At 67.3% G+C, this 57,671-nt stretch carries 47 protein-coding genes, 1 tRNA gene and 2 pseudogenes (1 of these 50 only partly in view); 24 read left to right on the top strand and 26 right to left on the bottom strand.

Annotation, left to right across the window (positions count from 1 at the left end; translation table 11 throughout):
• Window positions 1–284: the 5' portion of a hypothetical protein gene (locus AB7V09_RS02955; RefSeq protein WP_009747536.1), read on the bottom strand. It extends 106 nt beyond the left edge of the window; 284 of the gene's 390 nt are visible here — the first part of the coding sequence; it begins with the start codon at window positions 282–284; its stop codon lies beyond the left edge, outside the window.
• Window positions 285–412: 128 nt separating this feature from the next.
• Here AB7V09_RS02955 and pgi point away from each other — a divergent pair, with 128 nt between their 5' ends.
• Window positions 413–2,068, top strand: a complete 1,656-nt coding sequence (gene pgi, locus AB7V09_RS02950) for a glucose-6-phosphate isomerase (protein ID WP_419142879.1) — start codon at window positions 413–415, stop codon at window positions 2,066–2,068.
• A 63-nt stretch (window positions 2,069–2,131) separates the two neighbouring features.
• Window positions 2,132–2,428, top strand: coding sequence for a rhodanese-like domain-containing protein (locus AB7V09_RS02945; protein WP_256699446.1), 297 nt, complete (start codon window positions 2,132–2,134; stop codon window positions 2,426–2,428).
• Window positions 2,429–2,493: 65 nt separating this feature from the next.
• Here AB7V09_RS02945 and AB7V09_RS02940 read toward each other — a convergent pair whose 3' ends face one another.
• The 8 genes from AB7V09_RS02940 to zwf all read right to left on the bottom strand — a co-directional run bounded on the left by AB7V09_RS02940 (window position 2,494) and on the right by zwf (window position 10,060).
• Window positions 2,494–3,363 (bottom strand): HAD family hydrolase, encoded by an 870-nt coding sequence (locus AB7V09_RS02940; RefSeq protein WP_419142878.1) that lies wholly within the window; start codon window positions 3,361–3,363, stop codon window positions 2,494–2,496.
• A 144-nt stretch (window positions 3,364–3,507) separates the two neighbouring features.
• Window positions 3,508–4,467 (bottom strand): CAP domain-containing protein, encoded by a 960-nt coding sequence (locus AB7V09_RS02935; protein ID WP_419142877.1) that lies wholly within the window; start codon window positions 4,465–4,467, stop codon window positions 3,508–3,510.
• Between the two features lie 473 nt (window positions 4,468–4,940).
• Window positions 4,941–5,017, bottom strand: a tRNA-Pro gene (locus AB7V09_RS02930).
• A 100-nt stretch (window positions 5,018–5,117) separates the two neighbouring features.
• Window positions 5,118–5,555 (bottom strand): RNA-binding S4 domain-containing protein, encoded by a 438-nt coding sequence (locus AB7V09_RS02925; protein WP_009747644.1) that lies wholly within the window; start codon window positions 5,553–5,555, stop codon window positions 5,118–5,120.
• Between the two features lie 22 nt (window positions 5,556–5,577).
• The gene (locus AB7V09_RS02920) at window positions 5,578–6,639 is read right to left on the bottom strand and encodes an HNH endonuclease family protein (RefSeq protein ID WP_009405931.1); all 1,062 of its coding nucleotides are present in this window, start codon (window positions 6,637–6,639) and stop codon (window positions 5,578–5,580) included.
• Window positions 6,640–6,721: 82 nt separating this feature from the next.
• Window positions 6,722–7,516, bottom strand: coding sequence for a 6-phosphogluconolactonase (gene pgl, locus AB7V09_RS02915; RefSeq protein ID WP_419142876.1), 795 nt, complete (start codon window positions 7,514–7,516; stop codon window positions 6,722–6,724).
• A complete protein-coding gene (locus AB7V09_RS02910) occupies window positions 7,509–8,480 on the bottom strand; it encodes a glucose-6-phosphate dehydrogenase assembly protein OpcA (RefSeq protein ID WP_419142875.1) in 972 nt (323 codons plus the stop codon). The genes pgl and AB7V09_RS02910 overlap by 8 nt, the downstream gene beginning before the upstream one ends.
• Window positions 8,477–10,060 carry a glucose-6-phosphate dehydrogenase gene (gene zwf / locus AB7V09_RS02905; RefSeq protein WP_419142874.1) on the bottom strand — a complete coding sequence of 528 codons (1,584 nt, stop codon included), beginning with the start codon at window positions 10,058–10,060 and terminating at the stop codon, window positions 8,477–8,479. Before zwf ends, AB7V09_RS02910 begins: the two co-directional genes overlap by 4 nt.
• 417 nt (window positions 10,061–10,477) lie before the next feature.
• Between zwf and gndA the strand changes: the two genes are divergently transcribed.
• The 7 genes from gndA (at window position 10,478) to AB7V09_RS02870 (ending at window position 18,782) form a co-directional block, all read left to right on the top strand.
• On the top strand, window positions 10,478–11,953 hold the full coding sequence (gene gndA / locus AB7V09_RS02900) for an NADP-dependent phosphogluconate dehydrogenase (protein ID WP_419142873.1): 1,476 nt from the start codon (window positions 10,478–10,480) through the stop codon (window positions 11,951–11,953).
• An 82-nt stretch (window positions 11,954–12,035) separates the two neighbouring features.
• Complete coding sequence (pepN, locus tag AB7V09_RS02895; RefSeq protein WP_419142872.1) at window positions 12,036–14,735, top strand: aminopeptidase N; 2,700 nt, start codon at window positions 12,036–12,038, stop codon at window positions 14,733–14,735.
• 257 nt (window positions 14,736–14,992) lie between these two features.
• Window positions 14,993–15,445, top strand: coding sequence for an FHA domain-containing protein (locus tag AB7V09_RS02890; RefSeq protein WP_004564921.1), 453 nt, complete (start codon window positions 14,993–14,995; stop codon window positions 15,443–15,445).
• Complete coding sequence (locus AB7V09_RS02885; RefSeq protein WP_004564920.1) at window positions 15,442–16,206, top strand: MerR family transcriptional regulator; 765 nt, start codon at window positions 15,442–15,444, stop codon at window positions 16,204–16,206. Before AB7V09_RS02890 ends, AB7V09_RS02885 begins: the two co-directional genes overlap by 4 nt.
• Window positions 16,207–16,336: 130 nt before the next feature.
• Window positions 16,337–16,813: a DUF151 domain-containing protein gene (locus AB7V09_RS02880; protein WP_020991520.1), complete on the top strand. Its 477-nt coding sequence runs from the start codon at window positions 16,337–16,339 to the stop codon at window positions 16,811–16,813.
• 272 nt (window positions 16,814–17,085) lie between these two features.
• Window positions 17,086–17,658, top strand: coding sequence for a MerR family transcriptional regulator (locus AB7V09_RS02875; RefSeq protein WP_370538944.1), 573 nt, complete (start codon window positions 17,086–17,088; stop codon window positions 17,656–17,658).
• Between the two features lie 164 nt (window positions 17,659–17,822).
• A complete protein-coding gene (locus AB7V09_RS02870) occupies window positions 17,823–18,782 on the top strand; it encodes an aldo/keto reductase (RefSeq protein ID WP_419142871.1) in 960 nt (319 codons plus the stop codon).
• 23 nt (window positions 18,783–18,805) lie between these two features.
• Here the strand turns inward: AB7V09_RS02870 and AB7V09_RS02865 are convergent, their stop codons facing one another.
• The gene (locus AB7V09_RS02865; RefSeq protein WP_419142870.1) at window positions 18,806–20,407 is read right to left on the bottom strand and encodes an Hsp70 family protein; all 1,602 of its coding nucleotides are present in this window, start codon (window positions 20,405–20,407) and stop codon (window positions 18,806–18,808) included.
• Between the two features lie 308 nt (window positions 20,408–20,715).
• On the opposite strand from AB7V09_RS02865, the gene AB7V09_RS02860 reads away from it, so the two are divergent.
• The 4 genes from AB7V09_RS02860 to AB7V09_RS02845 all read left to right on the top strand — a co-directional run bounded on the left by AB7V09_RS02860 (window position 20,716) and on the right by AB7V09_RS02845 (window position 26,055).
• Window positions 20,716–21,954, top strand: coding sequence for an inorganic phosphate transporter (locus tag AB7V09_RS02860; RefSeq protein WP_279013308.1), 1,239 nt, complete (start codon window positions 20,716–20,718; stop codon window positions 21,952–21,954).
• Window positions 21,951–22,196, top strand: a complete 246-nt coding sequence (locus AB7V09_RS02855; RefSeq protein WP_419142869.1) for a hypothetical protein — start codon at window positions 21,951–21,953, stop codon at window positions 22,194–22,196. The genes AB7V09_RS02860 and AB7V09_RS02855 overlap by 4 nt, the downstream gene beginning before the upstream one ends.
• Window positions 22,197–22,239: 43 nt before the next feature.
• Window positions 22,240–23,772 carry a glycoside hydrolase family 32 protein gene (locus tag AB7V09_RS02850; protein WP_419142868.1) on the top strand — a complete coding sequence of 511 codons (1,533 nt, stop codon included), beginning with the start codon at window positions 22,240–22,242 and terminating at the stop codon, window positions 23,770–23,772.
• Window positions 23,773–24,003: 231 nt separating this feature from the next.
• Complete coding sequence (locus AB7V09_RS02845) at window positions 24,004–26,055, top strand: sucrose-specific PTS transporter subunit IIBC (RefSeq protein WP_178388630.1); 2,052 nt, start codon at window positions 24,004–24,006, stop codon at window positions 26,053–26,055.
• A gap of 83 nt (window positions 26,056–26,138) precedes the next feature.
• On the opposite strand, the gene AB7V09_RS02840 is transcribed toward AB7V09_RS02845, so the two are convergent.
• The 4 genes from AB7V09_RS02840 to AB7V09_RS02825 form a co-directional block, all read right to left on the bottom strand.
• Window positions 26,139–27,170, bottom strand: a complete 1,032-nt coding sequence (locus AB7V09_RS02840; RefSeq protein WP_419142867.1) for a LacI family DNA-binding transcriptional regulator — start codon at window positions 27,168–27,170, stop codon at window positions 26,139–26,141.
• Window positions 27,171–27,281: 111 nt separating this feature from the next.
• Window positions 27,282–27,905: an SGNH/GDSL hydrolase family protein gene (locus AB7V09_RS02835; RefSeq protein WP_419142866.1), complete on the bottom strand. Its 624-nt coding sequence runs from the start codon at window positions 27,903–27,905 to the stop codon at window positions 27,282–27,284.
• Window positions 27,906–27,949: 44 nt separating this feature from the next.
• Complete coding sequence (locus tag AB7V09_RS02830; protein WP_419142865.1) at window positions 27,950–28,699, bottom strand: ABC transporter ATP-binding protein; 750 nt, start codon at window positions 28,697–28,699, stop codon at window positions 27,950–27,952.
• Window positions 28,696–29,808: an ABC transporter permease gene (locus AB7V09_RS02825; protein ID WP_419142864.1), complete on the bottom strand. Its 1,113-nt coding sequence runs from the start codon at window positions 29,806–29,808 to the stop codon at window positions 28,696–28,698. The genes AB7V09_RS02830 and AB7V09_RS02825 overlap by 4 nt, the downstream gene beginning before the upstream one ends.
• 298 nt (window positions 29,809–30,106) lie before the next feature.
• Here AB7V09_RS02825 and AB7V09_RS02820 point away from each other — a divergent pair, with 298 nt between their 5' ends.
• Both AB7V09_RS02820 and AB7V09_RS02815 read left to right on the top strand, forming a co-directional pair.
• Window positions 30,107–32,515 (top strand): ATP-binding cassette domain-containing protein, encoded by a 2,409-nt coding sequence (locus tag AB7V09_RS02820; RefSeq protein ID WP_419142863.1) that lies wholly within the window; start codon window positions 30,107–30,109, stop codon window positions 32,513–32,515.
• Entirely contained in the window at window positions 32,499–33,791 is a 1,293-nt protein-coding gene (locus AB7V09_RS02815) for a GNAT family N-acetyltransferase (protein WP_419142862.1), read from the top strand. The genes AB7V09_RS02820 and AB7V09_RS02815 overlap by 17 nt, the downstream gene beginning before the upstream one ends.
• Before the next feature lie 32 nt (window positions 33,792–33,823).
• Here AB7V09_RS02815 and AB7V09_RS02810 read toward each other — a convergent pair whose 3' ends face one another.
• Complete coding sequence (locus AB7V09_RS02810) at window positions 33,824–34,945, bottom strand: 6-phosphofructokinase (RefSeq protein WP_419142861.1); 1,122 nt, start codon at window positions 34,943–34,945, stop codon at window positions 33,824–33,826.
• 224 nt (window positions 34,946–35,169) lie between these two features.
• On the opposite strand from AB7V09_RS02810, the gene AB7V09_RS02805 reads away from it, so the two are divergent.
• Window positions 35,170–35,529, top strand: a complete 360-nt coding sequence (locus AB7V09_RS02805; protein ID WP_004564902.1) for an RNA polymerase-binding protein RbpA — start codon at window positions 35,170–35,172, stop codon at window positions 35,527–35,529.
• Between the two features lie 6 nt (window positions 35,530–35,535).
• On the opposite strand, the gene AB7V09_RS02800 is transcribed toward AB7V09_RS02805, so the two are convergent.
• The 9 genes from AB7V09_RS02800 to AB7V09_RS02760 all read right to left on the bottom strand — a co-directional run bounded on the left by AB7V09_RS02800 (window position 35,536) and on the right by AB7V09_RS02760 (window position 46,358).
• Entirely contained in the window at window positions 35,536–36,375 is an 840-nt protein-coding gene (locus AB7V09_RS02800) for a polyprenol monophosphomannose synthase (RefSeq protein WP_009406341.1), read from the bottom strand.
• A gap of 36 nt (window positions 36,376–36,411) precedes the next feature.
• Window positions 36,412–38,016 (bottom strand): apolipoprotein N-acyltransferase, encoded by a 1,605-nt coding sequence (gene lnt / locus AB7V09_RS02795; RefSeq protein WP_419142929.1) that lies wholly within the window; start codon window positions 38,014–38,016, stop codon window positions 36,412–36,414.
• 58 nt (window positions 38,017–38,074) lie between these two features.
• On the bottom strand, window positions 38,075–38,992 hold the full coding sequence (locus tag AB7V09_RS02790; protein WP_419142860.1) for a DUF808 domain-containing protein: 918 nt from the start codon (window positions 38,990–38,992) through the stop codon (window positions 38,075–38,077).
• A 58-nt stretch (window positions 38,993–39,050) separates the two neighbouring features.
• Entirely contained in the window at window positions 39,051–42,011 is a 2,961-nt protein-coding gene (locus tag AB7V09_RS02785) for a DEAD/DEAH box helicase (protein WP_419142859.1), read from the bottom strand.
• A gap of 21 nt (window positions 42,012–42,032) precedes the next feature.
• Entirely contained in the window at window positions 42,033–43,004 is a 972-nt protein-coding gene (locus AB7V09_RS02780) for a diacylglycerol/lipid kinase family protein (protein ID WP_419142858.1), read from the bottom strand.
• A 49-nt stretch (window positions 43,005–43,053) separates the two neighbouring features.
• Entirely contained in the window at window positions 43,054–43,875 is an 822-nt protein-coding gene (gene tatC / locus AB7V09_RS02775; protein WP_075404428.1) for a twin-arginine translocase subunit TatC, read from the bottom strand.
• Between the two features lie 45 nt (window positions 43,876–43,920).
• The gene (gene tatA / locus AB7V09_RS02770; RefSeq protein WP_419142857.1) at window positions 43,921–44,181 is read right to left on the bottom strand and encodes a Sec-independent protein translocase subunit TatA; all 261 of its coding nucleotides are present in this window, start codon (window positions 44,179–44,181) and stop codon (window positions 43,921–43,923) included.
• 111 nt (window positions 44,182–44,292) lie between these two features.
• On the bottom strand, window positions 44,293–45,309 hold the full coding sequence (locus AB7V09_RS02765) for a helix-turn-helix transcriptional regulator (RefSeq protein WP_419142856.1): 1,017 nt from the start codon (window positions 45,307–45,309) through the stop codon (window positions 44,293–44,295).
• 2 nt (window positions 45,310–45,311) lie between these two features.
• Window positions 45,312–46,358, bottom strand: a complete 1,047-nt coding sequence (locus AB7V09_RS02760) for a helix-turn-helix transcriptional regulator (protein ID WP_419142855.1) — start codon at window positions 46,356–46,358, stop codon at window positions 45,312–45,314.
• A 68-nt stretch (window positions 46,359–46,426) separates the two neighbouring features.
• Here AB7V09_RS02760 and AB7V09_RS02755 point away from each other — a divergent pair, with 68 nt between their 5' ends.
• From AB7V09_RS02755 to AB7V09_RS02735, 5 genes are all read left to right on the top strand, one after another.
• Window positions 46,427–47,599: a DUF3866 family protein gene (locus AB7V09_RS02755; RefSeq protein WP_419142854.1), complete on the top strand. Its 1,173-nt coding sequence runs from the start codon at window positions 46,427–46,429 to the stop codon at window positions 47,597–47,599.
• Window positions 47,592–48,980, top strand: coding sequence for a sensor histidine kinase (locus AB7V09_RS02750; RefSeq protein ID WP_419142853.1), 1,389 nt, complete (start codon window positions 47,592–47,594; stop codon window positions 48,978–48,980). Before AB7V09_RS02755 ends, AB7V09_RS02750 begins: the two co-directional genes overlap by 8 nt.
• Window positions 48,977–49,732, top strand: coding sequence for a response regulator (locus AB7V09_RS02745; protein WP_419142852.1), 756 nt, complete (start codon window positions 48,977–48,979; stop codon window positions 49,730–49,732). The genes AB7V09_RS02750 and AB7V09_RS02745 overlap by 4 nt, the downstream gene beginning before the upstream one ends.
• A 98-nt stretch (window positions 49,733–49,830) precedes the next feature.
• Entirely contained in the window at window positions 49,831–50,622 is a 792-nt protein-coding gene (locus AB7V09_RS02740) for an ABC transporter ATP-binding protein (RefSeq protein WP_314920834.1), read from the top strand.
• Entirely contained in the window at window positions 50,619–52,304 is a 1,686-nt protein-coding gene (locus tag AB7V09_RS02735; protein ID WP_419142851.1) for a hypothetical protein, read from the top strand. Before AB7V09_RS02740 ends, AB7V09_RS02735 begins: the two co-directional genes overlap by 4 nt.
• Before the next feature lie 368 nt (window positions 52,305–52,672).
• On the opposite strand, the pseudogene AB7V09_RS02730 reads toward AB7V09_RS02735, so the two are convergent.
• A pseudogene (locus AB7V09_RS02730) lies at window positions 52,673–52,962 on the bottom strand (IS3 family transposase); the annotation flags it as partial.
• A pseudogene (locus AB7V09_RS02725) lies at window positions 52,959–53,126 on the bottom strand (IS481 family transposase); the annotation flags it as partial. The pseudogenes AB7V09_RS02730 and AB7V09_RS02725, both read right to left, overlap by 4 nt.
• A 611-nt stretch (window positions 53,127–53,737) precedes the next feature.
• Here AB7V09_RS02725 and AB7V09_RS02720 point away from each other — a divergent pair.
• From AB7V09_RS02720 to AB7V09_RS02710, 3 genes are all read left to right on the top strand, one after another.
• Window positions 53,738–55,567: a DNA cytosine methyltransferase gene (locus AB7V09_RS02720; protein ID WP_419142850.1), complete on the top strand. Its 1,830-nt coding sequence runs from the start codon at window positions 53,738–53,740 to the stop codon at window positions 55,565–55,567.
• Window positions 55,564–56,115: an ATP-binding protein gene (locus tag AB7V09_RS02715; RefSeq protein ID WP_419142849.1), complete on the top strand. Its 552-nt coding sequence runs from the start codon at window positions 55,564–55,566 to the stop codon at window positions 56,113–56,115. Before AB7V09_RS02720 ends, AB7V09_RS02715 begins: the two co-directional genes overlap by 4 nt.
• 174 nt (window positions 56,116–56,289) lie before the next feature.
• A partial coding sequence (locus AB7V09_RS02710) for a hypothetical protein (RefSeq protein ID WP_419142848.1) occupies window positions 56,290–57,671 on the top strand: 1,382 nt, incomplete at its 3' end.

Raw genomic sequence — 57,671 nt, 5'->3', positions numbered from 1 at the left:
CGGTGCCGCCGCATCTGGACGAGTGCCCATACGTCGGCCGCAGCCAGTAGGAGGGTCATGACTCCCAGCAACAGGATGGCCGGGTTCTCGGCCACAGCCTCGCGGGTCTGACCGAGGCAGTCCGAGGCTGGGACACACGCGGGGAGCTTGTAGGTGTTCTGCCAGCCGGTTGTTGCGATGATGCCCACTGCCAGTGACGCAACCACGACAACCGTCCCGACGCAGGTGAGTGCCAGGTGCAGCCACCCGCCTGTTCTCTGGAGGCCGGCTGAAGAAGGCTCCATCGCCTCATCGTATGGGGCAGCCTTGAGGATCCCGCGCCGGCGCGTCAAGAACCAGCAGGACGCCGCGAGCGTGAGAACGTTTGGCACCGGACAGTGGCGCGTGGCCGCAACACCCATAGACTGTAGCCATGCTGAATCCGGTTGACCCCACCACCACGCCCGCCTGGAAGCGCCTCACCGAGCTCCACGACTCCATGACCCCGGACCTGCGCGCCTGGTTCGCCGACGACCCGCAGCGCGCCGAGCGCTTCTCCTACGAGCTGGGAGACCTCTACGTCGACCTGTCCAAGAACCTGCTGACCGACGACGTCCGCGACGCCCTGGTCGAGCTCGCCGAGCAGGTGGACGTCCCGGGCCGCCGCGACGCCATGTACGCCGGCGAGCACATCAACATCACCGAGGACCGGGCCGTTCTCCACACCGCCCTGCGCCGCCCGGCCGCCGACTCCCTGACCGTGGACGGCCAGGACGTCGTCGCCGACGTCCACGAGGTCCTGGAGAAGATCTACGCCTTCGCCCGACGCGTCCGCTCGGGGGAGTGGACCGGCATCACCGGCAAGCCCATCAAGACGGTCGTCAACATCGGTATCGGTGGCTCCGACCTCGGCCCCGTCATGGTCTATGAGGCCCTCAAGCCCTACGTGCAGAAGGGCCTTGAGTGCCGCTTCATCTCCAACATCGACCCCACCGACTGTGCCGAGAAGGTCGCGGACCTCGACCCGGAGACGACCCTGTTCATCATCGCCTCCAAGACCTTCACCACCCTGGAGACCCTCACCAACGCCCGCATGGCCCGCGACTGGTTCCTGGCCGCCCTCCAGGCCAAGGGCATTGAGACCGACGGCGCCATCGCCAAGCACTTCGTGGCCGTCTCCACCGCCCTGGACAAGGTCGCCGAGTTCGGCATCGACCCGGCCAACGCCTTCGGCTTCTGGAACTGGGTGGGTGGACGCTACTCGGTGGACTCCGCTGTCGGCACGGTCCTGGCCGTGGCCATCGGCCCGGAGAACTTCGCCGACTTCCTCTCCGGTTTCCACACCGTTGACGAGCACTTCGCCACCAAGGCTCCGACTGAGAACGTCCCCATGCTCATGGGCCTGCTCAACGTCTGGTACGTCAACTTCTTCAAGGCCGGCTCCCACGCCATCCTGCCCTACGCCCAGTACCTGCACCGCTTCCCCGCCTACCTCCAGCAGCTCACCATGGAGTCCAACGGCAAGTCCGTGCGCTGGGACGGCAGCCCCGTGACCACCGAGACCGGTGAGGTCTTCTGGGGAGAACCGGGCACCAACGGCCAGCACGCCTTCTACCAGCTCATCCACCAGGGCACCCAGCTCATCCCCGCGGACTTCATCGCCGTGGCCAACCCCGCGCACCCCACCAAGGACGGGGGAGTGGACGTCCACGAGCTGTTCCTGTCCAACTACCTGGCCCAGACCGCGGCGCTCGCCTTCGGCAAGACCGCCGATGAGGTGCGTGCCGAGGGCACCGCCGAGGAGATCGTCCCGGCCCGCGTCTTCGCCGGCAACAAGCCGACCACCTCGATCCTCGCCCCGGCGCTGACGCCCACGGTCGTCGGAGAGCTCATCGCCCTCTACGAGCACATCACCTTCACCCAGGGCATCGTGTGGGGCATCGACTCCTTCGACCAGTGGGGAGTGGAGCTGGGCAAGAAGCTGGCCCTCGAGATCGCCCCCGCCGTCCAGGGCGACGAGGAGGCCCTCGCAGGGCAGGACGCCTCCACCCGCGGCCTCATCACCCGCTACCGCAGCCTGCGCCGCTAACCCGGCCAGACCAGCCGAATACTCTGTCGTGTCAGCGACTCATATCCCGTTGAGGAGAAAATCGTGAAGGAAATCAATGTCGATGAGCTGCGGCGTCGGCTCGAGGCGGAGGAGGACCTGGTGGTCCTTGACGTGCGTGAGCCCGACGAGGTGGCGCGCACGGCGATCCCCGGTTCAGTCAACATCCCACTGGGCGAGGTGGCCGACCGGATGGGAGAGCTCGATGCGTCCCGCCCCACTGCGGTCATCTGTGCCGGCGGAGTGCGCTCCGCCAAGGCGGTCAAGGCCCTGACCGCTGCCGGCTACACCGGCGAGCTGCTCAACGTCAGCGGCGGCATGAAGGCCTGGTTGGGTCAGTAACCCGACGGGCAACCAACCCATCGGGACGGCCTCGGACTGACCGGTTCGAGGCCGTCCCGCGTATCTCAGCCTTGTCTCCGAGAGCGCCTGAGCAGCTCCTCGACTGTACGCAGGACACCGTCCTCGGTGTTGGCGGGCGCCGTGTACGCCGCTGCGGCATGGATGCCGGGGTGAGCATTGCGCATGGCGAAGCCCAGGTCCGCGTGGTCGTAGAGATCCAGGTCGTTGAGGTAGTCCCCGAAGACAGCAGTCTGCTCCGGGAGGACTCCGAGCCTGGCCTGAAGCGCCGCCAGGGCCCGCCCCTTCGAGACCTGCGCCGACATCATGTCCGTCCAGTGCAACCCGGAGACGACGGTCTGCACGTGGGTAACCGCAGCGGTCAGTGCCTGAGAACTGCCGTTCTCGACGTCGTCGAAGTCGAAGACCGCGACCTTGAGCACCTCATCCAGGGCGATGGCGGTCAGGTCCTCGACGATCTCCAGCGCCTCGTAGTACAACCCGGCCTGTTCCAGGAAGGCCGCATCGGAGCGCTCGATGTAGGCGCAGTGCTTGCCGGCTACAACCGCGCCGACGTCGTACCCGGAGTCGACCAGGTGGCGGGTGGTGGTGATGGCGGCCTCGGCGTCCTGGGCGCTGATGGTGTCGGAGTGGACCTCCTCACTGCCGTGGACGACGAAGGAACCGTTCTCAGCGATCAGTGGTGAGTCCTCGACGGCGGAGCCCAGGACCGCACGCAGGTTCGCCAGCTGCCTACCCGAGGCGGGGGTGAAGACGATGCCGGCGGCTCGCATGTCTTCGACTGCCTCCTGCAGCCCGGCGGGAACGCGCCCACGACCATCCAGGAGAGTTCCGTCCATGTCGGTGACAACAAGACGGAGATCGATCTGCGCGGGCAACGCTGCGAGGAGCTCGGGCTCCAGGGGAAGGTGCTTCACGGCGTCATCCTCTCAAGGATGACGCGTCCATGTCAGCACGGTGTGAGGCGCGCACAAGACGGGCGCCTGCTGGCCCACACCGATCAGTGGACCAACAGGCGCCCGTCAGAGGAACGGCTCGCGCTCTGAGAGCCTTCAGCTCAGTCAGCTGGCCTGGCGGCGACGCATGACGAGGACGGCGCCGGTGCCCAGCAGGCCGGCGGCGGCGACGGCGACGGCGATGCTCGGACCAGTGGTGGCCAGGGCGGGCTTCGTCGGGGTGGTGCGAGGAGCCGCAACGACAGGAGTCGCTGACGGCTTGGCCGGGGTACCGGTGGTCGTGACGGTCTCAGTGGTCACCGTGGTGGCCGGAGCGGAAGGCGTGGACGCAGGGGTGGTGGTCTCCGAGGTCGGGGGAGCAGTCGGAGCCGGAGCAGTCGTCTCGGTGGACGGCGTCGACGGAGTGGTCTCCGGGGTCGGCGTCGGACCGGGAACGGTGGTGTCCGTCGGCGGGGTGTCGGTCGTCGACGGCGGGGTGTTGCTCTTCGTCGTCGTCGTGGTGGTGTTGGTGGTCGTCGTGGTCGACGGGGTCAGCGTCGAGTTGCTGACGTTGTAGGCGGCGAAGTTCTGGGTGGCGTACCACCTGCCGTCCGAGGTCTGGGCGAAACCGATGCCGATGGAGTTGACGTTCGGGTCGGTCATGTTCTTGTAGTGGCCGGGGGAGTTGAGCCACTGGTCGAAGATCAGCGCGCCGGTGTCGCCACCCGCGGTACGCCAGGCCACGTTCTCAGAGCCGGTGGTCCAGCCCTTGGGGTAGACCGACGTGAAGTCGGGGCGGTGGCTCATGTTGTTGGCGGCGGCCTGCTGCTCGGACCAGTCCTGTGCGACGGCGTCGAGCTCCTGGTACCGGGTCACGGGCTGAAGGTTCAGGCTGCTGCGCAGCTCGTTGACCTTGTTCAGGACGGTGTCGGCGTACTGGGCCCCCTCCGAGGTCACCTGGGCGGGAACCGCGGCGGCGGCTGCAGGTGCGCCCTGAGGGGCGGCCGGAGCGGCCAGTGCGGCCGAGGAGGCGGTCAGCGGCACGACGGTGAGCGCAGCTGCGGCGATGACGCGCTTGATGTTCATGTGTCGTTCTCTCTGATCGGGAATATGAGAACACAGTCTGATTTGCACAATCGACGATGAGCCGACGCGCAGGATGCTGTGAGACACCCTTGATGTCGGTGTTCACTCAACCACAGTCGCGTCGGCCATGCATGTTATTCGGTTGTGACTTTTCTGACCGAATTCGTCGCGCGGCTGAATCATGTGGCCGACTGCAAGGGGTAGTTCTTTCGTCTTGAGGTACCAATGAAAACTGGCCGCAGGCGGCGGGCAGGCTGGGTGATCGCCGTCATTGCAACGTTGACTGGATCGTGATTAAAGGTCGGTAAATTACTATCGGGCTCATCGGCTTAAATTAGCCTAATGGTTGTTATGTGGGATGCAAATGTGTCTGGTGTTGATAAGGGTGGCCTCGGAAGAATGTGAACGTCTGCTGCCGAAGTGCTGTCAACAAAAAAGTCCGCACTCCTTTGAAAGAGTGCGGACCTTTGTTCTGGTCGGGCTGGCGGGATTTGAACCCACGACCCCTTGACCCCCAGTCAAGTGCGCTACCAAACTGCGCCACAGCCCGTTGACTCGCGGCTTCGGGCCGCTTGCAACGAGCAGAACCTTAACCCATGGGGCGGCTCCTTCCGAAATCTGCTGGCGGTGAGGCCGCTCACCCCGGCGCGTCAGACGCGGTCATCCTGATGGCGTCCGCCTCCCATGAGGGCGTCGAGCTGACGACGCTCCTTCTTCGTGGGCCGTCCTGCCCCGCGATCTCGGATGACAGCTGCCGGCGCATCCAGGGGCGACGGGCGAGGGGGAGAGGAGTCGATGTACGCGGTGCGGGCGATGGGGGCACCCACCCGCTTGGTGAGGATTCGAGTGACGGTCAGTAGCCGGTCGAAGCCATCGACCCGGTAGCGGACCTCGTCCCCCACCGAGACGTGCTGGGCGGGCTTGGCGGTCTCTCCGTTGATGCGTACATGCCCAGCCTTGCAGGCGCTCGTCGCCGCCGAACGGGACTTGATCTGCCGCACGCTCCACAGCCAGACGTCGATACGAGCCGACGTCGGTGCACTTGGAGCGTTGTTGCCGCTGGAGGCGGAACGGGGGTGAGCTGCCATGGCGGCATCCTAAGCAGACGGCTCAGTGGCGGGACATGGAACGGCGCCGACGCCGTGAGACTGCGCGCCCTCGGCGTCTGCCTCGAAGGATGAGTCCCCAGCCCAGAACCAGGGCGCCGAGTGCTGCCAGTGCGGCGTATCGGGGACTGTGCCACACCACGGAGCCGACCTCTTTCGCGCTACGCGCGGCGCGTTCCGGGAGGGATGCGGTCCCGTCCCCACCGGCGAGACAGCTGTTCAAGGTGGTGCTCAGCGCCGCCTTGTCGGCCTGAGGCAGGCCAAGCCGGTAGGCGGCGGCCACTGAGACGAAGCGACGTGCGTAGGTGCAGCGGTAGGAGGAGTTGGCCGGCCACCAGCCGCCCGGTCCGGTGGGCCGCCAGCTGCCGGTCTCGGTGGAACCAACGGGACAGCTCGCCGGCCCGCAGGCGCCCTTGGCCTGATTGGCCTCGCCTTCAACGGCGACGAGATTCAGCGGGTCGTTGGCCACCAGCAGTCGGGTGCGCTCATCCCACTGCCAGGCTCCGTGGGCGTAGAGGTAGTTCAGCGGTACCACATGGTCGATCTGGACAGCCGCCGAGGTCTCCTGACCGCGTGTGAAGGTGACCCTTCTGCCGGTGTAGGGATCCTGAAGGACGCCCGCCCAGACAGTGGCGTCCGGGCACACGCCCGCACCCCGGCCACGTCCCTCCTCCCGGGACTGAAGGCCGTCGGCGCGCGAGAAGTCGGCATCCTCCAGGTCCCGGGCCAGGATCTCGTTACGAGTGTCACAACCGTCACCGTCAACGTCGGTCCACGCCTCACCGAACCAGCCGGTTCGGGAACCTCCCTCGGCCCAGGAGCGGGCGGCCGGAGCGTCCTCGGGCAGCTCCGAAAGCACCTCAAGAGATGCCTTCAGGGACAGGATGAAGTCTCCTCTCCGGTCCCAGGGCGCCTCATGGAGGGCGGCGAGCTCGGTGGCCGCTGACCTCTGCGAGGGCTCCGGCGAGGCATCATCGGCATGGACGGGAAGAGCTGCTGTCATCCCCGACGCACTGAGCGCACCGAGTACCGTCAGGCGCGCCAGGAGCCGGCCGGAAGCGTTCATGAGGCTACGGTAGCCCTACCCACCGACATGAAGTCTCGGGCTCGTCGGCCCGCACTGCGCAGGCAGGGCGACCGGATCAGACTCAATCAGTCGTCAGGGCGTTGGCCTGCTCATCCAGGTACCAGGTGGTCTGCTTTCCCCGGCAGCACGAGGCCGGTGCCTTAAGCACATCGGGAGCGCCCAGCCCCAGGCGGACCGCCTCGGCCTTGCCCTCACCGCCGGCCACCACCATGATCCGGCCGGCATGCTGCAAGGCATCGAAGGTCAGGGAGTAGCGCTCGGGAGGCGGCTTGGGCGAGTTGCGCACGGCCACGGCGGGAGCCTCCACCGCGAGCGCGGCCGGGTGCCCGGGGAAGAGGGAGCAGACGTGCGCATCAGGTCCCAGCCCCACGTGGATGACATCGAAGCCGCCGTGGGCCACACCCGCCGACATAAGCTCGTGGGCCATGCGGGCGGTCGCCTCATCCAGGCCACCGACCTCGTTCGGAGCGGCCAGCCGGTGGGTCTGAGACTCCCTGATGCCTGCGGCGATGAGGGGAGTGGCCAGCAGATCGTTGCGTTCCGGGTCCCCGGCGGGCACGAAGCGCTCGTCACCGAACCACAGGTGGATGGCGCGACGCACCTCTTCGGGCTGGGCGGCGATGAGCGGCGCGAGGGCCTCAGACAGCGCCATCCCCCCGGAACCGCCTGTCAGCGCCAGGTGGGCGACTCCCCGGTCCGTCACCGCCGCGGCCAGGATTCGCACGGTGTCCTGGCAGGCCCTGCGCGCGGCGTCGCTCAGTGTGGGAAGCACGATGACCTCTGGCGTGGCGGCGGCCGAAGCCGCCTCCTGGATCTCAGCGATGGCCCGGGTGCGGGGGGTGCCGGTGTCAGTCATTGACGGGCTCCTCGAGCAGCGTGGCCAGGACCTCCTGGTAGACGAGGTCGGGGGTGAGCCGGCGCAGCTCCTCGTTGAGGGTGCTGACCGGCTCGCGCCGCGCCATCGTGACCACCTGGGGCTCGGGGGAGCCGGGGCGCGTGATCGTGACCCGCTCCAGGTCATGGCGGGCGATGATGATCTCGCCGTCGTCGGTTCTGGCGGTAATGGAGGAGATGCCCTTGAAGTCCTCCTTATCGACTCTCGTGACCGGTATGTCCAGCCGCAGCCGCAACCACGCGATCATGAGGGAGAGCGAGGAGTTCCTCGGCTCGCCGGCCACCACGAGCTCTCGCAGGCTGCCCGCGCGCAGCAGCGGGTCCAGGGTGGAGGCCACCATGGCGCGCCACAGGGTGATGCGGGTCCAGGCCAGATCGATGTCTCCACGCACGCTCACCGGTGCCAGCTCTCGCAGCGCCCTGGCCGGGAAGTCCTGCGCGGGAGTGTTGGTGATGCGTGTGGAGCCAAGGCGTCCCAAGGGATCCTGTGAGGGGATCTCGGGGACGGTCGTCGGCCACCACACGACCACCGGGGCGTCGGGCAGGAGGAAGGGCACCACCAGCGTGTCGGTGTGCAGAGCCGCCTCGTCCCAAGGCCTCAGAACCAGCGTCTCACCGGCACCGGCGTCGTGACCGACACGGATCTCGGCATCCAGGTGCCCTCCGGCCTGGGCTGGGACGTGTCCGTCACGGCTGCGTGGAGTCACGCGACCGGCAGTGTCCTCCTCAGGCGGTTTGACGACGGCGATGATGCGGCTGGGGTGATCCCGGCTGGCGCCGTGCGCGGCGCACAGCGCGTCCTCCAGGCCCTTCTCGTCGGTGGAGATCACGAGAGACAGCACCCGGGAGGAGCCGGAGGTCCCCTCGTGCTCCACCAGCCGGGAGACGATCCGGGAGGTGGTCGTCGCGGTCAGTGTGGTAATCATGAGCGCCTCCAGGTGCGGCCGTCGCGGGCAAGGAGTTCGTGGGCACTTACCGGCCCCCAGGAGCCGGGGCGATAGCCCTCGGGACTCCCACCGGCGCTCCAGTGCTCGATGACGGGATCGAGAATGCGCCAGGACAGGTCGACCTCGCGCTGGTGGGGGAAGAGCGGGGCGTCACCCAGGAGCGCATCGAGGATGAGGCGCTCGTAGGCCTCCGGGGACTCCTCGTTGAAGGTGGCTCCGTAGCCGAAGTCCATGGAGACGTCGCGCAGCTCCATCTGGGTTCCGGGCACCTTGGAGGCCAGCCGCAGCGTGATGCCCTCATCGGGCTGGATGCGCAGCACGATGGTGTTGGCACCCACGGCCGTGGTGGCCGCCGACTCAAAGGGCAGGAACGGCGGCTGCTTGAAGACGACGGCGACCTCGGTGACCCGGCGGGTCAGGCGCTTACCGGCGCGCAGATAGAACGGAACGCCGGCCCAGCGACGGTTGGCGATTTCCAGACGCAGGGCGGCGAAGGTCTCGGTGCGGGAGTCGGCGGCGACGCCGTCCTCCTCCAGATAGCCCCGCACCGGCAGCCCTCCCTGGAAGCCGGCGTCGTAACGGCCCCGGGCAGTGGTGAGGTCCAGGTCCAGCACCCCGTCGCGCTCCAGACGCACGCAGTTGAGCACCTTCTCCTTCTCCAGGCGCACCGCGGCAGCCTCCATGCTGGTGGGCTCCTCCATCGCGGTCAGTGCCAGGAGCTGGAGCAGGTGGTTCTGGATGACGTCGCGCGCCGAGCCGATGGTGTCGTAGTAGCCGGCCCGGGTTCCGATACCGATGTCCTCGGCCATCGTGATTTGGACGTGGTCGACGTAGCGCTGGTTCCACAGCGGTTCGAACATCGTGTTGGCGAACCGCAGCGCCAGGATGTTCTGCACCGTCTCCTTGCCCAGGTAGTGGTCGACCCGGAAGACGTCGTCGGGACGCACGATGCGTCCCACGAGATCATCGAGCTCTCGGGCGCTGGCGCGGTCGTGCCCGAAGGGCTTCTCAATGACCACGCGGCGCCAGGCCTCGGCCGACTCCTCCACGAGCCCGGAGCGGGCGATGCGTTCGGTGACGGCGGGGAACCACCCCGGAGGGATCGACAGGTAGAAGGCTCGGTTGCCGCGCGTGCCCCGGGTGGCGTCCAGGTCATCCACCACGGCCGTGAGCCGGTCGTAGGCGGCGTCGTCCTCGAAGGAGGTGAACTCCACGAAGCGCATCCCCGCTGCCAGCTGCTCCCAGATGGCGGGACGCCACGGGGTACGGGCGCCCTCCCGAGCCGATTTCTCCACGTAGGCGCGCAGGTCGTCGTCGGACCAGGAGCGCCGGCCGACCCCCACCAGGGAGAAGCTGGGGGAGAGCAGACCCCGGTTGGCCAGGTCGTAGATCGCGGGGAGGAGCTTGTGACGGGCCAGATCGCCGGTGATGCCGAACATCACCAGGACGCAGGGGTCCGCGATACGCGGAAGGCGAAGGTCACGGGCGTCGAGAAGCGGGTTGACCGCCCGCGCGGGTCTCGACGACGGGAACGGAGTCGCAGAGTCGGAGCTGGACACGTCAGCCTTTCTGAGATTCGACGAACGGCGGACCAGATGGCACCGACGGGTTGTCGGAGCACTGCGGCGCCCTGAGCGGAGGCCCGGCCGGGGCCGCTGCACCGCCCGGAGGAACCGTGCTGGCCGCACCTGTCACTGTAGCGCCACCTCAGGCGGCTCATTCGGCAGGGACAGGCCTGTCGTGAGCCGTCACACGTCGTTGCCGACACGTCTGAACCACGGACGGTCCTCGTGCGCGAGGACTGGACGCGGTAGGGTCACAGAGGTTGACAGGTGCGGGTGGTACTCATCAGCGTCGTGAACCGGAATGTTGACACGCCGTTGCCGTTATCGCAGAGCGCAACCATTATCCTCCGCCACCAAGGCTTGGAATCGCAGCGCCGTCATGAGGGGGCTGCGGCACAGGAAAGGACGTCCATGAGCAGCTTCATCCCCGCACCGGCCACAGCCGACCTCGGTGTCTTCGGGCTGGGGGTGATGGGGGCGAACCTGGCCCGCAACCTGGCTCGTCACGGTCACGCGGTCGCCGTCTTCAACCGCACGCTGGCCCGCACCGAGAGGCTCATCGAACGCTACGGCTCCGAGGGCGACTTCGTGCCCGCCGCTGACCTGAAGGACTTCGTGGCCTCGCTGCGCACGCCGCGTGTGGCCATCATCATGGTCCAGGCCGGAGCGGCCACCGAGGCGGTCATCGAGGAGCTGGCCGCCCTCATGGAGCCCGGCGACATCATCGTCGACGCCGGCAACACGCTCTACACCGACACCCGGCGCCGCGAGATCTCCCTGCGTGAGCGCGGGCTGCACTTCGTGGGCATGGGGGTCTCCGGCGGCGAGGAGGGGGCGCTCAACGGCCCCTCGATCATGCCCGGCGGCACCGCCGAGTCCTACGACCGCCTGGGGCCGATGCTGGAGTCCATCTCTGCCCACGTGGACGGCACGCCGTGCTGCACCCACGTCGGTCCCGACGGTGCCGGCCACTTCGTCAAGATGGTCCACAACGGCATCGAGTACGCCGACATGCAGCTCATCGCCGAGGCCTACGACCTGCTGCGCCACGTCGGCGGGTTCACGGTCCCCGAGATCGCTGAGGTCTTCCGTTCCTGGAAGGACTCCGAGCTCGACTCCTACCTCATCGACATCACCACCGAGGTCCTGTCCCACACCGATGCGGCCACCGGTGAGGCCTTCGTCGACGTCGTCGTCGACGCGGCCGGGCAGAAGGGTACCGGCGTGTGGACCACCCAGACGGCCCTCGAGCTGGGAGTAGCCGTGCCCGCCATCGCCGAGGCCACGTTCGCGCGCGCGGTCTCCTCCTCCAGCGCGGCGCGGGCCGCGGTCCAGGCCGCTGACATCGCTGCAGGAACCACGCAGACGGCCCTGACCGACCCCGAGGAGCGACGCGGCTTCGTCGATGCCGTCAAGCAGGCCCTCTACGGCTCCAAGATCGCCGCCTACGCCCAGGGCTTCGATGAGATCGCCACCGCCTCCAAGCAGTTCGACTGGAACATCGACCTGGGTGCCATGGCCCGCATCTGGCGAGGCGGTTGCATCATCCGCGCCCGCTTCCTGGACGACATCACCCGTGCTTACGCCGAGAACCCCTCTCTGGCCAGTCTGCTCACGGCGCCGGTCTTCGCCTCCTCCCTGGCGAAGGTTCTGCCCGCCTGGCGCCAGGTCGTGGCGACCTCCGCCACCGCCGGCGTCCCCGCCCCGGCCTTCGCCTCCTCCCTGGCCTACGTCGACCAGCTGCGCTCCCGGCGCCTGCCGGCCGCCCTCATCCAGGGGCAGCGAGACTTCTTCGGCTCGCACACCTACCACCGCACCGATGACGTCGAGGGCGTCTACCACACCCTGTGGGCCACGCCCGAGCGCACCGAGGAGAAGTGGGACTGAGGTTTGACGAGGCCTGGTACCCATCCTCGTACCAGGCTCGTTGAGGTCTCGGCCGTGACCGCATGCCGCTAGATTTTGGCGCATGACGACCACCGCGCCCGCCCGCTCCGACAGCCCCACGAACCTGCGTCACGAGGAGGCCGCCTGGCGCTCCTCGGTGTGCCAGGTGCCCTCCACCCACGTCGCCGTCGACGTCACCGGGGCCATCGACCGCCACGAGGCCGCCTTCAGCGTGCGTTGCCTGATGGGCCTGGACATCAGGCAACGCGCCGAAGGACTCTGGGTGGACTTCGTGGGGCAGACGGTCGACTCCCTCAGCGTCGACGGGCAACCCGCCCCGGTGACCTGGGACGGGGCCCGTATCGAGCTGCCCGTCCTCGACCCGGGCGAGCACACGGTGGAGATCACGGCACGCGGCCTCTACTCCAACTCGGGTCAGGGACTGCACTGCTTCCACGACCCGGTCGACGGCGCCACCTACCTCTACACCCACTTCGAGCCCTCCGACGCGCGCCGGGCCTGGCCGGTCATGGAGCAGCCGGATATCAAGACCCGCTTCTCGCTGGAGGTCACGCACCCCCGCGGCTGGACGGTCATGTCCAACACCCGCCCGCAAGCAGGCGGATCGAGCCCCCAGGCCGCGATCGGCACGGACTGCGGCTGTGAGACGACGTCCTTCGCCGCCTCCAGGCCCCTGCCCAGCTACCTCACCGCACTGGCGGCCGGCCCCTGGCACCGAGTGACCGGGCAATGGACGTCCCCGAGCCGGCCGGGCCTGACGATCCCGCTGTCGTGGTCCTGCCGAGCCAGCCTCGCCGAGCACCTCGATGCCGCTGAGCTCCTCAACCTGACCCGGGCCGGCCTGGACCTCTATGACCGGGCCTACGCCTACGGCTTCCCTTGGGACTCCTACGACAGCGTGCTTGTCCCGGAGTACAACCTCGGCGCCATGGAGAACCCTGGCTGCGTCACCTTCAACGAGGAGCTCTACCTCTTCAGGGGGCCGGTCACCCGCTCCCAGAGGGCCGGACGCGCCAACACGATCCTCCACGAGATGTGTCACATGTGGTTCGGCGACCTCGTGACCCCCACCTGGTGGGAGGACACCTGGCTCAAGGAGTCCTTCGCCGATCACCAGGGCACCTGGGCCGAGGCCGAGGCGGCCGGCTACACCGAGGCCTGGGTGAGCTTCGCCTCCACCCGTAAGGCCTGGGCCTACCTGGAGGACTCCCGGCCGGCCACTACCCACCCCATCGTCGCCCGGGTCGACGACGTCGAGGCCGCCCGGCAGGCCTTCGACGGCATCACCTACGCCAAGGGGGCCGCCGTCCTCAAGCAGCTCGTCGCCCACGTCGGCCAGGAGGCCTTCTTCAAGGCCTCGGGTCTCCTCTTCGAGCGCAGAGCCTACGGCAACGCCTCCCTGGACGATTTCCTGCACGTGCTCTCCCAGGTCTCGGGCCGTGACATGCAGAACTGGGCTCGTGCCTGGCTCCACACCGCAGGCCCCTCAGTCATCACCGACGAGCTGGTCGTTCATGAGGGACGCATCGCCTCCCTGACCCTGCAACAGGAGGGGATCGACCCGGTGAGCGGGCAGAGCGTGCTGCGTCCGCACACGCTCGTCGTCGGCCTGTACTCCTTCGACGGGGACGGAGCGCTGGTACGCACCCACCGCCTGCCGGTGGTCCTGGAGGCCGCGAGCCTCGACGTCGTCGAGGCCGTGGGGCTGCCCGCTCCCGATCTCGTCATCGTCAACGACGAGGACCTCACCTACGCCGTCGTGCGGCCCGACGACACCTCGCTGTCATGCCTGACCGCCTCGCTCGGCTCCCTGCATGACCCCATGGCGAGGTCCTTGGCCTGGTCGATGCTGCACAACCTCGTCCGCGACGCGGTCATCGATGCGGCACTGTTCGTCCAGGCCGTTCTGGTGCACGCTGACGATGACACCGAGCCGAGCACCCTGACCGTCCTGCTGAACCAGGCGCTGCGGGTCGCCTGCAGGTACGCCGACCAGCACACGCGTCGCGTGCTCCTGGAGCGCCTCGTGGCCGATGACTCGACCGGGCCCTCCACGGAGGGGGAGCCGGCCGTCCTGCCCGGTGGGTGGGGCAGGCTCCGTGCTGCCGCGCCGGGATCCGACGCCCAGATCGTGCGCGCCCGCGCCTGGCTGGAGGCAGCAGGACAGGCGAGGCTGCTCGGTGAGGCGGGCAGTGCCCAGGTGGCCGCTCGTGCACGAGAGATCCTGGACGGAGCCCTGCCCGGACTGGAGCTGGACGCCGACATGCGGTGGCGGGCCCTGACCGCTCTGGCGCGGCTGGACGCCGTCAGTGCCAACGAGCTCGAGGTACAGCGAAAGGCGGACCCGACGGCCAGCGGCATCACCCATCACCTGCAGGCCTCCAGCTCGATGCCTCACCAGGACCTCAAGGCCGAGGTCTTCGAAAGGCTCCTCAGCGACACCTCGGTGAGCAACGACCACATCGACGCCCTGGTGGCCGGCTTCGCCATCGACGCCCACCGTGAGCTGACCGCGTCCTTCACCCCCCGCTACCTCCGGGAGATCCAAGGGCTGTGGGCCGAGCGCGGTCAGGAGATCGCCACCCGGTTGGTCGTCGGGCTCTTCCCCTCCTGCGGGGACGAGGCGGATGCCCAAGCAGTCGAGGACTGGCTCGCGACACACCCCGAGGCGCCGTCGGCCCTGCGCCGGCTCATCCTCAAGAGCCTGGACGACCTGCGACGCGCTCTGACCGCTCGACGCACAGGCTCGGCGGTTCTCTGAAGGGATCGGGCCATCTCCATCCCGTGAGACCTTTGTCCTAGCCTGAGTATCATCAATGCGGAGCCGTGACCTGTTTGAGACCTTCAATCGGTGCTCCCAGTCACCTCGCGGGCATCGTCGCAGGCGTGCAGCGGGTAGGCTGCTGGCCAATCATGGAGGGTTGTGTCGTGGTGTTGACTCGACGGCGGTACAACGAACGGTATGGTGTTCCCTGAGGCGGCGCACCGGGCGCCGCAACGAACCGAGGGGCAGGAATAATGTCGAGCAGTCCGATCGAGCAGGATCCCTCCTCCACACAGACCTTCGGGGTCGTCGACGTCGCCAACGCAGTCGACTCCCCGGTGGTGGGGCTGAGCCAGCAGGACGCCGCCGCGATCGCTGCCCTACCGTCGGGAACGGCGCTTCTCCTCGTCCACCACGGGCCGACCACCGGCGCGCGGTTCCTCCTGGACGCCGAGGAGACCACCGTGGGGCGCCACCCTCGTGCCGACATCTTCCTCGATGACGTCACCGTCTCCAGGAAGCACGCGGTCTTCTCGTCGCTGCCCGATGGCGGGTACGGCGTCCGTGACTCCGGTTCACTCAATGGAACGTATGTCAACCGCACGCGTGTGGAGCAAGTGGCGCTCCGCTCCGGCGACGAGGTCCAGATCGGCAAGTACCGGATGACCTACCACCCCGGCCCCCAGGGCGGAGCCGCGTCTCGGTGAGCGCTGCAACCGCACGAAGCAAGAAGCGAGACGCCCCCTCCTCCTTGCTTGAGGCCTCTGAGCGCCCGGCAGGCGAGACCTGGCCCCGCGGCATCTCTCGAGAGCCTGTGATGAAGATCGGGCAGGTAGTGGATCTCCTCAAGGTGGAGTTCCCTGCCCTGTCGATCTCCAAGGTTCGCTATCTCGAGGGTGAGGGGCTCATCAGCCCTCACCGTGTCGGCAACGGGTACCGTCGCTACTCGCAGGCGGACCTGGAGCGGCTGCGCTACGCCTTGGCGGTGCAGCGCGACGAGTACCTTCCGTTGCACGTCATCCGTGAGCGTCTGGCACGGCTGGACGCCGACGTCGAGGCCCCCGCCCCGCAGCCCGTCGCCCGGGTGGTCGCCCGGGATGGCCGGATCGTCGACGACGGCCCCATGGATCTGGAGGCGCTCCTGGCTCACTCCGGTGCCAGTGAGTCCCAGATCGAGGAGCTCGTCGCCGTCGGGCTCATCAGTCCCGATGTTCGTGGACGCTACAGTCAGCAGAACCTCAGGACCGTGCGTCTGGCCATGGAGATCACCCGCAAGGGAGTGCCCCTGCGCAACCTGCGGGCGGTACGCGCCTCAGCTGAGCGGGAGGCCGACACGATCGACCAGGCAGTGGCTCCGCGTCGGTCACGCTCGCGCAGCGCCGGTGAGGAGACGGCTCGGGAGCTGGCCGAGCTCGTCGCGGATCTGCACACGATTCTGCTGCGTCGCGCCGTTGACGCGCTGGGCTGAGAGCGGGCGCGTGTACGCCCGGTAGGCGTTCATCCGGCCGGTGGCACGTGTCGACGAAGGTCAGCGTGCATCGGTCGCGCGTTCCCGGGACAGGGGTGACTACCTCCCGTAGGGTTGGAACGTGCCCTTGATGCAGTTGGTGGGTGTCAGATCCACCGATCCTGATGACGGCTTGGTCGCCGTCCTCGTGGAGGACGGCGGACCGACGATGCTGGCCATTCCGGTGACGGCGCACGAGGGGCTGGTGCTGCAGGCCCACGGCTCGCACCGCTCGCCCTCATGGCCCAGGCTCCTTGACGACGTCGTCGAGGCGCTGGGCGGTCGCATCGGGCGCACTGAGCTCGACGTCGACGATGACGCGCGTATCGTCGCCAGGCTCGTCGTTGAGACTCCCGCCCGCGCCAGCGGGGTAACGACTGTTGCCTGCACTCCGGGAGAGGGGCTGCTCCTGAGTGGATACCACCGGCTCCCGGTGCACGCCAGCAGCTCGCTAACGCGCCTGAGGGCTGTGGACCTCAGCGACGACCACGGTGCGGAGCGCCTCGAGCAGTGGCAGCGAGTGTTGTCGCAGACCGACGACCTGGCCGACGGCGACACGCGGGACTGATGTGACTGATGTGACTAGTGTTGTAATCTGCGTCACTTATGGACACTGCTGTCTTGTTGAAGAATCGGCTGCATCATGGGGAATAGTCGGTGTGTGGACCGCGACTGTCGACCTCACCTAGAGATTCATGCCTGACGGCACACCGAGATGGGGCGCGCCCTTCGTTGAGCATCGCCTCAAGTGGCCCTATCGTGGAGCCGTGGCCGCACGAGGCGGGCCGCCGCACCAGTTTCAGGTGCGTGTTCTTCCGGCGACAGGAGCAGGTCGTGAGCATGAATGAAGCCAGCGCGATAGCAAGGCCTCAGCGTACTCAGGGCATGCTGTTCGGTGACCCGCTTCCCCAGCTCGATGCCGACTCGGGCTACCGCGGGCCGGTGGCCTGCCGAGCCGCCGGCATCACGTATCGCCAGCTCGACTACTGGGCACGTACCGGGCTGGTTGAGCCATCGATTCGAAGCGCCAAGGGATCGGGCTCCCAGCGGCTCTACTCCTTCCGCGACATCCTTGTTCTCAAGGTCGTCAAGCGCCTCTTGGACACCGGGGTCTCGCTCCAGCAGATCCGTACGGCGGTCAGTGCCCTGCACTCCCGCGGTGTCGAGGATCTGGCCTCCATCACCCTCATGAGCGACGGCGCCTCGGTCTACGAGTGCACCTCGGCCGACGAGGTCGTCGACCTGGTCGCCGGCGGCCAGGGCGTCTTCGGCATCGCCGTGGGGCGGGTGTGGCACGAGGTCGAGGGAGCGCTGGCGGATCTCCCCGTCGATCACGCTCAGGCCCTCGGAACTCCTCTGGTTGAGGACGAACTGGCCAAGCGTCGCGCCGCCAAGCGACAGCAGGCCATCTGAGCACTGCGAGGCGCACAACACTATCAGAACGCCTGTTCGCTGAGGCTGGAACCGTGGTGACGGTTCCAGCCTTCAACGTATTCTGGCCGAGTCGATCCGATTCATGACAAGGCGAGTGTCGCTGCGGTGCAGCTTCCGGCGGCGCTCTCGCACCAGGAGGCAAGATGACTGGAGCGCTCACCCGTACTCTGGCCGACCTGAGGATCAGCCCCATTGGGCTGGGAGGCAACGTCTTCGGCTGGACGGCCGATGAGACGACCTCCTTCGAGGTGCTGGACGCCTACCTGGACGGTGGCGGGAACCTCATCGACACTGCTGATGGATACTCCTACTGGGCTCCGGGGAACTCAGGAGGGGAGTCGGAGACCGTGATCGGTGCCTGGCTCGCCTCGCGTCCTGTTCGTGAGCGCGTGGTTCTGGCCACGAAGGTATCCACGAAGCCCGACCGTCCGGGTCTGAGCGCGGATAATGTCCGCCGGGCGCTGGAGGAGTCGCTGTCGCGGCTGCGTACCGACGTCATTGATATCTACTACGCCCACTTCGACGATGAGTCGACTCCGTTGGAGGAGACCGTTGGCGCCTTCGAAGAGGCCCGACTCGCCGGCAGGATCCGGCACGTGGGGCTGTCCAATTACACGCCTGAGCGCATCCGTCAGTGGTTCGCCATCGCTGACGCTCACGGGTATGCACGGCCCGTTGCCCTTCAGCCCCACTACAACCTTCTCCACCGAGACGACGTCGAAGGCCCTGGCGCCAGGGGGCAGGTGGCGGCCGAGCTCGGCATGGGGCTCATGCCCTACTTCGCCCTGGCCGCCGGTTTCCTCACGGGGAAGTACCGTCGGGATGAGCCGATCAGTGGTGAGAGGGCAGGGATGGTAGCCGACTACCAGCGGCCCGAATGCTATGACGTTGTTGAGGCCGTCGCCAGGGTGGCGGCGGATCACGGGGTGGAGCCGGCAGCCGTGGCTCTGGCCTGGCTGCGTGACCGTCCCGGTGTCACCGCTCCCTTGGCCTCGGCACGCAACCTGAGTCAGCTGCGGCCGATCGTGGAGGCGCTGACGCTCGAGATCAGTGACGAGGAGACCCGGGCTCTCACCCGGGTCTCCGACGCCGCGCGCGCCTGACCCGCTGCGGGGTCGGCCGGCAGTTACAGGGTGCGCCTGCCCAGAACGTAACGACGGCTGTATCCGTCGGAGAGGTCGGTGATGGTGACACGAACCAGGCCGGCCTCATCGACGCGGTAGTGCTCCTGAATCCGCGGACCGTGATCGCGCCGCTCCACCGAGTAGCTCCTCAGCTCCTCGTCGTCGACGTCCCGCAGTGAGGCCTCGAAGGGGAAGACGATGTCCTGGTAGGGGGCGATCTCGCCGCGGGGCTCACCGCCCTCGTCGACACCGGCGCACTCCACGAAGCGGTACCAGCCGATGTTGTGTGCCGCATCGTACTCGCGGGTCAGCACCGTGCCTTCCCGGCCCCCGGGCGAGGCTTGGACGGACTCGGGGCTCAGGATCGCGTCGAAGGTGAGACGGTGGCCGCCGTCGGCCTCGCGGAAGACACCGAAACCCCGGGAGAGCCGGTCGGTCAGGTCGTAGTCGCTGGTGCGGTCCGCCGCGATTGCCAGGCCGATGGCGGTGGAGGCCCCGGGGTAGGGGGAGCGGTGAACCCGACGACCGAAGCGCTCCCGCAGGAGCCTGGGCACCAGGGGAAGACCGGAGGCGCCGCCGACCAGGTAGACGCCGGCGATGTCGGTCAGGTTCGGGCTCCCGTCGTCCATCCTGCCGACCAGAGGGGCCATCGTGGCCAAGGACCGCTCAATGAGCGGTGTGCACGCCGTGTACAGGTCGGACACCGGCAGGACGACGTCCTGGCCTCTGAGGATGATGAGCACCCGACGGCTCTGAGGGGTGAGGTGCTCCTTGGCGTCGCGGCACTGGTCCAGCAGGTCGTCGAGCTCAGTGGGGGAGAGGTCCTCCTCGGTGATGCCCGCCCGGCTGAGGGCCATCGTGGCCATGAGCAGGTCGACGTCGTCCCCGCCCAGGTCTCCCAGCCCGTGAGAGGCCAGTACCTCGTGAGATGTGCCGACGACGTCGACCAGTGAGGTGTCGAAGGTGCCACCGCCCAGGTCGTAGACCAGGACCCGGGTGCGCTTGGAGGAGACGGTGGTCGCCTTGCGGTGGGTGTACTCGAATCCGGCTGCACTGGGCTCGTTGAGCATGGCGGCGACACGGAAGCCGGCCTGCTGGAAGGCCTCAAGAGTCAGAAGACGCTGCGCTCCGTAGGCGTGGGCGGGCACGGCGACCACCACGCGGGCGCGGGTGATGTCGATGCCCCGATCAGCGAGCTCGGACTTCAGGTGACGGAGGTAACTGGTGAGAACCTCCAAAACGGAGAAGGTACTGTCTCCCAGCAGTACCGGCGTCGAGGCGGTCAACGTGGGGGAGGCCAGGACCCGCTTGAGGCTGCGCAGCAACGGAGCGCCCTGGTGAGCTGCCTGCCTGGCGGCGAAACCGTGAACGAGCGTCCCCCCGTGCAGCGCTGTCAGCGAGGGGATGAAGTCGTGCTCGTCGCCGTGCTCGTCGGTGAAGCTGATAACGGGATAGTTCCCCCGGTCAGCACGCGCCACGACGGTACGTGTCGTCCCCAGGTCGATTCCCAGATCGATGTCTGTTGCTGACTCGTGGTCGATCCCCTGGTCGGGGAGGGTGCCGCTGCCGATGCTGTCCAGGCTCTTCGTCGTGTCCGCTGCCATGCAGTGACCCTATCGTGACGGGCCCTTCCTTCCGGGGTAAGCCGCCATGTTGCGAGGTACTTGTGGCACGTGACAATTGGCTCAGCGGTTTTGCCCCTGAGGTGGGACGAAAGACCGTGTTGCTGGGGAGTGGCCATGACGCGCTTATGAGACCTGGGGAACCAGTGCGAGGCTCGTATGCGATTGGTTAGGCAGCAGGGGGGGCGGCGGGTAACAATACTGGTGGGTTGCGCTCACGCGACCCGGACCTCCGCAGCCGTCTGCCAGGGCGGCCGAGAGGGTCAGCCAGATCTCCCATCGGGAACGGTATGAGCACCATTCTCTTCCTCGTGATCGTTGTCGTCGTGACGGCCCTCGTCTTCGACTTCACGAACGGTTTCCACGACTCGTCCAATGCGATGGCGACGTCGGTGGCGACAGGCGCCTTCACACCCAGAAGAGCGGTTCTGGTCGCCGCCGTGCTCAACGTCATCGGCGCCTGCCTGTCGACCGAGGTCTCCAAGACGATCTCGCACGGGATGTTCGACGACACGGTGATCGAGGCGGCGCCGGCCATGATCTTCGCTGGTCTGGCCGGCGCCATCCTGTGGAACCTGGCGACCTGGTTGTTCGGGCTGCCGTCATCCTCGTCCCACGCGCTGTTCGGAGGACTCATCGGAGCGGTCGTGGTGGCAGCCGGGGTCCAGGGAGTCCACTGGGGGACGGTGATCTCCAAGATCATCCTGCCCGCCGTCATCGCGCCGGTGGTGGCCGGAGTGGCGGCAGCCCTGGCCACGGCCCTGGCCTATCGCATCGCGCACCCGACCAACCCGTACTCCGAGAGACTCTTCCGCAACAGCCAGCGGGTCACCGCATCGCTGGTGGCACTGTCCCATGGCACGTCTGATGGTCAGAAGACCATGGGGGTCATCACGCTGGTGCTGGTGGCCGGCGGCTACCAGGAGGCCGGTACCGGCCCCCACTGGTGGGTCATCGCCGCAGCGGGCCTCGCCATCGGCCTGGGCACCTACTCAGGCGGGTGGCGCATCATGCGCACCATGGGGCGTGGGCTGGTGCATGTCGAGGCCCCGCAGGGCTTCGCCTCCGAGACCGCCTCGACGGTGGCGATCCTAGCCTCCTCCCATCTGGGATTCGCCCTGTCCACCACCCACATCTGCACCGGGTCGATCCTGGGCTCCGGGATCGGCCGGGGCACCAAGGTATCCTGGAGGACCGCCGGCAAGATGGGGATCGCCTGGCTGGTGACTCTTCCGTGCTCAGGCCTGGTGGGGGCCGCCACGTCCTATGTCGCGGTCAAGGGCGGCGTGCCGGGCACGATCGTCGTCATCTGCCTGCTCATCCTGGGAGCCCTGGCCATCATTCGGCAGGCGAGCCACAACCGGGTGGATTTCTCCAACGTCAATGACGCCTCCGAGGTCGTCGTCGTCAAGCAGGATCCGGCACTGGGACGTGAACCGCGGACGCTGGACGAGGTGCGTTCCGAGATCGTCAATGGTGTGACGGACCAGGACAGTACGCATCGGATGACGACAGGATCCATGGCATGACCGGCATGGCGATCGACTGGGGCTCACTGGGGCTGGTGGCATCCGTGACGGTGCTGGGCACCGCCTTCATCCTCACCATCTGCTCGCTGGCGGCCCGCATGCTGGCCACCGTGCATGCCAAGCACGAGGCCGGCGAGGTTGAAGGAGTGCGTCTGGCTCAGGTCCTGGCGGGTGTCTTCATCGCTATTGCCGGCGTGATCGCGTTATTCGGTCTGTGGCTCATCGTCCCGTACTTCCACTGAGAACCGCCTCGGCGCACGACAGTGGTCCTGCTAACATCCCTGCGTGACTGAGGACCTCAAACGCCTGGCCCAGGATGCAATCGCCGCATCCGCAGCGGCCGATGACCCGGACTATCCCTGCTTCCACGTCGTCCCGCCGGTGGGCCGACTCAACGATCCCAACGGACTGCTCATCGACGGCGATACTTACCACGCCTTCTACCAGCTCAGTCCCTTCCATCCTCACCGCAAGCTGGTTTACTGGGGGCACTCCTCCTCGACGGACCTGCTGCACTGGCGCCACCACGCGCCCGCCATCATCCCGGACTCCTCCTACGACCGCAGCGGTGCCTACTCCGGTAACGCGATCGTGCTGGAGGGGCATGAGGTCGATGCCGCCCCTGCTCGGGCTCCGTTCCAGCTGTTCTACACCGGGAACCTCAAGGACCCGGTTACCGATGAGCGCACCGCCAGCCAGTGCCTGGTGACCAGCGACGACCTGACTGACTTCGCCAAGTGGCTGGGTAATCCGCTCATCCCCACCCACGCCGAGGGCTACACGACCCACTACCGTGACCCGCAGGTCTTCCGGGATCCTGACCGGCCGGGGGAGTACCGAATGCTCATCGGGGTCCAGCGCGCCGATGAGACCGGCGCCGCAGTCCTGTACCGCTCCCGGGACCTGGTCTCCTGGGAGCTGGAGGGGGAACTGAGCTTCCCCGGGGCGGGAGGCGCCTTCGATGCCTTCGGGTACATGTGGGAGTGCCCCGGTCTAGTGCGGCTGAAGGATGAGGACACTGGCGAGGACTGGGACGTCCTCATCTGGTGCCCACAGGGCATCACCCCCGAGCGGGAGGGCTTTGAGAACATCTTCCCCTGCGTCTACACGGTGGGGCACCTCATGGGTACTGAGCTGCGAGACACCGACGGGGTCTTCCACGAGGTTGACCGGGGCTTCGAGTTCTACGCCCCTCAGGTCTTCGCCCGGCGCCCCTCCGAGCCGGGGCCGGTGCTGCTGACCGGGTGGGCGGGCAACGCCGCACAGGACGACCAGCCCTCCATCGAGACCGGGCAGTGGGTCCACGCCCTGACCATGCCCCGGATGCTGAGTCTCAAGGCGGGCCGGCTCATACAGCGTCCTGCCGCCTCACTGCCGTATGACGCCGGGGAACCGGCCCTCGTGGGTGAGTGCCTGAAGGCGGGCCTCCACGAGGTCGATGACCTCAGCGGGCACCGCAGCTGGCAGCTGCGCATGGAGGCAGACGCCGAGCAGACCACAGGGCCGTGGGGACTGCGGATCGGATCGGATGACTCGCATGTGGACATCACCCTGGATGGGCAGGTGCTGCGGGTGGACCGCTCCACCTCCCGCTACACCCAGCACGGATCGGTGCGCAGCGTGACGATTCCTGAAAGGTGTGCGCCAGTGCTGGAGGTCATTCACGACCGATCGCTGACCGAGGTCGTCGTCGGTGACGGGGAGGTGGTCCTCACGCTGCGCAGCTTCGTCGACGTCAGCAGCACGGGAGTACGGCTGATGGTCGCGGAGGACCTCTCGTTGACGGCCGGCAGCACGAGGACTTTCGCGCCGTCCTGACGCCGTCCCGCCCCGCGCCATCGGGGGAGCAAAGGGGGCCTGAGCAGGGCGAAGGCGGGGAGTAGATCAGGACCCTTCTCTCCGGTTGCAGGGTGCTCTAACTCACTGTAGTGTGACGATCGATTGACATAGGTGTGGCTGCAGGGAGTCAGCGATGATCCCGACCGCTGGGTTTCCCCGCCCTCCCAGGTGCTGCGGCCCCATCACGAGAAAGGAAACCTCCGGGTGGCAATGGATCACGCCCGCGTGGCGAAGGACGTCCTGACATACGTCGGTGGCGCCGACAACATCAACGCTGCAGCGCACTGCGCAACGCGTCTGCGTCTTGTCCTCAATGACATGGACAAGGTCGACCAGAAGGCTCTCGACAAGGATCCCGACCTCAAGGGCACTTTCATCGCGGGTGGCATGTTCCAGATCATCGTCGGACCGGGAGACGTCGACCTCGTCTTTTCCGAGATGATCCGAACCGGAGGGGTCAAGGAGGTCTCCAAGGACGAGGCAAAGGAGCAGGCCGCCAAGGGCGGCAACCCGCTATCCCGCTTCATCAAGACCATCGCGGACATCTTCGTTCCGATTCTTCCCGCCCTCATTGCCGGCGGTCTCATGATGGCCCTCAACAACGTCCTGACCGCTGAGGGGCTCTTCGGTGACCAGGCGCTGACGGAGCGCTGGGGCTGGCTTAAGGACTACGCGGCCCTCATCAACATGATCTCGGCGTCGGCCTTCGCCTTCCTGCCGGTGCTCGTGGGCTACTCGGCGACCAAGCGCTTCGGCGGCAACGTCTATCTCGGCGCTGCTATGGGCGCGGCCATGGTCTCAACATCGTTGTTGTCCGCCTACAGCATGTCCGACCCGGAGGCGGCGGCGAAGTTCTGGGAGTACACCGGGGAGTCGTCGACCTGGTCCCTGTTCGGGCTGGAGGTGGCCAAGATCGGCTACCAGGCCATGGTCATCCCGGTGCTGTGCGTGGCGTGGATCCTGTCCGTGGTGGAGAAGTGGCTTCACAAGCGGTTGTCCGGGACCGCTGACTTCCTGCTGACGCCGCTGTTCACCATGCTGGTGACCGGGTTCCTCACCTTCATCGTCGTCGGACCGCTCACCCGCGAGCTGTCGATCTGGATCACGGACGGACTGGACTGGCTGTACAACACGGCAGGTCCCGTGGGTGGTTTCCTCTTCGGCATCGTCTATTCACCGATCGTGGTCACCGGTCTTCACCAGTCCTTCCCGGCGGTGGAGCTGCCGCTCATCGCTGACAAGGCCAGTACCGGTGGGTCCTTCATCTTCCCGATCGCCTCCATGGCCAATGTCGCTCAGGGTGCCGTGGCTCTGGCCGTGTTCCTCAAGACCCGCGACGCCAAGATGAAGGGGCTCGCAGGAGCCGGTGGTGTTTCCGCGCTCTTCGGTATCACCGAGCCCGCCATCTTCGGTGTCAATCTCCGACTGCGCTGGCCCTTCTTCATCGGAATGGGTGCAGCCGGTATCGGAGGCATCCTGGTGTCCCTGCTCGACCTGCGCACGCACTCCCTGGGGGCTGCGGGAATGGTGGGCTTCGTGTCGATGCGGACCACGGACATCCCCAAGTACCTCGCCGTGGAGGTGTTCACCATCATCATTGCCTTCGCCGCCGCCTACGCCTACGCCTCTACCCGCGGTAAGGCCTCCCTGGCCGGCGATGACGTCGACGCCGATGAGGCCGCCCTGGAGGCCGAGGCCATGGCCGAGCACGCCGAGACTGTCGAGCTGCCCGCTAAGGCCACCGAGGACTTCACCGTCACCGCTCCGATCCAGGGACGTGCGATCCCGCTGTCCGAGGTGGAGGACCAGACCTTCGCCTCGGGCATGCTCGGTCCGGGCATGGCTATTGCACCCGCCGAGGGACCGGTCGTCTCCCCAGTCGACGGCGAGGTCCTCGTGGCCTTCCCGACCGGTCACGCCTACGGCCTACGGTCCGCCAGCGGAGTCGAGCTGCTCATTCACGTCGGCATGGACACCGTCCAGCTCGAGGGCAAGCACTTCACCCCCAAGGTCAAGGCCGGCGACAAGGTTCTACGCGGCATGCCGCTGGTGGACGTCGACTGGGCCGCCGTAGGAGCCGCCGGCTACCAGACCGTCACCCCGATCGTCGTTTCCAACGCCCAGGGCTACGAGGGGATCGAGGAGCACGGTGCTGGAACGATTCACCGAGGCGATGCGCTCTTCGACGTCCTGCGCAAGGCCGATGACTCCGGTGCCGACAAGACGGATGTTCAGGCCGACGCCGCGCGAGCGAAAGCCTGATCCAGTCAAGGATCGTCCGTGATTCGGATGCTCGTGGGCCCCGACCATCCAGGTCGGGGCCCACGAGCATCGTCAACGGATCGCTAGGCGGTACGGCCGGGCAGCAGCTTCACCGGCATGGGGGAGGGGGCCTGCAGGTCCTCCACCCCGGGACCACCCGACTGTGTGCTCTGCGCGGAGACAGCGGTGGCCGAGTCGATCCGCTTCAGGAGCAGGTCGACTGCCGCCCGTGCCAGTTCGGTGATGGGCTGCTGGATCGTGGTCAGCGCCGGCAGGGCATGTCGCATGGCGACCGTTCCGTCGAAGCCGATCACCTTGAAGTCGTCCGGAATCCGCAGGTCGCGCTCAGCAGCCCACTCCATCACTTGCGCGGCAGCCAGATCGTCGGTCGCGAAGACCGCGTCAACGTCGTCGACCACGAGGTCGAGCCGTTCGCGGATGAGACGGGGGCGCTCACTGTTGGGTGTGTTGAAGTCGACAGTCAAGACCACCGGCTCGATGCCCGCCTGCTGGAGCACCTGGCGGTACCCCTTCTCCCTCAGGTTGTGGATTCCAGTGCGAGACGTCAGCAGGGCCGGACGACGCGCCCCCCGTTTGAGCAGGTGCTCGGCGGCGAGCCGACCGCCGGCCTCGTTGTCGCAGCGGACATTGGGGACGATGGGGGAGAGGTCCCGATCCACGCTGACCAAGGGCAGGTGAATCGAGCTGTAGTCGGCAAGACCGTCATTGTGGGCGCTGGAGATGATGCCATCGACCCGGTGGGAGACGAGCAGGTCGAGGTACTCGCGCTCCCGATCCGCCTTGCCCATCGAGTTGCAGACGAAGGTCCGGTAGCCGCGCTCTGCGAGGAAGTCCTCGACATGCTCGGTCAGCTCGCCGAAGAAAGGCAGGGCAACGGTGGGGACGATCAGCCCGATTGAATGCGTCGACTTGCCGTGCAGTGCTCGGGCGATCTGATTGGGGCGGTAGTTGAGCTGAGCGATCGCCTCAGCCACCCGCTCCCGCGTCTCTTGGGATAGGTAGCCGCGGTTGTTGAGTACGCGGGAGACTGTCGTCAGCGAGACGCCTGCAGCCTGTGCGACATCGGCCAGTGTGGGTTCGCGGTGTGACTCCACGAGTGGGTCCTCGAGCTCCTTCAGTCGGTCACGGTGAGTGCGATCTGCTGCCAAGCATATGCCTCGAGGGGGTCATTACCCAACTGACCTGCGTAAACGTGGGTGGAAGTGTTACGAGCCGGGCAGGATCTCGGCGTAGAAGGAGATCATGGCGCGAGCCATCCGGGCGTGTCCGGCGTCGTCGGGGTGGATCTGGTCGATGGCCAGGCGGTCCTCGTCACCGTTGATGGCCGTGCTCAAGGCATCGGTCGAGGTCAGACCCAGGGACGTGGCCTTCTCGTGCACGAGGCGGCGGATGGCCTGGAAACGCGGACCGACCTCCAGGGAGGGGAAGTAGGGGGCGATGATGACCGGCGCGCCCCGCAGGCGTGTGGAGATGAAGGTGAGGTCATGGTCGATCGCCTGCTCGACCAGCTCACGCTGAGAGGGGAGGAAGGCGGCGTCGTTCAGGCCCAGGCTGATCGTGACGATGTCGGGCTCGCAACGCAGAACCGCTTCCAGCCAGGTGGTGTCGCGGCACGACGGCGAGCGCTGCCCGCCGGGCAGGTGGCCCCCGCGTCGTGCGAAGAAGCCCAGCCCGTCCGCCGCCAGGTTCACTTCCCGCCACCGCTGATGCTCACACACGAGCGAGGTCCAGCGATTGCGAGGATGGCTCAGGGCTCGCCAACCGGTGGTGATGGAGTCACCGAGGAAGACAGCAGTGGGGAAGTGGTCGGAGTGTGGGATCGTGGACACGGCTTCTGACTGTAGTTCTCCATGCGGGGAGGAGCCAGCGCTGCTCAGCGGTCATCGCGTGAACCGCTCTGGCCCTCGCTGTCCTTGGGTGCGTCCTGTTCGGTCAGGACGCCGTCGTGCATCGCCAGGACCCGGTCGCATACGGGAAGCAGCCGCTCGTCATGAGTGACCATCACCGTGGCCTTGCCCAGCTCGTGGGTCTGGTCGGCGAGCAGATGAGCGACGTCCTGCGCCCGTCGGGTGTCCAGGGAGGCGGTGGGCTCATCGGCCAGGATGATGTCCGGGTCGTGGTAGAGCGCCACCGCGATGGCGGCGCGCTGACGCTCACCCCCGGAGAGCTCAGAGGGGTAGGCGTGGGCGCGCTTCGTGATACCTAGTGAGTCCAGCAGATGGTCCCGTCGGTCGTTGTCGCCCTGCGTTCGTGCCGCTCGGTCGTGCAGGCTGAACTGGTCGTTGAGCCTGAGGAAGGGAACCAGCCCCGAGGCCTGGAGGACGAAGCCGATGCGCCGAAGGCGGAGTTTGGCCCGCTGCTTCTCCGGCAGGCTGGAGAAGGGCTGACCGGAGATCGTCACGGTGCCGCTGGAGGGAGTGCGCAGGCCGCCCATGATGGTCAGGAGCGTGGACTTCCCGGAGCCGGAGGGTCCCAGGATTCCCACCAGCTCGCCAGCACGTAGCTCAAGGTCCGTGCTGCGCAGGGCGTGAACGGTTTCATCTCCCTGACGGTAGTCGCGGGTCACCGACTCCAGGGACATGACGGGGGTTGTCGCTTCGCTCGCTGCTGCTGATGCGGTCATGAGATGGCCTCCACGGGGTCGATGCGGGAGATGACCCGTACGGAGATGAAGCCTCCGATGACGGAGATGACGATGAATGCCGTGACGATGAGAAGGTCCAGGACGGCGGAGATTCTGAAGGGTACGGCGCGGGGGAGGACCAGGGACGTCGCAATCGTCAGAAGCAGGCCGATGCCGATGCCGACGACCGACAGCACGAGGGTCTGGGCGCATCCGGAGCGTATGAGGTAGCTCGTGGGGACGCCGCGGGCTTTGAGGATGCCCAGGACCGGTCTCTTCTGCAGCGTCAGCACGTAGATGAAGATGCCCAGCACTGTGGAGGCGATGATGATGAGTGAGCCGATCATGAGGCTGAAGGTGAGGACCTGGGCCGAGTAGCCGGGGAGCGTGCGGACGAGCTCCTCGGTGGTGAGGATTGTCAGTCCCGCGTCCTTGGCGGACTGTGTGGCCTTGCTGTCGGTGGTCAGGTCGGAGGTGAAGACGACGGCGGAGACGGCTGGGGACAGGCTGGTGGGGCCGTGCTGGCGCAAGGCCTGGCTGTCCATGGTCACCACGGGAGCCGCCTGGAAGGTGGTGTCATGGGTGAATCCGACAACGGTCCAGTCGTGGTCGGAGCCCAGCAGTCGAATCGTGTCACCAACCGCGAGTCCCTTGGACTTCAGCGAGTCGTCGAGGAGGACCTCGCTATCGGGGGCGGAGATCGTCCGCCCGTCGGCCACAGGCGGACTGAGCTGCCCGTCCAGATCGATTCCGAAGGCGAAGACGTCCTCACGCAGGGCCTCGCCGTCCTCGTCCTTGACGTCTGGTGCCTGGGCGACAGCGGCCGTGCTCATCAGGGCGGAGGCTGTGGTCCCGTTGTCCTTGGCCAGGTCCGTGGCCGCTTTCAGCTGCTTGTCGCTCAAGCGTGAGGCGGAGAGGTTCTCGTTGGAGGCGTCCGTGACGGCGACGCTGGCGGTGTTCCAGCCGTCGATGCCGGCGCGGTAACGGTGGGCGAGGCCCACAGCCAAGGAGGCCAAGAAAAATGTGAGGTAAGCCACCAGGGTGATGACGGAGATGATGAGCGTGAAGCGTACGGGTTCGTGGCGGATCTCGCGCAGCGCGAGGAACATGGGGCTCCCTGAGGGATAGTCGGCAGCGGGCCGGCTGGCGCACTCCGTGAAGGCTACACGCCGCGAGAGGTTCGCGAGGTCGAGGGTTCAGAGATGGCGCTCGTCTGAGGAGCGGCGACCAGGCAGGACGTCCAGATCCTGCCGCGTGTCGCGGGAGAGCGTCGCGACAGCGAGAATGACATAATGTGCATTATCGGCGTTCGGCGAGTGGGGCTTGTTCTCAGGAGCGCTGTGCGCGGCATCGGGTCCGGGACATCCGGTCGGCGGCGACGTCCGGCAGTCCGGCACAATTGTGTGTGTGACTGGAAGGGCTGCTGGAAACAACCCCGCCGATGCGCATGACGTCATCCGTGTCGTCGGGGCTCGTGAGAACAACTTGCGCAGTGTCGACGTCGTCATCCCCAAGCGCAGGCTGACGGTCTTCACCGGCATATCGGGCTCGGGCAAGAGCTCGCTCGTCTTCGCCACGATCGCCGCTGAGTCGCGCCGTCTGGTCAATGAGACCTACCCGGCCTTCGTCCAGGGCTTCATGGATGCCGGCGCACGTCCCGACGTCGACCGTCTGGAAGGACTGACGCCGGCGATCGTCGTGGACCAGGAACGCATGGGATCCAATCCGCGCTCAACGCTCGGTACTGTCAGCGACGTCGGAGCCCTCCTGAGGGTCCTGTACTCGACGCACGGCGTGCCACACATCGGCTCACCTCAGGCCTTCGCCTTCAACGTCCCGTCCGTCACCGGTGGTGGTGCGCTCACCACGCAGCGCGGCAGCCGCAAGATCGTCGAGCGCAAGACATTCACCGTTCAGGGCGGGATGTGCCCGGCTTGTGAAGGCATGGGTCAGGTTTCAGACATCGATCTGAACCAGGTGCTCGATGAGACGCTCTCCCTGAATGACGGTGCCATCACCGTCCCGGGATACGCAGCCGGTGGCTGGCAGGTGCGTAGCTTCACCGAATCCGGTCTCTTTCCGGCAGATGTTCCGGTAGCCGCCTTCACGCCCCAGCAGCGAGACGATCTGCTCTACAAGGAGCCCACGAAGATCAAGGTCGGCGGTATCAAAGTGACCTACGAAGGGCTCGTTCTCAGAATTCGGCGGTCGATCCTGTCCAAGGAACCACGGGCGCTGCAGCCTCATATTCGCGCCTTCGTGGAACGGGCCGTTGTCTTCGGGGCCTGCCCACAGTGTCATGGAACCCGTTTGTCCGAACCTGCCCGCACCTGTTTGATCGACGGTAAATCCATTGCTGATGCCTGCGCCATGCAGATCTCGGATCTGGCGCAGTGGGTCACTCGTCTTCAAGGGATTCTGACCGGTGCCGCTCCCCTGCTGGAGAATCTGAAGGACATGCTGGACGCCTTCGTGCTCATCGGTCTGGGCTATTTGTCACTGGACCGTCCGGCCTCGACGCTCTCGGGCGGTGAGGCCCAGCGCACCAAGCTCGTGCGCCACCTGGGTTCGGCTCTCACCGATGTCACCTACGTCTTCGATGAGCCCAGTATCGGCTTGCACCCGCATGACCTCCACCAGATGAATGAGCTGCTGCTGTCGCTACGGGACAAAGGAAACACCGTGCTCGTCATCGAGCACAAACCCGAGACGATCTCGATCGCCGACCACGTGGTGGACCTGGGGCCGGGGGCGGGAACCCGAGGAGGCCGGATCTGTTTCGAGGGAACGGTCGAGCAGCTGCGCGGCTCCGACACTCTTACCGGACGCCACCTGGCGGACCGGATGCGAATCAAGAGCAGCCACCGCTCCCCTACGGGAAGAATCGAGATTCGTGGTGCTGCCACGAACAATCTTCGCGACGTCGACGTCGATATTCCCCTGGGAGTTCTCAGCGTCATCACTGGGGTGGCCGGATCCGGCAAGTCGAGCCTCATCCACGGTCACCTCTCCCCCATCGATGGCGTGGTGACGGTCGACCAGGCACCGATCAAAGGCTCCAGGCGCTCGAATGCCGCCACCTACACCGGACTGCTCGACCCTGTTCGCAAGGCCTTTGCCACAGCCAATAAGGACAAGGGTGCGAAACCTGCGCATTTCTCGGCGAACTCAGACGGAGCCTGTCCGGTGTGCGGCGGAACGGGAATCATTGAGACGCAACTGGGCTTCATGGAGACCGTGGAGTCCCGTTGCCATGCCTGTGAAGGGCGCCGTTTCAAGGACGAGGTGCTCGCCTATCGCTTCGCCGGACACAGCATCGCCGATGTCCTGGACATGAGTGCTGAGGCGGCGCTGACCTTCTTCTCTCAGGGTGAGGCTCGTCTTCCCGCGGCGACCAGGATCCTGTCACGGCTGAAGGAGGTGGGGCTCGGTTACCTCCGCCTCGGCCAGGCCCTGACCACCTTGTCCGGTGGTGAGCGTCAGCGGCTCAAGCTCGCTGTCCACCTGAGCCAGGAAGGCTCCGTCATCGTGCTCGATGAGCCGACCGTCGGACTGCACCCGGCCGACATCGAGGCCATGCTGACGCTCCTGGATCGCCTCGTGGACGGCGGCCGCACTGTCGTCGTCATTGAACATCACCAGGCCGTGATGGTTCACGCCGACTGGATCATAGATCTCGGCCCTGGAGCCGGCCACGATGGCGGCCGCGTTGTGTTCACCGGAACGCCGGCGCAGATGGTGGCGGAGCGAAGCACGCTGACGGGCCAGTACCTCGCCCAGTACGTCAAAGAGGACAACGATGATGCCCCTGAGTGAGGAGCAGGGCTATGGACACGCTGAGCTGGCACGTACCTACCGAATCCGTCCGGCGACGATGGCTGACTCTCCCGCGATCCGCCGGATCCGTAACGCCGCCGTGCGGGAGTCGCTGGCCATCTGGACCAGCATTGAGCAGGACCACGCCGGGGCCGAGGCCTGGCTGGCGCCCATGGTGCAGCGCGGAACGGCTCTCGTCGCTCACGTCAGCGGTGAGCCGCAGGACGTCGTCGGCTTCGCGGTGGCCGGTCCCTGGCACTCCTACGAGGGCTACGCCCGCACTGTTGAGGACTCGATCTACCTTTGCCCTGCGGCGCAGGGCAAAGGTCTTGGTGCCAGGCTCCTCGCCGCCCTCATCGAGGCCTCACGGCGGGCCGGGGACCGCACGATGATCGCTCTCATTGAGGCGGGTAACGCGACCTCGGTGCGCCTGCACGAGCGCTATGGTTTCACCACTGTCGGCACTGTCCCGCAGGCCGGCGAGAAGCATGGTCAGATCCTCGACCTGACCCTCATGAGCCGTTGCCTGAAAGGACCCACCATGTGCTGTGACCAGATCAAGCCCGCCGACAGCGACAGCCACCGACGGGTCGATGCCGACCAGTCCATCGAGCTTCAGCCCGAGGAACCCGCCGTCACCCAGTGGCAGGTCAGTGCCACCGATGACCTTGTGACGCACCTGCTGAGCCTTGTCGGCACGCCCCAGGGACGGCCGGCGATCATCGCCGTCGACGGGAGGGGCGGATCGGGTAAGACCACGCTCACCACGGTGCTGGCCGCAGCCGTCCCCGGCGCGCAAGCCTTTCACCTGGACGACCTCATCTGGAACGAGCCGCTCTATGACTGGGACCAGCTGTACGTCGACACCCTGACTCAGCTGCGTCGGGCCGGCAGCCTCGACCTGGTCCCGGACAAGTGGCGCGAGCACGGACGCGAGGGCTCCATCCGGATCCCAGCCGGCTCTCCCCTGGTCCTCGTTGAGGGCACCGGGGCCGGCCTGGCCGCGGTCAGCGGCCTCATTGACGCGCACGTGTGGGTTCAGACCGGCGACGACGTGGCCGAGCGCCGCGGCATCAAGCGGGACATCGCCGAGGGAGTCAACGGCGACGCCGAGGAGTCGGTACGTTTCTGGCACTGGTGGATGGCCGGCGAGCGGCCCTTCTTCGCCAAGGACCGTCCCTGGCAGCGTGCCGACGTCATCGTCTCCGGTGACGCCCCCACCGGTGTAGGCCCAGGAGAGATCGCCTGGACTCCCGGGCCGCTCCTGGCCCGCTGAAGCCCGGCTCTTCACCGCTCAGGGCGGGGCCGTCAGTCCCCCAGCGCGGTCCCCACGGCGCGTGCGGCCTGGATCCACTCATGGTCGGCCGGGACGAACTTGGTGTGGCCGGCCACCTCCTTGAGCGGCACCAGCTCCGTGCCGTGACCACGGTCGGCGACCATGACTCCGAAGTGGCCCTCCGCAATCGCGTTGGCTCCGGCCACGCCCAGACGCGTGCCCAGGAGACGATCCGCTCCGCAGGGCGAGCCGCCACGCTGAACGTATCCCAGGATGGACACGCGCGCCTCCAACCCGGTCAGGCTCTCCAGCTGCTCGGCCAGGGTGAAGGTGTTGGCGCGGTGAGAGGCCTCCAGGCGTTTGACGCCCCGCTTGGCCATGGCCTTGCGCTCGGGGCTGGAGGCGTCCTTGACCAGGGCGCGGGCGTGCTCCAGCTCGGCGTGATCCGTCACGGACAGCGCCCCCTCGGCCACGGCCACCACGGAGAAGGACGACCCGTGGGCGCGGCGCCGCTCGATCTTGTCCGCGATCGCGTCCACCGAGTACGGAATCTCCGGCAGCAGAATGACATCCGCCCCACCTGCGATGCCGGCGCCCAGTGCCAGCCAGCCGGCCCGGTGCCCCATGATCTCGGTGAGGATGATGCGGTGGTGGGAGTGCGCCGTCGAGTGTAAGCGGTCCACGGCCTGGGTGGCGATCTCCAGAGCCGTGGCGAAGCCGAAGGAGGAGTCGGTGTGGACGATGTCGTTGTCGATGGTCTTGGGCAGGTGGATGACGTTGAGCCCCGCATCCATGAGGCGTTTGGCGTTCTTCGCGGTCCCACCCCCTCCGAGGCAGACCAGGGCGTCGATCTCGTCCTTCTCGCAGTTCTCCACGATGGTGGGCACCATGTCCCGGGGCTCGCCATCCACCATCATGCGATGCACCTTGTCCCGGCTGGTTCCCAACATGGTTCCACCGGTAGTGAGGATCCCGGACAGGGCAGCGGGGTCGAGCTCAGTGAAGCGGTTCTCGGCCAGGCCGCGCATGCCGTCCCGGAAGCCGACGAGCTCCCAGCCGTGCTGCTGGATCGCCGCCTTTCCGAAGCCTCGGATCGCCGCGTTGAGTCCCGGGGCGTCGCCGCCCGCCGTGAGAATGCCGATGCGTTGAGCCATGAAACCAAGTATGCCGGTCCCCGCTGGTCCGCACAGGCTGTAGGCGCCGGTTCGGCTGATTCCGGCGATGCGAGGCAGGCTGGTCGCTGAAACGGATCGACGACACCGCGTTAGACGCCAACCGGTATCATCATTACCCTGATCGCGTCGATGCCGGGGGAACCCAGTGGGAACCCATCAGAACCGGGACACGACGAAAGACGAGCCACAAGGAGACCACAAGCATGGCAGACCGCGCACTGCGAGGCATGACCATTGGCGCGAAGTCGATGGAGTCGGAGGACGGCGTCGAGTTCGCCGAGCGGATGATCGTCAGCTACGAGTGCCCGATGGCGCACGTCACCAAGATCCCGATGTCCACCGAGGCCGAGGTGCCTCCCACCTGGGAGTGCCCAGAGTGCGGCCAGCTCGCCGCCCGGCGCGGCGAGGACGAGCCCGAGCCCGACGAGCCCAAGAAGACCCCGCGCACCCACTGGGACATGCTCCTGGAGCGCCGCAAGGTCGATGAGCTCGAGGTTCTCCTCAACGAGCGCCTCGAGGCGCTGCGCAGCGGTGAGGTCTACCGCGAGCGGGTCAGCGGCTGAAAGCCGTCAGGAGCGCTTCTGCCGCGATGAGCTCGTCGGACGCTGCTGCTGGTACCCGGCGGCGGCCCGACGGCGCTTGTCGCGGGCAGCGCGCAGCCTGCTCCCGGCGACCTTGGCCGCATCGAGCAGCTGGCCGGAGCGCTTGGCCACACCCCAGCGGGTCACCAGGGACAGCTCCTCGGTGAAGATACCCCCCGAGAGCTTGGACTGCCCGGCCTCCCGCTCCAGGAAGGTGATCGGCATCTCCACGATGCGGCCGCCGATCTCGTCAACCAGCTTGGTCATGTTGACCTGGAACCCGTAGCCGAGGGCCTCGACCTTCCCGAGGTCCATGCGGCGCAGGATCGAGGCGCGGAAGACCCGGAAGCCCGCGGTGGCGTCCTTGACGCGCAGCCCCAGCATGGCGTTGATGTAGAGGTTCCCGGCCTTGGACAGGGCCACGCGCTTGGCGTCCCAGCCCTCGGTGGCGCCGCCGGAGACCCACCGCGAGCCGATGACGAGGTCCGGCTCGTCGGCCATCTCAGCGCGCTGAATGAGCAGGGCCAGATCCTCGGCGCGGTGGGAGCCGTCGGCATCCATCTCCACGATGAGTTCGTAGCCGGCGGCCAGTGCCCAGGAGAACCCGGCGAGGTAGGCCGGGCCCAGCCCGTTCTTCTCCGAGCGGTGCAGGACATGGATGTGGGAGTCCTCGTCCGCGCGGGTGTCGGCGTAGTCGCCGGTGCCGTCGGGAGAACCGTCGTCGACGACGAGAATGTCGGCCTCAGGAGCGTGCTCGCGGACCCGGTCCAGTGCCGTGGGCAGGGACTCGATCTCGTTGTAGGTGGGGATGACGACGAGTGCCTTCACTTCTGTCTCCAAGGTTGGGGTCGCGTGGCGCCGAGGCTAGTGGCTGCGCCTTGGGCGCACGTGGCTCAGGATACCGGCTCCCACCAGTGCGCCTGCACCGGCGAGGAGGACGATGCCGGGGGCGGCACCGAGCCGGTCGGCGACGGTTTGCGAGCTGCGCAGCGGAATATCTGCCACGAGGCTCGCCTGAGTGTAGGGCCGGGTGACCTGCTCGACCTCACCGCGGGGGTTGATGATCGCGGTGTAGCCGACGGTGGAGGCCTGGATGACGCTGCGGCCGTGGACCACCGCTTGGACACGGCCCTGGGCGAGTTGCTGGGCGGCCTCGCCGGAGTCGAGGAAGGAGGCGTTGTTCGTCGGGATGATGATCGCCTGCCCTCCCTGTTCGACGCCGGTGCGCAGGGCGTCGTCGTAGGCGACCTCGAAGCAGATGCCCATGGCGAAGGTGACGTCCCGGCCCTGGGTGACGGCCGGAACCGCCAGTGTGCTGGGGCCGGTGCCGGGCAGCATGTCGATACCGACCCGGTCGACCTGGGTGGTCAGGCGCCGTACCAGGGAGCGGGAGGGGATGTACTCCGCGAAGGGCACGGGCCGGTGCTTGCGGTAGTAAGGATGAGCCGTCTTACCCGAGACGTCTCCGGGATTCCAGACGAGGACGTCGTTGTAGCGGATATCGTCGACGACAGGTACTGCACCCACGAGCACGGGCGCCTGGACCGCCTGGGCGGCCTCATCGACAGTGGTCGCCGAGGCCGGGTAGTCGCGGGGGTCCAGGTCCGCGGAGTTCTCCGGCCAGATGACCATGTCGAGGCTGCCGGGGCCGACGTCGGCGGCCAGCTGCTTGGTCGCCTTGGCGTGGTTACCGGTCACCTCCAGGGCCCGGTTGAAGGCGTCCTCGAAGTCGGTGGCCACATTGCCCTGCACGGCTCCGACCCGGACGGTGCCGTTCTCAGCGCGCGTCTCCAGTGGCAGCGTCCGCGGCGCGACGAGCACAGCCGCTGCGATTGCTGCGCAGGCGAGGACCGGCATGGCGCGGCGCTCGTAGACGGATCGAGCCGCGTGAGCGAGGCATGCGGCCGCCAGCGCCACCAGCAGGCCCACCCCGGCGCTACCGACATAGGCCGCCGCCGGCAGGACGGGGGCATCCGCCATGGCGAAGGCCAGGCGCCCGAAGGGGAAGCCGCCCAGCGGCCACACTGAGCGCAGCTCCTCGATCCCGGACCACAGCAGGGCGAAGAAGAGCACGCCGGCCGCACCGGCCGGCACACGCCGGGTGAACCGACTTTGCCGGGCAGTCCCCTGGAGCAGTGGCAGACGGCTCACCAGGGACCAGGCCCCGCCGAGTACGGCCAGGTAGAGGGACTCGAAGAGCGTCAGCGCGATCCAGCCGATCGGGTTGCCCATGCCCACCATCGTGAAGTGCAGCAGAGGAGTGAACAGGCCGAAGCCGTAGAGCAGTCCGAGACCGGTGCCCGCCCAGAAGCGGCGGCCGCGGATGAGGAGCATGAAGGCCCCGACCCCGATCAGGGCCGACCACCACAGGTTCACCGGGGGGAAGGCGGCGTAGGTGGCCAGGCCCGCCAGCAGCGCCACCACCGCCGGGGCTGATCGACGAAGCCAGCCGGGGGACCGAGAGAGCATCCGGGAGGGCAAACGAGAGGGAACTGTCACGCGGTGAAGCATACGGGTACGTTGATAGTTAACCTTTGTGACGGCGGGCCAGAGCGTGATGCACGGGCCGCCAGGCCAGGGCCAGCAGGGTGCCGATGACGGCTCCGATGAGGCAGGACATGGCTGTTCCGGTGATCCAGGACAGGACTGGGTTGTGGGTGAGTTCCTCGGCCCACTCGATGGCGTGGTGCAGCGGGTGGAAACCGACCTTGGCGAGGTTGGCTGCCAGGATGTGGCCGCCCACCCACAGCATCGCCACGGTCCCGATGATCCCGATGCCGCGGAAGAGGGCCGGCGCAGACGTCACGATCGCGCGGCCCAGCGAGCGGATGGCGCCGGTGCGGCCCTGTCCGGCCAGGTGCGCGCCGGCGTCGTCGAGCTTGATGAGAGCCGCCACCAGGCCGTAGACGGCGAAGGTGATGAGCAGGGCGATGAGGACCAGCACGATGATGCGCCGCATGGAGGACTCCCCCTCCACCTCGGCCAGGGCCAGCAGCATGATCTCGGTGGATAGGACGAAGTCCGTGGTGATGGCCTGACGGATGATCTGGGCCTCGTCGATCGGACCGGACTCCACCTCGGCGTGAGCAGCGCCGCCGAAGCGCTCCAGGATCTTCTCCCCGCCCTCGAAGCACAGGTAGGCGCCACCGATGACGAGCGCCACCGGCAGGAGCCACGGAGCCACGGCCGTCAGCAGCAGGCCGATCGGCAGGATGATGAGGAGCTTGTTGCGCAGCGAGCCCAGCGTGATCTTCTTGATGATCGGCAGCTCCCGGTCCGGGGTGATGCCGGTGACGTACTGAGGGGTCGTGGCGACGTCGTCGACGGCGGCCGCCGAGACCTTCGCCGAAGTCTTGACGGCCATGGAGGCCGTGTCGTCAACGGTGGACAGCGTCAGCTTGGCGAGCGTGGCGATGTCGTCGAGAAGGGCGAAGAAGCCTGACATAGGGGCATGAGTCCTGTCGTCCGGAGTATCGGCTGCAACGAGAGTACTAGCCGCCGCGTCACACGGCCGACCAGCTCACCACTCCCCTATTGAGATCCAGGGAGGCCTCGGCGGCGCGCATCGACAGGTCAGTGACCGCCCTGGCCTGCTCGGGGGTGGCATCCGGTGGCGGTGAGAGGCTCGCGATCTGCCCGACGACGTCGAGCAGCTGCTTGCACCAGCGCACGAAGTCCCCAGCCGTCAGCTCTGTGGCGTCCAGGATGTCCGCCAGCTGCGCGCCATCGCACCAGGCCTGGACGGCCCCGGCCAGTGCCGGCTCCGCGCCCGAGGAGGCCTCGATGCGGGCCAGGGACTCCAGGTCGTGGATCCGGTGCGAGACCCCCAGCTGCGCGCGCAGGCACTGGCCGAGCCTGGAGCCGGGCGCCACGGGCAGCCCGATCGACTGTGCGCTCAGTCGCGGCTCATAGACGCAGGCGCTCAGTGCCCCGGCCAGCTCCGCGGCGCTGAGGTCCTCGAAGACTCCCGTGCGCAGGCACTCGGCGATGAGCAGGTCCCGCTCGGCGTAGATCCGGGCCAGCACCTTGCCGGCACCGGTGACCCGCAGCTCGCGCTCCGGGTGACCCCGGTCCACAGGGTGCAGATAGCCCAGCTCGAGCAGCACCTCGCAGACGGCGTCGAAGAGGCGGGCGATGGTGCCGGTGCGGGTCTCGATACGCCGTTGAAGGCGCTCGGCCTCGGCCCGGGCCTTGGACCACTTGCGGCCCACCCGGGCGTGCTCCTCCCGGTCGGGGCAGCCATGGCAGGGGTGGGAGCGCATCTCGTGGCGCAGGCGCTCAAGGTTCTCGATCGCGCTGTCGCGGCGGGCCTGCGCGCGGCTGGAGCGGGTGCGTGTGCGCTTAGCGCCCCCTTCCAGGTCCCCGGCGCGCAGTGCGTCGACCAGACGCTGAACGAGCCGGTCCCGGTCCCGGGGCCGGTGCGGGTCCACCGAGTCCGCCACCCGCAGCGCGCCCACGCGCATCACCCCGTCCGGTGCCGTGTCCGGGGTCAGGGCGACGACTCGCGCATCCTCCCCCAGCACCGTGATGGTGGGGGTCCCGGTCCGGTCGGCACCGACCTCCAGGACGATGCCGTGGCGGCGGCGTCGCCCCTTGCGGAAGACGATGACGTCACCGCGTCCCAGTGAGCTCATGGTCCGCCCCGTCTCGCTGCGGCGCGCCGCGGACTTGTCCCGCGACAGGTCCGCCTCGGCGTCGGCGATGGCCTGGCGCAGGGAGGCGTACTCGCGGAAGTCACCCAGGCGACACGTCATGTCCTTCTCCAGGCCCTCCAGGCTGCGGCGCTTGCGGCGAGCCTGAGCGGCCAGCTCCACCACGCCGCGGTCGGCCTGGAACTGGGCGAAGGACTGCTCGAGCACCTCGCGCACCCGCGTGCGCGGCATGCGCTCAAGCAGGTTGACGGCCATGTTGTAGGTCGGACGGAAAGCGGAGACCAGCGGGTAGGTGCGCCGGGAGGCCAGCGAGGAGACCGTGGCCGGCTCGACGTCGTCGGCGGCCAGGACGACGGCGTGGCCCTCGACGTCGATGCCGCGGCGCCCGGCCCGCCCCGTCAGTTGGGTGTACTCCCCCGGGCTGAGGGTGACGTGGGCCGAGCCGTTCCACTTGCGCAGCGACTCCAGGACCACGGTGCGGGCGGGCATGTTGATCCCCAGCGCCAGGGTCTCGGTGGCGTAGACGACCTTGACCAGGCCCGCACTGAAGAGCTCCTCCACCGTCTCCTTGAACACCGGCAGCAGCCCCGCGTGGTGGGCCGCGACGCCGCGCTCCAGGGCGTGGGCCCAGAAGTGGAAGCCGAGGACCCCCAGGTCGCCGGAGGGGATGTCAGCCGTGCGCCGCTCGATGACCTCCCGGATTCGGGCCGCCTCGGCCTCGGTGGTCAGGTCCACGCCGGCGCTGACCACCTGGTGGACGGCCTGCTCGCAGCCCGCCCGGGAGAAGACGAAGACGATCGCGGGCAGCAGGCGCGCCCCCTCCAGGGCCGTGACGACCTGTAGTCGCGAGGGCGGCTTCAACCTGGCCGTACGGGCTCCCCCCTCGCCACGGCGAGGCGCCCGTCCCCCTCGGGCGGAGCGCTTCCAGGGCTGCGGCCCTCGGGCCGAACCGCCACCGCGGACACGGTAGCTGTTCTTGGAAGCGCCGCCGGAGGCGGCGGCACGTCGGGCCTGCTTGACGGCCTTGAGCAGCTCGGGGTTGAGCGGGGGCTGCCCCGTCTGCTCCGCCTGCCGCTCCAGGTCAGTCTGCTCGGACTGGTCGAGCTGGTCGGACTGCTCAGGTACCTCCGCGGGGTGGGAGTACAACGGCAGCAGCCGGCGTCCGACCATCATGTGCTGAGTCAGCGGGACGGGGCGCTCCTCGGAGACGACGACGGCGGTCCTGCCGCGCACCTGGCCGAGCCAGTCGCCGAACTCCTCGGCGTTGGAGACCGTGGCGGACAGAGAGATCACCTGGACCTCAGCGGGCAGGTGGATGATGACCTCCTCCCACACCGGCCCGCGGAAGCGGTCAGCCAGGTAGTGGACCTCGTCCATGACCACGAAGCCCAGCCGGTCCAGGTCACGCGAGCCCGAGTAGAGCATGTTGCGCAGCACCTCGGTGGTCATGACCACCACATCGGCGTGAGGGTTGACGGAGGTGTCACCGGTCAGCAGCCCCACCCGCTCCTGTCCGTGCCGGGCCACGAGGTCGAGGTACTTCTGGTTGCTCAGCGCCTTGATGGGGGCGGTGTAGAAGGTCTTGAGCCCCCGGACCAGGCCCAGGTGCACGGCGAACTCCCCCACCACCGTCTTGCCGGCGCCCGTTGGAGCCGCGACCAGCACGCCCTCTCCCCGCTCGACGGCGCCGCAGGCCTCCTCCTGGAAGGGGTCGAGGGGGAAGTCATAGCCCTGGGCGAAGCGGGCGAGCTCACTGCTGGAGGCGGCCTGACGACGTCGAGATGCGGCATAGCGCTCGGCTGGTGAGCTCATGGCAACACCCTACGGGCCCGATCAGCCCGGAGCCGGTAGGAGCAGCCGGACGGCGTCGGGGACGGCCTCAAGGCACAGGGGCAGCTCGGCCAGCGGCTCGCCGTCGGCGAAGGGATGAGGAGGCGGGCGCAGGCCCCGATCACGGCCGGTTCGCTCAGTGAGCGCCTCAATGGTGACGGTGCGGCTGCGCTCGACGTGGACGGCCGGGTCGGTCAGGTGCGTGCCGCCGAAGAGCCGGCGGAAGAGGGCGAGCAGGCGGGTGCGGCCCACGGGATCCAGACGCAGCACCTCCAGCAGGCCGTCAGTGGGGTCGGCCTGGGGCGCCAGGTCCATGCCGCCGCCGACGTAACGGGTGTTGGCCACCGCCAGCAGAAGCGCCGGCCCCTCCCAGGTGCCCTCGTCGGTGGTGACCCGGTAACCGTAAGGCGCCAGCGTCGCGAGCTCGGCGGTGAAGGCGCGCACGTAACGTCCTTCGCCGGCCGGCCAGGAGAGGGTGTTGGCGCGGGCGTTGACGGCGGCGTCCACCCCGGCGCTGACCACGGCCAGGGACCAGCGACGCTGCGGGGCGAGCAGAGTGCCGTCGGGGCGGGAGGCGTAGATCGCGTCCACCGCCGTGATGGCGCCCTTCCCGGACAGCGCCTGGTTGATGAGGCGGGCGGAGGCCGCTACATCCCTGCTGGGCAGACCGAAGTGCCGGGCGATGTCGTTACCGGTGCCGGTGGCCACGATGCCCAGGGGCACGCCCGTCGTGGCGACGATATCCACCCCCAGGTGGACCATGCCGTCCCCGCCGACGACCACCAGTGCCTCAACATTCCGATGCGGCCCGTCCCCCAGGAGGGCCCGTCCTGCGTCACGCGCCTGCTCGTAGGAGCTGCCACGCACGTGGAGGACCTCGTGACCGGCCTCGGTGAGGATCCGGCGGGCGACGTCGTCGGCGGCCGCATGACGTCCTCGTCCCGAAGAGGGGTTGGACAGCAGAGCGATACGCATCGAAGGAAAAGGTGGGACAAGTCAGGCAGGGACGGGGTGAAGCACCCGGCTACTCAGCCAGGGCGGCCTCAAGCTCAGCATCGAGCTCAGCGCGCTTCTTTTCCACCCGTTTGTCATGCCTGATGGAAATGAAGCAGGCCAGGAAGTACAGGCCGGCAATGGGAACGGACATGAAGACCATCGACCATGGATCCGGCAGCGGGTTGGCAATGGCCATAAAGGTGACGATGCCCATGATGGCCCAGCGCCAGCCCTTGAGCATGGTCTTTCCCTGCATGAGCCCGAGCATGTTGAGGGCGACGAGGAGCTCGGGCAGGAGGAAGGCGATCCCGAAGACGAGGACCAGCCTCATGACGAAGGACAGGTAGAGATTCGCCCCGATCACTCCGGCAGTGGGGCCGTCAGGGATGAAGCTGGTGAGGATGGAGACCGCGTGCGGCATCACCCAGATCCCCAGGCCCGCGCCGGCCAGGAAGAGGAACAGGCCGGCCGTGCCGTAGGCCCACGTGTAGGCCTTCTCCTTGCGGGTCATGCCCGGTCCCACGAAGGCCCAGAACTCGTACATCCACAACGGTGAGGACAGCAGAACTCCCAGCCAGATCGACACCTCGAGCTTCATATCGAAGGAGGCCAGGATCGTGTCGAAGTTCAAGGTGAGGTGCGCGCCCTTGGCATTGGCCTGCTCGATGGGGCGGGTGATGAGGGCGAAGGCCCGCTCGTAGACCAGGTAACCGACGACCGTCATCACCATGACGCCCGCGGCGGAGACGAAGAGACGCTGGCGCAGCTCGCGCAGGTGGTCCCCGATGGACATGCGCGCCTCGGGGTTGTCCTTGCGCCTCGATCGCTTGATCTGAGGGAGCTTGGGCACCGCGGCCTCCTTCATCTGCAGGTCACCGGCTCTGGCCGGATGACATCACTTCTGGGATGAGCCCTCGGCGCTCTGAGTGGTCTGGCCGGACTGGGTGGGCTCGGTGTAGTAGGTGCCCTCCTGCGGCTGCTGAATCTGAGCCTGGGAGTCTTTGGAGTCGTCGTCGCGCAGCTCCTTGACCTCCTTCTTGAAGACCTTCATGGACTGGCCCACGCTGCGGGCGATGTCAGGCAGCTTCTTGTAGCCGAACAGCAGGATGACGACGATGAGAAGGAAGATGATGTGCGACGGCTTAAAGAGGTTCACGGCGCTGCTCCTTGTGGTAGGGGCTATCGATACGGGCTGAGTGTAGCCTCCCTGGCGGGAGCCTCAGAACGAGGGTGCTGACGGTTCTCCCCAAGGCGGACGGGACAAGGCTCAGCAGTCGTATGAGGTCAGAGCCTGTTTAGCTGCTGCTGCCGCCTCTTGGGCGAGCTCCGGGGGCTCCACCGCCACGAGATGGCGACCCGCTGAGAGGACCAGGCCGATGAGCCAGGAGCGATCGCGTCCCTCAACGACCACCCTAAGGTTGCCGTCCCCGGTCTCCTCCTGGGAGAGGCACGGGACCTGCTCGGCGAGCCAACGGCCCGTCGGTTGGAGAACCAGCGTGGCACGAGGTTTGTTGCCCGCATAGTGATCGGCCGTGGCCTGCTTCGTCCTGCGTGAGGCGCGATGCCGCACGGACGGGGCGTCGAGCGCCTCAGCCGAGGTGATCCGGTCCAGGCGGAAGCTGCGCTCGGCCTGGGCACTGAGGCACCAGCCCACCAGCGTCATATGTGATCCATCACTTTCCAGGGTGATGGGATCGACGTCTCGCTCCGAAGGGGTGTCGGTGGCGGAGACATAGACCAGGTGGAGGCGCCTTCTGTCCTGTAGGGCGGAGCGCACAACGGCCAGGATCCGGGACGTACGGCTGGAACGTCCTGCGTGTGCGGGCCCTGGGCCGGTGGTGGTGACGGTTCCCGGATCGACGCGCGCGTCGGAGTCCTCGGAGGAGGCGCTAGAGCTGAGCAGGGCGGTCACCGCCTGCTGGGTGGAGGCGATGACGGGTGCGGAGGCCTCGTCGTCGGCCAGGAGGTCGGCGAGCACCCTGAGCGCCATGAGCAGAGAGATCGCCTCTTGCCGGGTGAGCCGAACCGGGCGGTCCAGCCCCAGCGGCTCGGACAGGCGCAGGCGCCCGGCCTCGAAGTCCGCGGCGTTGAAGTCCACAAGGTCCCCGTGCATGCCGCCGGGCAAGCCGGAGACCCACAGCGTGTTGACGTCGCGCTCAATGACGGCCCGGGTGACGCCGAAGTGCTCGGCGGCCTCCGCGACGGTCACGCCGGGGTGCTCCGCAACCCAGGCGGGCAGCGCCAGCAGTCGCGTGAGCTGGTCGGAGGCGGATACGCGCGCCATCGTCACTCCCCCTCCTGCGCCGCAAGCCCGGCGGCGCCGCGCAGGTGGGACAGGACCGCCTGGCGCAAGGAGTCAGGGACGAGAACGACAACCGCGTCGCCAAGAGCGGCCACGGTCCCGGCGAAGGAGAAGGGATCCTCGTACTCGACAGCGATGAGATCACGGCCTTCCAGGTGCGCGGGCAGAGCAGGCAGTTCTGCCTGCAGGGCCTGAACCGGATCGAGGTGGGCCCCGGCCAGGCGCAGTCCCAGAGCCCGCCCCGGCAGGGCGGCGAGCAGTGCGCGCCGGCGGCTGGGCGCCTTGGCGGGAAGCCGGGTGAAGGCTCCGGGGCTCCCATGGACGGTGACTGAGCCGGTGATGCGAGCCAGTCGGAAGGTCAGCAGCCTGACGGCGGTTCCTTCCGCTTCCTCCGGTTGTCTGCTGGCGTCTGGGCTGTGGGCACCTGCCGGCTCGACGGCGTCGAGGTACCAGGCGCCCTCGGCCAGGCGCAGGTGGTGCGGCTCGACAGTGCGGGCCCGGGTGCTGCCCGAGCGGGCCGAGACGTAGTCGAAGGTGACCAGGCGGCGCTCGTCGACCGCGGTGATGAGCTCCTCGGGGATCTCCTCACCGGACAGGTCCGCGGTGAGGGCCGGCAGGCTGGCGGAGCCGCCCCCGGTCGTTCCCTCACTGACGGCGCGCAGCTTGGTCAGGGCCCGCCGGGCCGTGGCGGGAAGATCGCCGTCGCGCCATGCGGATGCGGCCAGGCTCAGGCAGGCGGCCTGCTCGGCGCTCAGGTGCAGCGGGGGAAGGGTGTAGTCCTCCTCGATGACCCGGTACCGGGGCTCCTCGGGGCGTCCGGTGGTGGTCACCTCGATACCGAGCTCGCGCAGCGTGTCCTTGTCCCGCTCAAACTTGCGGCGAGCCGAGAGCGGATTCGTGGAGGGGTCCGCCAAGCCGTATCCCGGCACACTGGCCACGAGCTCCTCGGCAGTGAGACCGGTGGTGGTGTTGCGCAAGGTGAGTAGAAGGCTCACCAGGCGTTCCTCGGTGCTACGGGTCGGCTGGCTCACGGTGCCCCAGCCTAGGAGAATCCGGTGGCCTGCGGCTGGTGGCGCGCGCGCCCGGATAGTCTGCCGCCATGATGTGGCGCGACGGCGTAGTGACCGGGACCAGGACGGCATGGGGACCCGCGGGGCGATCCTGCGCCGAGCTGGACGTGGAGATCGTCGGAGCCCCGAATGGTGCGGATGGCCTGCTGCCCGGCCAGCGGATCCGCGCGGTCGCCTACGAGGCCCTCACCGGGCTGCCCGGCGCCGCCGAGCGGGTGAGGCTGGAGGTCTCAGCCCTCGACCGCGCCCTGGGCACGGGCGGGCACGCCATGGTCAGCTCTCGCCTCGACGTCCTGCCCCCCGATCCTCCGCGCGAGGGGCACCTCGTCAAGGCCCGCTACATGCCGGACCAGGTGATGGTCACCGGAGTTGACGAGCAGGGCACGGCCCACCACGGCCTGCTGTCCCAGCCGATCGGCAGCCTCCATCTGGAGGGGATGCCGGTGGTGGTTGCTGACCTGCACTCGAGCCTGCCGGCGGTGCTCGCCGGGCTGCGCTCCCTCGACAGCCGGGAGCAGCCGCGCGTCGTCTACATCATGACCGACGGCGGGGCCCTGCCCCTGGCCTACTCACGTGTCGTTGCCGCCCTGAGCCATGCCGGGTGGCTGACCGGGACCATCACGGCCGGGCAGGCCTGGGGCGGTGACATTGAGGCGGTCAGCGTTCACAACGCGCTCCTGGCGGCCCGTCACGTCCTGCACGCCGATGCCGCCGTCGTCATTCAGGGGCCCGGGAACCTGGGCACCGAGACGCCCTGGGGCTTCTCCGGGGTGGCCTGCGGGGACGCGATCAACGCCATCGCCACGCTGAGCGGACACCCGGTGGCTTGCCTGCGTGTCTCCCAGGCCGATGCCCGCGCCCGCCACCGGGGCGTGTCCCACCACTCGATGACGGCTTACGGACGAGTCGCACTGGCGGGGGCCGATGTCGTTGTCCCCAACCTGGAGGGGCCGCTGGGGGTGCAAGTGCGTCAGGAGGCCGAGGCCTTGTGCGCGCCCCGGCCGGGCGCCGGGCAGCACCGACTCGTCGAGGTCCCCGCCGACGGGCTCCTGGAGCTGCTGCGGGAGGCGGAGGCGCAGACCGGGGTGAGGCTGTCCACCATGCGACGAGGTTTGGATGAGGATGCAGCCGCCTTCATCGCCGCAGCGGCGGCCGGTCGCCACGCGCGCCAGATCCTTGACGAAGGAACGGCACATGGCTGATCGCGACGGCCAACCGGGCGCGACGGCCCGCAGCGCGGTGCTGCCGACGACAGCGAGTCTGTCAGCGGCCTACGACTGGCAGGCCCGTCACCGCATGGTGCCGGGACGAGGAGGTCGCTGGGCACACTACTCGATCCCGGTCGTGGATCTCGCCCTGGGGATCGTCTTCCTCGCCTTCGCACTGGAGTCGGTCACCTTCATCCTGCGCTTCGGCGGCTATGCCATCTATGTTGCGGACTTCGCCCTGTGTCTGGCGTTGGCGCTGACGCAGTTCGGACGTTTGCGTCTCCTGCGTGTCTCCTTCATCGCGACCTACGCCCTGCTGGCGGCCTACGCGATCCTCGTGGTCCTCTCCCCCGTCAACCTCGGCCTCAACCCGATCATCGCCACGGCGATCACCAGTCTTTACACCGTCACCCGCTGGGAGCCTGACCGGCGCTGGGGCACGGCGGCACTCCTGCTGGCTCTGGCCGGCGCCCTGGTCAACCCCGTTACCCTCGCCTCCTACACCCCGCCCTACGAATCAGACGCCGACCCGACGACAGGCTCCGGCTGGGACGGAACCATCCTCCTGGTCAGAGCACTCTCCAGCCTGGTCTTCGTCGGTGCCGTGGTACTCACCTACCTGCTGGCCTCCTCCCGGCGCCGGATCGCCGAGAGCCAGGCCCTCGACGTCGGCATCGCCGCGGCCCAGGCGGTTGCGGCCGAGCGCCTCAGCCTAGCCCGAGAGCTCCACGACCTGGTGGGCCACAGCCTCACCACGATCAAGGTGCAGGCCGCCACCGGCCTGGCCCTGGGCGGCGAGGAACGGCTGCGCAGCACGCTGACCACGGTGCGTGACACCGCCGATGCCTCCCTGGCCTCCGTGCGCCAGCTCGTCTCCGTGCTGCGCTCCGACGCCGGCGAGATCACTCCCTTGGCGGACCTGCGGACCATTCCGGCCCTCATCGAGACGACCCGCAGCTCGGGGAGCCGGATCAGCGCCGTTCTTCCCGAACCGGAGGTCCTGGAGCGGTGCAACTCGGCGTGGTCTGCGATACAACGCCTCACCCTCGTGCGTTTGGTAGGAGAGACCCTCACCAACGCCGTCAGGCACGGAACCGGCCAGATCGAGCTGAGCCTGACACTGTCGCAGGACTCCTGCCACCTTCACGTCGCCAACCCGGTGCCGGACGTCGCAGAGCACTCCCCCTTCGGTGGCAGCGGACTCGTCGGCCTCGAGGAGCGGCTCAGGCTCGTGGGCGGAACCATGACCCACGGCATCCACAACAACGGGGACCACAGCTTCTTCACCATTGATGTCGACTTCCCGGTGGCGCCGCTCGAGCTGCCCGCGAGCGCCATGACCGCCGGCGAGACAGAATCAGGAGACTGCAGATGACGACCAGGACGACCGGTGTTATCAGGGTGGCTGTTGTCGACGATCAGCCGCTGCTGGTCAGCGCCTTCAGTGCTCTCGTGGCCGCACAGCCCGACATGGAGGTGGTTCTGGAGGCCGTCAACGGGCGTCAGGCCATCGACGGCTTGACCACTCGAGCCTCCGGTTCCCACGGAGAGGCCGATCTGGTGCTCATGGATCTGCGGATGCCGGTCCTGGACGGCATCAGTGCCATTCGCGAGCTGCGTGCCGCACCGGCCACTGCCTCGTTGCGGGTTCTGGTCCTCACCACCTTCGACGATGAGGATCTCGTCCTGGCGGCCCTGGGTGCCGGCGCCCACGGCTTCCTCCTCAAGGACGCCGAGCCGACGACGCTGCTGGAGGCGATCCGTGTCGTTGCCGGCGGAGGGTCCTGGCTGGATCCGGCCGTCACCGGAACCGTTCTGGCGCACCTTGATGCAGGTACCGGACCTGGTGCCCCGCCGTCGTCGGCCTCCCCGTCGGCACCGACCGATGGGGCCGTGCCCGTTGTGGGGGCGCCGTCGGGTCCCTACGAGGCTCTCACCGTTCGGGAGGACGCCGTGCTCGCTTTGGTGTGCCAGGGGCTGAGTAACGCCAGTATCGGTGAGCGGCTCCATGTCGCCGAGTCGACGGTCAAGTCCCATGTCAAGACAATTCTGGGCAAGACCGGCTGCCACAACCGGGTCGAGCTCGTCATCTACGCCCTGACCACGGGACTCGTCCAGCCGCGGTAGCTCTCCTCCCCAGGGAGGAGACGGGAGTGTGGGAGCGGATGCGGACTGTATCCCTGGTGGGGATCCGTTGAGGTGCTGGTGCGCACGAGCATGGGGCCATGACAGCCACCACAACAGCATCACCTCACCCCTCCCCCACCCACGGCGCCGGTCACACCCCCGGGCTGAGACTGACGGGGGTCTCGAAGTCCTTCGGCCGCCAGAAGGTCCTCACCGATCTGGACCTGTCAGCCTATCCCGGCCGTGTCTACGGGCTGCTCGGTCTCAACGGGGCGGGCAAGTCGACCGCCTTCAACATCGCCCTGGGGCTGCTCACACCCGACGCCGGGCGTGTGGAGATCCAGGGCGCTCCCTTCTCCCGTCGCAGCCTGGCCCAGGTGGGGGCCTCCATTAACGGGCCTGCCCTTTTCCCCCAGCTGTCCGCGCGACGCAACCTGCTCGTCCACTGCCGTCTGACCGGTACCTCGCCGCAGGCCATCGCCCCGCTCCTGGAGCGTGTCGGGCTGACTGGAGTCGGCAGAAAGCGTGCCGGCTCCTTCTCCACGGGCATGAAGGTGCGTCTGTCCCTGGCTATGGCACTTCTGACCGACCCGGAGGTCCTCATCCTCGACGAGCCCCAGAACGGACTGGATCCTCAGGGCATTATCGAGCTGCGCGATCTCGTGCGGAACCTGGCTGACGAGGGACGCACTGTCGTTGTCTCCAGCCACCAGCTCGGGGAGATCGCCCGCATGAGTGACGACGTCGGGGTCCTGGCGACCGGGCGCCTCGTCTACGAGGGGCCGCTGGCCGACTTCGCCGACGCCGATGACGAACGGGCCATGGAGGCGGCATTTCTGGCGGCAGTCACCGGAAGCGGACGCCGCGTCGGGACGGGGGTGCGCGCATGAGTTCCGTTGTGCAGCCGCAGACCCGAGTGAAGGCACAGGGGACGGCAAAGGTGAGAGTAGGCCTGTGGGACCTGGTGCGCGCCGAGGTCACCCGCAGTCGGCGCACCTTCACCTGGGGCGTGATCGGGGCGACTCTCATCTTCACCGTTCACACCATCATCCTGGCGAATGCCTCAATCTCCTCAGGAGTGGTTACGGAGCTCCAGTGGAACGGCAATGCCCTGGCGTGGATGCACATGTATGCCGGGGGCTTCGCGGTGCCTCTGGGGCTGCTGACCGGGGCGATGGCTCAGTGGCGTGAGCAGCGGTGGCGTCAGGGTGGGACGGCGTGGCGTGCCGTCGCGCCGCGCCGGGTGGCGGGTGCCCGCCTCGTGGTCCTGAGCCTGTCCGCACTGGTCTGCCAGGTGGCGCTGGTCGCCCCGGTGGTGGGGCACGCCCTGATCGTCGGCAACGGCTGGGGTCCGTGGGACCGGTACTTGCTGTTCGCCACCTACATGTGGATCGTCGTCACCGGCGCCTGCGCCTGGGGCATGGCAGCCTTCCACGTGCTGCGAGTTGTTTCCGTAGGGGTCGCCCCTGTCCTCGGCTTCGTCTGGTCCGTGGCGGGCGTGGTCCAGGCCGAGCGGAGCGACTGGTGGATGCTCCCGTGGGCCTGGACGGCGAGGGTCCCATTGCCCCTGCTGGGTGTTCACGGCAGCAGCGTGCTGCTTGAGGCGGACTCACCGGTGTGGGGCTACCCGCTCCTGCCCGGGTTCCTGCTGACGATCGGCCTGACCCTGGCCGGCGTCGGACTGGCCGTACTCTGTGGGGTTTCTGGTGGTGCTGGGGCCTCGGCGTCGTCGGTTTCCCGGCTCAGCAGGCTGCTTCCTGGCGGAAGGGATGCCGTTGACGATCAGTCGGAGACCGTCTCGGTGCAGTCACCGGAGCAGGCCCCAGGCGCGCGACCCCAAAGCACCCCGATTCGTCGAGCCACGCCCACCACCCGCATGGCCCGTGTTCCCGGGCCGCGCAGTGCCGTCCTGGCGATGGCCGGCGTTCTGCCCTGGATCGTGTGGGTGGTCCTGGCGGTCCTGCTGCTCGCCTTCCTGGGGGTCCTCCACGCCGTGTACCCACCAAAGTACGGGCAGAGCTTCCTTGAGCTCATGGGAGTGCCGGTTGCCGCAGCCCTCGTCGGCATTACGGTGTGGGGACGTCTCCAACCTGCCTGGCGCGCGCTCATCACCCGCCGAGGTGCCGGGACCATCCTGACCTCAGCTGCGGTGCTGAGTGGGTTCTTCCTCATCCCGGTCCTGGTCGCCTCCTGGGTTATGACAGTCCTGGGTGACACGTTGACCCGCACCGACCCGAACCTGCCGGCGGTGACCGGTTCGGTCTACGGGGTCATGGTGATGCCGGCCGTTGCCTTCATGATCGCGGCCGTCAGCCTGGCGGTGGCCCTGAGTACCCGGATCGTTGTGGCGATCGTCCTCAACATCATCCTGGTCATCATGGGGCTGCTCATCGGCGGTAACGAGGTCCTGGCAGCCACCTGGCTGTGGAGGCTGGCCCCCTGGGGCTGGATGAGTATCGCTCACCAGTTCCCCGAACGCTGGCTGGAGATCGGCCTCCTGAGCCTGCTCATCGGCTCGGTGGCGATGGGGGCAGCGGTCCTAGGAGCCAGGCGCGCCGCCATCCGGGACTGAGTGGGGGTCTCGGCGGTGGGATGGGGCCCTGGGTGTCACGGTTGGCGACTTTTAGGGTGGCCGTCGGCTGGTGTGCCCGGGCCTGTGTTGCTCTGACCTGCGCATATGTGTGCCAGGGCGCGACGTTATCGGCCAGGGGTGCTCCTAAAAGTCGCCAGCAGTGACACCATCCCGCGGCTGGCGGCCTGCGGTGCGACCGTATGCGCTGGGGCATAGGTGTCAAGCCCCGGGTTTTGTGGAGGCTGGTTTATCTGGTGCCGGTGGTTGCCGGTTGTGATTGTTCGTGGCGGTGGCGGTCGGGTGCCCAGGCGGCTTCGTGCTCGGCGGGGGTTCACATCCCGATGGCGGAGTGTGGCCGGGTGGTGCCCGTACCAGTGGACCCACTCGGCGGTGGCGAGCACGGGCGGCGTCGATGTCCTCCCAAGGGCCCTGGTTACGGATCAGCTCGGCCTTGTACAGCGAGTTGAGCGCCTCGGCCAGAGCATTGTCGTAAGAATCCCCCTTAGAGCCTACAGAGGCGACTGCCTCGGCCTCGGACAGGGCCTGCCCGTAGCGGATGGACCTGTACTGCGCCCCTCGGTCGTAAGTGGTGCACTAGGCCCGTCAGGTCAGCACCGGCTCGTTTCCGCTGCCAGACGGCCATTCTCAGGGCGTCTAGGTGTATGAGGTCATGACGTTGGTGACGTGTGCTGGGACGCGGGTGGCAGGAGGCTGGCTGTGGCAGGCGGTGTGGGGTCGATGGTAGTTGTAGTGGTGGAGCCGGGTCTGGTAGGCGGCCTCGCGCTGGGTCTGGCTGGTGTAGGTGTGAGCGTAGGCCCACTCGCGGACCCGCCTACATCCACCTCTCCGAACGCATGTGCCTGCTACTCGAACAAGTAGGGGCGGAGGACCCGCTGGGGGCGGCCTACAGCTTGTCGAACCTGGTGATCGGCAGCGCGCTCACCGTCCCCCATGGCCCCCAACGAGAAACACGCTCCGATCGATGCTGAGCAAGGCCCCACCTACGCTCGCCTCCGCCGCGAACACCACATCAGCCCAGAAACCATCCTCGCCGACGACATCAACTGCCTCCTCGCTTGCACGAAGCAGACCAGCTAACGGAGACGCCGCGCCTCTTGCAGATCGAGGATGGGCTGCGCTGTGCCTCTGGGAACACGAGAAGCTGCGGTCGATGGCCTCCCGTATCAACGAAGAGGCACGAATGGGTTGCGTCCGCAGACGGCCGAGTGACCCGAGTATCCGGGGTCAGACCGGTCGGGCCGGACCAGATTCAGCGATCCGCTACGGCGTAGGTCAACTACGCCCGCATTCGCGTACCGGTAAAGTGGGAGCAGGTGGCGTGTCGATTCGGCGAGCCGCGTGCCACGACCATCTTGGTCGTGTTACCCTAAATACAGACATCTATGCAGTTAACAGTTAAGGAGCGCTGGAGCTTGGCAGCATACGCAGTGAAGCTGGAGCGCTCAGCACCGCTCGTCCTCCGTAGGCACGCAGACGCTCCGGACGACGACAGTTTCGATGGGTGGTGTCGACTGGAGAGATTGTCTGGACGCCCCCTCGCCGTCGATCTGTTCTCGGGAGCTGGCGGCCTCGGCGCTGGTGTCGAAGCGGCAGGCTGGACCGTCGTTGCCGCAGTTGATCACGATACGGCGGCACTGGAGACGCATCGAGCCAACTTCCGGGGCCAAGCGCTAGAAGTCGACATGGCCGATCAAACACAGGTGACTGAACTCATTGAGCGGCTCCGCCCGCTCGGGATCGACCTCGTCGCCGGAGGTCCGCCCTGCCAGCCCTTCAGCCGTGCCGGACGGGCGAAGATTCGCAGTCTTATCGAGGATGGCGTTCGCGATGAGGTCGACTCACGCAAGGAGTTGTGGCGCTCGTTCATCGATGTTGTCCTCGCGCTGAAACCTCGAGCGGTTCTCATGGAGAATGTGCCCGACATGGCTATCGGTGACGACCTCGCCGTCATCAGAGCGATCGCCAACATCCTGGAAAGCGCTGGATACGTAGTCGACTACCGACTTCTTGACGCATGGCGCCACGGAGTGCCACAGCACCGTAAGCGATTCATCCTCCAAGCACGAAACGACGGGGCTCTGCCGGCTTGGCCGGCCCCAACGGGGCACCGCCCCACCGTCCGTGATGCGATCGAGGACCTTCCTTCGCTCGACGGCACAACCGGCGCGCGCGAGCTGCCCTACACGGGTCGACCATCCAGTGCACTGGCCAAGACTCTTCGTGATGACGACGTGAACGTCGTCTACGACCACATGACGCGTCCGGTGCGGGACGATGACCGCGAGGCGTTCAAGCTCATGACCTCCTCGACCATGTACTCAGACCTCCCTGAGCGCCTGCGCCGATACCGCTCCGACACTTTCAACGATAAGTATAAGCGCCTCGACTGGGACGATCTCAGCAGGACCATCACCGCTCACATCGCTAAAGACGGCTACTGGTACATCCACCCGGAGGAACACCGCACACTCACCGTCCGCGAAGCGGCACGTATCCAGACTTTCCCAGACAGTTTCCGCTTCGCAGGAACCCGCAGCGACGCCTTCCGGCAGATCGGCAACGCAGTCCCACCGGCACTGGGGCGGACAGTTGCAGAGGCGATCCTGCCCCTTGCGGAGCCACGTCAAGAGCAGCCCAGGCTTCCCAATCTGCGTCGGAGGCTGTTGCTGTGGGCCGACGAGCAAAGAAAGACCGCATGGTGGCTCTACCCCGGGCCCGACATGACCGCTGCTGCCGCCGCGGTCGCCGCGCTGCTTGACATCCACCGAATTCCCGCCGCAACCGCCAGGCTATTGATGGAACCACTCCGAGGCGTTCCAGACCTTTCCATCGAGTCGCTCCAGCACATAGATGTGCATGCGCTCAGCAGGACTCGTAAGGACGCCGTAAGACAGCTTCGAGATATTGTACGCGAGAGCCCATCGGTCGACTGGACACCGCGCGTTGCAGCCATGCTCGGCGACGCACAGCACCGCGTGTTTTCGCTACTACGTGGCGGCAACGTGCTTCTTGTCAACGAACACGTCAGCAAGGTCGTGACCCTCCTGATGGAGTTACCCGAAGGGCACACTGGGCTGCGCACTGACATCAAAGTTGCTCTCGCCCAGTTGGTCTCCACCGGCGACGAAGCTGCATTGCGGATGTCCGCAATCCGTGCGATCGCCGTTTCCGAGGCACGAGCCCGAATCCTCGACCCCACCACTACGCAACCAGCAGAGTCGAGGGAAGAGCGAGTCTCATGAGCGCCCATGTCCAGCAGACCACGAACCATGAGCCCTCGGGCAGTGGTGCGCTCCGCCCCAAGGCGCGCCTGCTCCGGACACTCGGCAGCGACCTGATCAGCAGCGACAAGGTCGCCGTAATCGAACTGGTCAAGAACTCTTACGACGCAGACGCCAGCGTCGTTCTCATCCGTTTCCACGGTCCGCTGGAGGAAGCGGAAGGTCGCATCGAGGTATGGGACGACGGCCACGGTATGGACGTTGCCACACTCCAGCGCTCATGGCTCGACATAGCGACCGACACCAAGAGGCGACGCCCTCGCAGCGCCGGGGGCCGACGGGTGCTCGGCGAGAAGGGCATTGGTCGACTCGCCGCAGCTCGGCTCGGTCATGAGATGATGCTCGTCACGCGGATGACTAACACCGACGAGGTCAAGCTCCTGATCGATTGGACGGACTTCGATCGCGAAGACGCGTACCTCGATCAGATCGAGGTCGCCTGGGAAGTCGGAGCACCCGACGTCTTCTCTGACTCCGGCACGGCCGTTGACACCTTCTCCGCAGCTTAGAACGAGACGTGGCATCACGGCCGGGGGACGGTGGTCCAGATTGACCGCCTTTCTCGCGCCTGGGATCGCGATGATCTTCTCGACCTACGCACAGCGCTGACACGGCTGATACGGCCCCGTCCGGGAACAATCCCAAGCCTCGCAAGCGCAGAAGACGCCGAGCCGGACTTCCAGGTGATCCTGGAACTGGTCGACGTCGAGGAAGGCCTCGAAGACCTTGCGGGTCCTATCGAGCCTTCGTCTGATCTCCAGACACCTCATTACAGCCTCACTGGCTCGGTGGATGCCCACGGGACCGCAACGCTTCGCTACACACAACAGGATCCTCCGTTGGAAAAGGATGAGGAGGATATCGGCGTTAAGCAGTTGTGGACCGATGAGAAGCGCTCCCCGCAGGCAGGACCCTTCGACTTCGAAATCAACGTTTGGGACCGAGACAAGACTGCCATTCAACGGACCCTCCAGGAGACCAAGGCAGAGGGCGCAGCGCCCAGCGCGAAGGACTTAAAGGGCTTCCGCGACACACTCAGCGAAGTGGCCGGTGTCAGTATCTACCGAGATGGCTTTCGAGTCCTGCCATTCGGTGAAAGCGGCGACGACTGGCTTGGACTCGACCTAAGGCGTGTCCAGGCCCCAACGCGCCGCCTATCAAACAATCAGATTATCGGGCACGTTTTCATTGGCGCCGACAAGAACGAAGGGCTCAAGGACCAGTCGAACCGAGAGGGCATCCTTGCCGGAACCGCTTACTCTGACCTCCAGACGCTCGTCAAAGCTGCGCTTAATGAACTAGAAACGCGCCGGTACACCGCGCGTCACCCCAAGAAGGGACCAGACGAAAGCAAGGGCGGGCTGTTCGAGCGCTTCGACCTCGGGGAGGTTCGTACCGCTCTGGCCCAGAGTTACCCTGGAGACAAGCGCCTCATCGGACTCATCGAGGACAAGAACCGCGACATCCAAGAAGGAGTAGCCGAGGTTCAGAACGTCCTGTCGCGATACTCCCGACTCGCCACCCTCGGCGCACTCATCGATCGCGTCCTACACGACGGTCGCACCCTCGTGACACGCCTCAAGAACATCGCGCGGTTCGGTACCCGCGACCTCAGCAAGAAGAGCCTTACGGGCAGCGAGAAAATCGCGATCGCTACGGATGCCATGTCGGACACAGCGGTCCAAGCCGATCTCCTCTCCTCTCTCTTCAAACAGATAGAGCCATTCGGCGGTCGCAAGCGGGGACGACCCAAGGAGATCAACGCCAGCGACGTCATCGACAAAGCATTCTCCATATTCCGGCAGGAAGCTAACGACCGCGGCGTCGAACTGGTTCGAGAGGGCGATCCAGTCGCTGTGAAAGTCGACGAAGGTGAACTGTTGACGGTCCTCATCAATCTCATCCAGAACGCCATCTACTGGACCTCCACTCAGCGGAAGGGAGCTGAGCGGAAGGTAATCGCTGCCGCTAGGCTCAACGATGACTCGTCATTGAGCCTCGTCGTGAGCGACTCCGGGCCCGGGGTGGCGGAAGGCATCCGTGCGCACATCTTCGATCCCTACTT

The sequence above is a fragment of the Actinomyces sp. SKVG-SVH-4(1) genome, assembly GCF_048514265.1.
In the GTDB taxonomy this organism is placed as follows: Bacteria; Actinomycetota; Actinomycetes; order Actinomycetales; family Actinomycetaceae; genus Actinomyces; species Actinomyces oris.
This window is presented reverse-complemented; position numbering and strand designations above follow the sequence as displayed.

Bases quoted from the DNA above. Each gene is read 5' to 3' on its own strand.
- AB7V09_RS02790 (WP_419142860.1), bottom strand. From the start codon at position 38,992: ATGTCAGGCTTCTTCGCCCTTCTCGACGACATCGCCACGCTCGCCAAG.
- AB7V09_RS02880 (WP_020991520.1), top strand. From the start codon at position 16,337: ATGCAGTTGGTGGGTGTCAGATCCACCGATCCTGATGACGGCTTGGTC.
- gndA (WP_419142873.1), top strand. From the start codon at position 10,478: ATGAGCAGCTTCATCCCCGCACCGGCCACAGCCGACCTCGGTGTCTTC.
- AB7V09_RS02870 (WP_419142871.1), top strand. From the start codon at position 17,823: ATGACTGGAGCGCTCACCCGTACTCTGGCCGACCTGAGGATCAGCCCC.
- AB7V09_RS02750 (WP_419142853.1), top strand. From the start codon at position 47,592: ATGGCTGATCGCGACGGCCAACCGGGCGCGACGGCCCGCAGCGCGGTG.
- AB7V09_RS02715 (WP_419142849.1), top strand. From the start codon at position 55,564: ATGAGCGCCCATGTCCAGCAGACCACGAACCATGAGCCCTCGGGCAGT.
- pgi (WP_419142879.1), top strand. From the start codon at position 413: ATGCTGAATCCGGTTGACCCCACCACCACGCCCGCCTGGAAGCGCCTC.
- AB7V09_RS02855 (WP_419142869.1), top strand. From the start codon at position 21,951: ATGACCGGCATGGCGATCGACTGGGGCTCACTGGGGCTGGTGGCATCC.
- AB7V09_RS02765 (WP_419142856.1), bottom strand. From the start codon at position 45,309: ATGGCGCGCGTATCCGCCTCCGACCAGCTCACGCGACTGCTGGCGCTG.
- AB7V09_RS02785 (WP_419142859.1), bottom strand. From the start codon at position 42,011: ATGAGCTCACCAGCCGAGCGCTATGCCGCATCTCGACGTCGTCAGGCC.
- AB7V09_RS02755 (WP_419142854.1), top strand. From the start codon at position 46,427: ATGATGTGGCGCGACGGCGTAGTGACCGGGACCAGGACGGCATGGGGA.
- AB7V09_RS02825 (WP_419142864.1), bottom strand. From the start codon at position 29,808: ATGTTCCTCGCGCTGCGCGAGATCCGCCACGAACCCGTACGCTTCACG.
- AB7V09_RS02920 (WP_009405931.1), bottom strand. From the start codon at position 6,639: ATGAACGCTTCCGGCCGGCTCCTGGCGCGCCTGACGGTACTCGGTGCG.
- AB7V09_RS02875 (WP_370538944.1), top strand. From the start codon at position 17,086: ATGAATGAAGCCAGCGCGATAGCAAGGCCTCAGCGTACTCAGGGCATG.
- AB7V09_RS02865 (WP_419142870.1), bottom strand. From the start codon at position 20,407: ATGGCAGCGGACACGACGAAGAGCCTGGACAGCATCGGCAGCGGCACC.
- AB7V09_RS02910 (WP_419142875.1), bottom strand. From the start codon at position 8,480: ATGATTACCACACTGACCGCGACGACCACCTCCCGGATCGTCTCCCGG.
- AB7V09_RS02740 (WP_314920834.1), top strand. From the start codon at position 49,831: ATGACAGCCACCACAACAGCATCACCTCACCCCTCCCCCACCCACGGC.
- AB7V09_RS02935 (WP_419142877.1), bottom strand. From the start codon at position 4,467: ATGAACATCAAGCGCGTCATCGCCGCAGCTGCGCTCACCGTCGTGCCG.
- AB7V09_RS02810 (WP_419142861.1), bottom strand. From the start codon at position 34,945: ATGGCTCAACGCATCGGCATTCTCACGGCGGGCGGCGACGCCCCGGGA.
- AB7V09_RS02805 (WP_004564902.1), top strand. From the start codon at position 35,170: ATGGCAGACCGCGCACTGCGAGGCATGACCATTGGCGCGAAGTCGATG.
- lnt (WP_419142929.1), bottom strand. From the start codon at position 38,016: ATGCTCTCTCGGTCCCCCGGCTGGCTTCGTCGATCAGCCCCGGCGGTG.
- pepN (WP_419142872.1), top strand. From the start codon at position 12,036: ATGACGACCACCGCGCCCGCCCGCTCCGACAGCCCCACGAACCTGCGT.
- AB7V09_RS02845 (WP_178388630.1), top strand. From the start codon at position 24,004: ATGGATCACGCCCGCGTGGCGAAGGACGTCCTGACATACGTCGGTGGC.
- AB7V09_RS02830 (WP_419142865.1), bottom strand. From the start codon at position 28,699: ATGACCGCATCAGCAGCAGCGAGCGAAGCGACAACCCCCGTCATGTCC.
- pgl (WP_419142876.1), bottom strand. From the start codon at position 7,516: ATGACTGACACCGGCACCCCCCGCACCCGGGCCATCGCTGAGATCCAG.
- AB7V09_RS02860 (WP_279013308.1), top strand. From the start codon at position 20,716: ATGAGCACCATTCTCTTCCTCGTGATCGTTGTCGTCGTGACGGCCCTC.
- AB7V09_RS02745 (WP_419142852.1), top strand. From the start codon at position 48,977: ATGACGACCAGGACGACCGGTGTTATCAGGGTGGCTGTTGTCGACGAT.
- AB7V09_RS02815 (WP_419142862.1), top strand. From the start codon at position 32,499: ATGATGCCCCTGAGTGAGGAGCAGGGCTATGGACACGCTGAGCTGGCA.
- AB7V09_RS02735 (WP_419142851.1), top strand. From the start codon at position 50,619: ATGAGTTCCGTTGTGCAGCCGCAGACCCGAGTGAAGGCACAGGGGACG.
- AB7V09_RS02780 (WP_419142858.1), bottom strand. From the start codon at position 43,004: ATGCGTATCGCTCTGCTGTCCAACCCCTCTTCGGGACGAGGACGTCAT.
- AB7V09_RS02925 (WP_009747644.1), bottom strand. From the start codon at position 5,555: ATGGCAGCTCACCCCCGTTCCGCCTCCAGCGGCAACAACGCTCCAAGT.
- AB7V09_RS02890 (WP_004564921.1), top strand. From the start codon at position 14,993: ATGTCGAGCAGTCCGATCGAGCAGGATCCCTCCTCCACACAGACCTTC.